Source organism: Roseateles sp. YR242, assembly GCF_900109745.1.
Classification (GTDB): Bacteria; Pseudomonadota; Gammaproteobacteria; order Burkholderiales; family Burkholderiaceae_C; genus Roseateles.
Genome location: NZ_FOAV01000014.1, coordinates 57408 through 113828 on the forward strand (window position 1 = coordinate 57408; position 56421 = coordinate 113828).

Annotated in this window: 51 protein-coding genes, 2 tRNA genes, 2 pseudogenes and 1 riboswitch (2 of these 56 running past the window's edge); of the genes and pseudogenes, 24 read left to right on the top strand and 31 right to left on the bottom strand. The window is 67.4% G+C overall.

Going from position 1 to position 56421, the window contains the following annotated elements:
• Window positions 1-250, bottom strand: partial view of a glutamyl-tRNA reductase gene (hemA, locus tag BMY53_RS21055; protein WP_092948459.1) — the 5' end (the start) only. 1097 nt of this gene lie to the left of the window's left edge; the window shows 250 of its 1347 coding nt (coding positions 1-250); its start codon is at window positions 248-250; its stop codon lies beyond the left edge, outside the window.
• Between the two features lie 132 nt (window positions 251-382).
• On the opposite strand from hemA, the gene BMY53_RS21060 reads away from it, so the two are divergent.
• On the top strand, window positions 383-667 hold the full coding sequence (locus BMY53_RS21060) for a hypothetical protein (protein WP_092948460.1): 285 nt from the start codon (window positions 383-385) through the stop codon (window positions 665-667).
• Window positions 668-822: 155 nt separating this feature from the next.
• On the opposite strand, the gene miaB is transcribed toward BMY53_RS21060, so the two are convergent.
• The 3 genes from miaB to BMY53_RS26040 all read right to left on the bottom strand — a co-directional run bounded on the left by miaB (window position 823) and on the right by BMY53_RS26040 (window position 3862).
• On the bottom strand, window positions 823-2208 hold the full coding sequence (miaB, locus tag BMY53_RS21065; protein ID WP_092948461.1) for a tRNA (N6-isopentenyl adenosine(37)-C2)-methylthiotransferase MiaB: 1386 nt from the start codon (window positions 2206-2208) through the stop codon (window positions 823-825).
• Between the two features lie 150 nt (window positions 2209-2358).
• A complete protein-coding gene (locus BMY53_RS21070; RefSeq protein ID WP_255370309.1) occupies window positions 2359-2829 on the bottom strand; it encodes a hypothetical protein in 471 nt (156 codons plus the stop codon).
• 208 nt (window positions 2830-3037) lie between these two features.
• A complete protein-coding gene (locus tag BMY53_RS26040) occupies window positions 3038-3862 on the bottom strand; it encodes a hypothetical protein (protein ID WP_177200986.1) in 825 nt (274 codons plus the stop codon).
• A gap of 492 nt (window positions 3863-4354) precedes the next feature.
• Between BMY53_RS26040 and BMY53_RS21080 the strand changes: the two genes are divergently transcribed.
• The 4 genes from BMY53_RS21080 to BMY53_RS21100 all read left to right on the top strand — a co-directional run bounded on the left by BMY53_RS21080 (window position 4355) and on the right by BMY53_RS21100 (window position 12128).
• Window positions 4355-7579: an efflux RND transporter permease subunit gene (locus BMY53_RS21080; protein ID WP_092948519.1), complete on the top strand. Its 3225-nt coding sequence runs from the start codon at window positions 4355-4357 to the stop codon at window positions 7577-7579.
• Entirely contained in the window at window positions 7569-8765 is a 1197-nt protein-coding gene (locus tag BMY53_RS21085; protein ID WP_092948518.1) for an efflux RND transporter periplasmic adaptor subunit, read from the top strand. The genes BMY53_RS21080 and BMY53_RS21085 overlap by 11 nt, the downstream gene beginning before the upstream one ends.
• Complete coding sequence (locus tag BMY53_RS21090) at window positions 8762-10270, top strand: efflux transporter outer membrane subunit (protein ID WP_255370310.1); 1509 nt, start codon at window positions 8762-8764, stop codon at window positions 10268-10270. Before BMY53_RS21085 ends, BMY53_RS21090 begins: the two co-directional genes overlap by 4 nt.
• A gap of 433 nt (window positions 10271-10703) precedes the next feature.
• A complete protein-coding gene (locus BMY53_RS21100; protein WP_218151278.1) occupies window positions 10704-12128 on the top strand; it encodes a pectate lyase family protein in 1425 nt (474 codons plus the stop codon).
• Between the two features lie 275 nt (window positions 12129-12403).
• On the opposite strand, the gene BMY53_RS21105 is transcribed toward BMY53_RS21100, so the two are convergent.
• Entirely contained in the window at window positions 12404-13273 is an 870-nt protein-coding gene (locus tag BMY53_RS21105) for a LysR family transcriptional regulator (protein WP_092948464.1), read from the bottom strand.
• 205 nt (window positions 13274-13478) lie between these two features.
• Here BMY53_RS21105 and BMY53_RS21110 point away from each other — a divergent pair, with 205 nt between their 5' ends.
• Window positions 13479-14741, top strand: coding sequence for a YbfB/YjiJ family MFS transporter (locus BMY53_RS21110; RefSeq protein WP_092948465.1), 1263 nt, complete (start codon window positions 13479-13481; stop codon window positions 14739-14741).
• Between the two features lie 113 nt (window positions 14742-14854).
• Window positions 14855-15502, top strand: coding sequence for an antibiotic biosynthesis monooxygenase (locus BMY53_RS21115; RefSeq protein WP_092948466.1), 648 nt, complete (start codon window positions 14855-14857; stop codon window positions 15500-15502).
• Here BMY53_RS21115 and BMY53_RS21120 read toward each other — a convergent pair.
• The 23 genes and pseudogenes from BMY53_RS21120 to BMY53_RS21220 all read right to left on the bottom strand — a co-directional run bounded on the left by BMY53_RS21120 (window position 15491) and on the right by BMY53_RS21220 (window position 39054).
• Window positions 15491-15697, bottom strand: a complete 207-nt coding sequence (locus tag BMY53_RS21120; protein ID WP_092948467.1) for a hypothetical protein — start codon at window positions 15695-15697, stop codon at window positions 15491-15493. The genes BMY53_RS21115 and BMY53_RS21120 overlap by 12 nt on opposite strands.
• 12 nt (window positions 15698-15709) lie before the next feature.
• On the bottom strand, window positions 15710-16693 hold the full coding sequence (locus BMY53_RS21125) for a PEP-CTERM sorting domain-containing protein (RefSeq protein WP_092948468.1): 984 nt from the start codon (window positions 16691-16693) through the stop codon (window positions 15710-15712).
• A gap of 140 nt (window positions 16694-16833) precedes the next feature.
• Window positions 16834-17880, bottom strand: a complete 1047-nt coding sequence (gene cobT, locus BMY53_RS21130) for a nicotinate-nucleotide--dimethylbenzimidazole phosphoribosyltransferase (protein WP_092948469.1) — start codon at window positions 17878-17880, stop codon at window positions 16834-16836.
• A 97-nt stretch (window positions 17881-17977) separates the two neighbouring features.
• A complete protein-coding gene (locus BMY53_RS21135; protein WP_092948470.1) occupies window positions 17978-19453 on the bottom strand; it encodes a cobyric acid synthase in 1476 nt (491 codons plus the stop codon).
• A 38-nt stretch (window positions 19454-19491) separates the two neighbouring features.
• Window positions 19492-20652 (bottom strand): pyridoxal phosphate-dependent aminotransferase, encoded by a 1161-nt coding sequence (locus BMY53_RS21140; protein WP_092948471.1) that lies wholly within the window; start codon window positions 20650-20652, stop codon window positions 19492-19494.
• Complete coding sequence (gene cbiB / locus BMY53_RS21145; protein WP_092948472.1) at window positions 20652-21605, bottom strand: adenosylcobinamide-phosphate synthase CbiB; 954 nt, start codon at window positions 21603-21605, stop codon at window positions 20652-20654. Before cbiB ends, BMY53_RS21140 begins: the two co-directional genes overlap by 1 nt.
• Window positions 21606-21617: 12 nt before the next feature.
• The gene (gene cobO, locus BMY53_RS21150) at window positions 21618-22187 is read right to left on the bottom strand and encodes a cob(I)yrinic acid a,c-diamide adenosyltransferase (RefSeq protein WP_092948473.1); all 570 of its coding nucleotides are present in this window, start codon (window positions 22185-22187) and stop codon (window positions 21618-21620) included.
• A gap of 35 nt (window positions 22188-22222) precedes the next feature.
• Window positions 22223-24427: a TonB-dependent receptor gene (locus tag BMY53_RS21155; RefSeq protein WP_092948474.1), complete on the bottom strand. Its 2205-nt coding sequence runs from the start codon at window positions 24425-24427 to the stop codon at window positions 22223-22225.
• Between the two features lie 190 nt (window positions 24428-24617).
• On the bottom strand, window positions 24618-26003 hold the full coding sequence (locus tag BMY53_RS21160; RefSeq protein ID WP_092948475.1) for a cobyrinic acid a,c-diamide synthase CobB: 1386 nt from the start codon (window positions 26001-26003) through the stop codon (window positions 24618-24620).
• A gap of 11 nt (window positions 26004-26014) precedes the next feature.
• Window positions 26015-26818, bottom strand: coding sequence for an ABC transporter ATP-binding protein (locus BMY53_RS21165; protein ID WP_255370311.1), 804 nt, complete (start codon window positions 26816-26818; stop codon window positions 26015-26017).
• Window positions 26815-27831 carry a FecCD family ABC transporter permease gene (locus tag BMY53_RS21170; RefSeq protein WP_092948476.1) on the bottom strand — a complete coding sequence of 339 codons (1017 nt, stop codon included), beginning with the start codon at window positions 27829-27831 and terminating at the stop codon, window positions 26815-26817. Before BMY53_RS21170 ends, BMY53_RS21165 begins: the two co-directional genes overlap by 4 nt.
• Window positions 27831-28901, bottom strand: a complete 1071-nt coding sequence (locus BMY53_RS21175) for an ABC transporter substrate-binding protein (RefSeq protein WP_255370312.1) — start codon at window positions 28899-28901, stop codon at window positions 27831-27833. Before BMY53_RS21175 ends, BMY53_RS21170 begins: the two co-directional genes overlap by 1 nt.
• Before the next feature lie 8 nt (window positions 28902-28909).
• Complete coding sequence (gene cobU, locus BMY53_RS21180; protein WP_092948477.1) at window positions 28910-29506, bottom strand: bifunctional adenosylcobinamide kinase/adenosylcobinamide-phosphate guanylyltransferase; 597 nt, start codon at window positions 29504-29506, stop codon at window positions 28910-28912.
• 102 nt (window positions 29507-29608) lie between these two features.
• Window positions 29609-31528 (bottom strand): TonB-dependent receptor plug domain-containing protein, encoded by a 1920-nt coding sequence (locus BMY53_RS21185; protein WP_092948478.1) that lies wholly within the window; start codon window positions 31526-31528, stop codon window positions 29609-29611.
• Window positions 31529-31596: 68 nt separating this feature from the next.
• A riboswitch (cobalamin riboswitch) is annotated at window positions 31597-31852 on the bottom strand.
• Window positions 31853-31918: 66 nt separating this feature from the next.
• Window positions 31919-32536 carry a hypothetical protein gene (locus BMY53_RS25580; protein ID WP_143074172.1) on the bottom strand — a complete coding sequence of 206 codons (618 nt, stop codon included), beginning with the start codon at window positions 32534-32536 and terminating at the stop codon, window positions 31919-31921.
• Window positions 32537-32844: 308 nt separating this feature from the next.
• Window positions 32845-33477, bottom strand: a pseudogene (gene pth / locus BMY53_RS21190) (aminoacyl-tRNA hydrolase); the annotation flags it as partial.
• Window positions 33478-33573: 96 nt separating this feature from the next.
• Window positions 33574-34188 carry a 50S ribosomal protein L25/general stress protein Ctc gene (locus BMY53_RS21195; RefSeq protein ID WP_092948480.1) on the bottom strand — a complete coding sequence of 205 codons (615 nt, stop codon included), beginning with the start codon at window positions 34186-34188 and terminating at the stop codon, window positions 33574-33576.
• Window positions 34189-34305: 117 nt separating this feature from the next.
• Complete coding sequence (locus BMY53_RS21200; protein ID WP_092948481.1) at window positions 34306-35268, bottom strand: ribose-phosphate pyrophosphokinase; 963 nt, start codon at window positions 35266-35268, stop codon at window positions 34306-34308.
• 68 nt (window positions 35269-35336) lie between these two features.
• A tRNA-Gln gene (locus BMY53_RS21205) sits at window positions 35337-35413 on the bottom strand.
• 40 nt (window positions 35414-35453) lie between these two features.
• Window positions 35454-35852, bottom strand: coding sequence for a 4-(cytidine 5'-diphospho)-2-C-methyl-D-erythritol kinase (locus BMY53_RS26045; protein WP_177200991.1), 399 nt, complete (start codon window positions 35850-35852; stop codon window positions 35454-35456).
• Window positions 35853-35990: 138 nt separating this feature from the next.
• Window positions 35991-36602, bottom strand: a pseudogene (gene ispE, locus BMY53_RS21210) (4-(cytidine 5'-diphospho)-2-C-methyl-D-erythritol kinase); the annotation flags it as partial.
• Between the two features lie 62 nt (window positions 36603-36664).
• Window positions 36665-37237, bottom strand: a complete 573-nt coding sequence (locus BMY53_RS21215) for an outer membrane lipoprotein LolB (protein ID WP_092948482.1) — start codon at window positions 37235-37237, stop codon at window positions 36665-36667.
• Window positions 37237-39054 carry a tetratricopeptide repeat protein gene (locus BMY53_RS21220; RefSeq protein WP_177200987.1) on the bottom strand — a complete coding sequence of 606 codons (1818 nt, stop codon included), beginning with the start codon at window positions 39052-39054 and terminating at the stop codon, window positions 37237-37239. Before BMY53_RS21220 ends, BMY53_RS21215 begins: the two co-directional genes overlap by 1 nt.
• Window positions 39055-39162: 108 nt before the next feature.
• Here BMY53_RS21220 and mutM point away from each other — a divergent pair, with 108 nt between their 5' ends.
• The 3 genes from mutM (at window position 39163) to BMY53_RS21235 (ending at window position 41547) form a co-directional block, all read left to right on the top strand.
• Window positions 39163-40029 (top strand): bifunctional DNA-formamidopyrimidine glycosylase/DNA-(apurinic or apyrimidinic site) lyase, encoded by an 867-nt coding sequence (gene mutM / locus BMY53_RS21225; RefSeq protein WP_092948484.1) that lies wholly within the window; start codon window positions 39163-39165, stop codon window positions 40027-40029.
• Window positions 40030-40104: 75 nt separating this feature from the next.
• Entirely contained in the window at window positions 40105-41160 is a 1056-nt protein-coding gene (gene mutY / locus BMY53_RS21230) for an A/G-specific adenine glycosylase (RefSeq protein WP_092948485.1), read from the top strand.
• A 42-nt stretch (window positions 41161-41202) separates the two neighbouring features.
• Window positions 41203-41547, top strand: coding sequence for a hypothetical protein (locus BMY53_RS21235; protein WP_092948486.1), 345 nt, complete (start codon window positions 41203-41205; stop codon window positions 41545-41547).
• A 21-nt stretch (window positions 41548-41568) separates the two neighbouring features.
• Here BMY53_RS21235 and rapZ read toward each other — a convergent pair whose 3' ends face one another.
• The 3 genes from rapZ to BMY53_RS21250 are packed head-to-tail and all read right to left on the bottom strand — an operon-like array spanning window position 41569 to window position 45103.
• Window positions 41569-42480 (bottom strand): RNase adapter RapZ, encoded by a 912-nt coding sequence (gene rapZ / locus BMY53_RS21240; RefSeq protein WP_092948487.1) that lies wholly within the window; start codon window positions 42478-42480, stop codon window positions 41569-41571.
• The gene (gene recN / locus BMY53_RS21245; protein ID WP_092948488.1) at window positions 42477-44201 is read right to left on the bottom strand and encodes a DNA repair protein RecN; all 1725 of its coding nucleotides are present in this window, start codon (window positions 44199-44201) and stop codon (window positions 42477-42479) included. The genes rapZ and recN overlap by 4 nt, the downstream gene beginning before the upstream one ends.
• Window positions 44202-44227: 26 nt before the next feature.
• Window positions 44228-45103 (bottom strand): NAD kinase, encoded by an 876-nt coding sequence (locus BMY53_RS21250; RefSeq protein ID WP_092948489.1) that lies wholly within the window; start codon window positions 45101-45103, stop codon window positions 44228-44230.
• Window positions 45104-45173: 70 nt separating this feature from the next.
• Between BMY53_RS21250 and hrcA the strand changes: the two genes are divergently transcribed.
• The 14 genes from hrcA to BMY53_RS21320 all read left to right on the top strand — a co-directional run.
• Window positions 45174-46205: a heat-inducible transcriptional repressor HrcA gene (hrcA, locus tag BMY53_RS21255; RefSeq protein ID WP_092948490.1), complete on the top strand. Its 1032-nt coding sequence runs from the start codon at window positions 45174-45176 to the stop codon at window positions 46203-46205.
• A 55-nt stretch (window positions 46206-46260) separates the two neighbouring features.
• A tRNA-Ile gene (locus BMY53_RS21260) sits at window positions 46261-46337 on the top strand.
• Window positions 46338-46901: 564 nt separating this feature from the next.
• On the top strand, window positions 46902-47609 hold the full coding sequence (locus tag BMY53_RS21265; RefSeq protein ID WP_092948491.1) for a beta-ketoacyl synthase chain length factor: 708 nt from the start codon (window positions 46902-46904) through the stop codon (window positions 47607-47609).
• Window positions 47602-48471, top strand: coding sequence for a lysophospholipid acyltransferase family protein (locus BMY53_RS21270; RefSeq protein ID WP_092948492.1), 870 nt, complete (start codon window positions 47602-47604; stop codon window positions 48469-48471). Before BMY53_RS21265 ends, BMY53_RS21270 begins: the two co-directional genes overlap by 8 nt.
• Window positions 48401-48667, top strand: coding sequence for a phosphopantetheine-binding protein (locus tag BMY53_RS21275; protein ID WP_092948493.1), 267 nt, complete (start codon window positions 48401-48403; stop codon window positions 48665-48667). The genes BMY53_RS21270 and BMY53_RS21275 overlap by 71 nt, the downstream gene beginning before the upstream one ends.
• 33 nt (window positions 48668-48700) lie before the next feature.
• Window positions 48701-48994 (top strand): acyl carrier protein, encoded by a 294-nt coding sequence (locus BMY53_RS21280; protein WP_092948494.1) that lies wholly within the window; start codon window positions 48701-48703, stop codon window positions 48992-48994.
• A 12-nt stretch (window positions 48995-49006) separates the two neighbouring features.
• Window positions 49007-49555, top strand: coding sequence for a COG4648 family protein (locus tag BMY53_RS21285; protein WP_092948495.1), 549 nt, complete (start codon window positions 49007-49009; stop codon window positions 49553-49555).
• A complete protein-coding gene (locus tag BMY53_RS21290; protein ID WP_177200988.1) occupies window positions 49552-51267 on the top strand; it encodes an ApeI family dehydratase in 1716 nt (571 codons plus the stop codon). Before BMY53_RS21285 ends, BMY53_RS21290 begins: the two co-directional genes overlap by 4 nt.
• The gene (locus BMY53_RS21295) at window positions 51264-52010 is read left to right on the top strand and encodes a glycosyltransferase family 2 protein (RefSeq protein WP_218151280.1); all 747 of its coding nucleotides are present in this window, start codon (window positions 51264-51266) and stop codon (window positions 52008-52010) included. Before BMY53_RS21290 ends, BMY53_RS21295 begins: the two co-directional genes overlap by 4 nt.
• The gene (locus tag BMY53_RS21300; protein ID WP_092948525.1) at window positions 52007-52936 is read left to right on the top strand and encodes an LpxL/LpxP family acyltransferase; all 930 of its coding nucleotides are present in this window, start codon (window positions 52007-52009) and stop codon (window positions 52934-52936) included. Before BMY53_RS21295 ends, BMY53_RS21300 begins: the two co-directional genes overlap by 4 nt.
• Entirely contained in the window at window positions 52917-54443 is a 1527-nt protein-coding gene (gene hutH / locus BMY53_RS21305; protein WP_092948524.1) for an HAL/PAL/TAL family ammonia-lyase, read from the top strand. Before BMY53_RS21300 ends, hutH begins: the two co-directional genes overlap by 20 nt.
• Window positions 54436-54852 carry an acyl-CoA thioesterase gene (locus BMY53_RS21310; protein ID WP_092948497.1) on the top strand — a complete coding sequence of 139 codons (417 nt, stop codon included), beginning with the start codon at window positions 54436-54438 and terminating at the stop codon, window positions 54850-54852. The genes hutH and BMY53_RS21310 overlap by 8 nt, the downstream gene beginning before the upstream one ends.
• Entirely contained in the window at window positions 54849-55475 is a 627-nt protein-coding gene (locus BMY53_RS21315; protein ID WP_092948498.1) for a LolA family protein, read from the top strand. Before BMY53_RS21310 ends, BMY53_RS21315 begins: the two co-directional genes overlap by 4 nt.
• Window positions 55472-56421, top strand: the 5' portion of a protein-coding gene (locus tag BMY53_RS21320; protein ID WP_092948499.1) for an MMPL family transporter. It continues 1342 nt past the right edge of the window; 950 of the gene's 2292 nt are visible here — the first part of the coding sequence; it begins with the start codon at window positions 55472-55474; its stop codon lies beyond the right edge, outside the window. Before BMY53_RS21315 ends, BMY53_RS21320 begins: the two co-directional genes overlap by 4 nt.

Sequence of the window (56421 nt, forward strand, 5' to 3'; positions counted from 1 at the left end):
CCAGCCAGTCCACTGCCGGGCGCACCATATCGGGGCTGCCGGCCACATAGAGCTCGGTACGGTTGCAGGTGGACAGCAGGGCGGCTTCAGGGAGATCTGGCGAGCGGCGGGCTGCCGCACGAGCGCCCTGGCCGAGCTGGTCCGTGAAACCTTGAAGCGTGGGAGCCAGTTGCTCCAGGGTGAACGCGAACCGTCCGCGCAGGTCCAAAGGCGCGGACTGATGGTTCAAGCCAAGAGCAAAGACCGTCATGATGGCGCCGATTATAAAATTCCTGACGAACTCCCGCACCTCCATGGGGAAAGCCCAGCGCTGTTCCGTCAAGGATGCGTTGGTTTCTCTCTTCTGGACGGTTGTTTTCCCATCAAACCGAATGAGTCACGCTTGAACCCCCTGGACGTCGTCTGGCATCTCTGCAACCTGTTCATCCCGGCCTGGGCCGTGGCCGTGCTGATGGCCCTGGCCCTCAAGCTGCTGTGGCGGGAGCGCGCCCGGGGTATGGCGTGGTCCAGCCTGGCGCTCTGGGGCGCGGCCGGCGGCTCAATGGCGGCGCTGTTTGCGGTGCTGATCTTCGGGCGGGACGGCAGCATGGCCGGTTACGGCCTGATCCTGCTGGGGGTCACCATCCCGCAGTGGGGGCTGACCTGGCAGAAGTCGCCCAACAGCTGAGCGGCCGACCCCAAGGGCCTGTACCCACGGCCGGGCGCCCTGCAGGCCGGCCTTGAGGCCAGTATTGCGGCGGCCTTGCCGCCGGGCGTTGAGTAGGCCCTGTGGCCAGTCGCTGAGTAGGCCCTGCGGCCGGTCGTTGAGTCGGCCCTGCGGCCTTAGGCCGCCGACGACTCCGTCAACGGCACTTCCGCCCGCAACGAGTGGGCAAAGGCCTCGGTGATGCGCAGCGGGATCAGCTGGTGCATCAGCCGTTCATGGCCCTTGAAGTTGACGATGCGGTTGCATTCCGTACGGCCCATCAATTCCGTGGCATCCCGGCGCGCGTGGCCGGAGACCAGCACCTGCACCGTCTTGCCCACCAGTTCCTGGTTGTAGCGGATGGCGGTGGCCTCGATCTCGGCTTGCAGCTCCTGCAGCCGGCGGACCTTCACCTCATGGGGCGTGTCGTCCTGCAGGTTGGCGGCGGGGGTGCCGGGGCGAGGGCTGAAGATGAAGCTGAAGGAGGCGTCGAAACCGACGTCGCGCACCAGCTGCATGGTCTTGGCATGGTCCTCGTCCGTCTCGCCGGGGAAGCCGACGATGAAGTCGCTGGCGATGCGGATGTCGGGGCGCACCGCGCGCAGGCGCCGCACGATGCTCTTGAACTGCAAGGCCGTGTAGCCGCGCTTCATGGCGCTGAGGATGCGGTCGCTGCCATGCTGCACCGGCAGGTGCACATGGTTCACCAGCTTGGGAATCTTGCCGTAGGCATCGATCAGGCGCTGGCTGAACTCGTTGGGGTGGCTGGTGGTGTAGCGGATGCGCTCAATCCCGGGGATCTCGGCCACATACTCCAGCAGCAGGGCGAAGTCGGCAATCTCGACGCCGGTCTCTGCGCCCTCCACCGCTTCATCCAGGTCCGCCCCCATGCCTGCGCTCATCCGGCCGCGGTAGGCGTTGACGTTCTGTCCCAGCAGCGTCACTTCCTTCACACCCTGGTCCGCCAGGCCCGCCACTTCCTCCAGCACATCCTCGAACGGACGGCTCACTTCTTCGCCGCGGGTGTAGGGCACCACGCAGTAGGAGCAGTACTTGGAGCAGCCTTCCATGATCGAGACAAAGGCGCTGGCGCCTTCGACCCGGGCGGGCGGCAGGTTGTCGAACTTCTCAATTTCCGGGAAGCTGATGTCCACCTGCGGGCGCAGCTGCGACTGGCGCTGCGCCAGCATCTGCGGCAGGCGGTGCAGCGTCTGCGGGCCGAACACCACGTCGACATACGGCGCGCGTTCGATGATGGCCGCCCCTTCCTGGCTGGCGACGCAGCCGCCCACGCCGATCAGCGTGCCCTTGGCTTTCAGGTGCTTGATGCGCCCCAGGTCGGAGAACACTTTCTCCTGCGCCTTTTCCCGCACCGAGCAGGTGTTGAACAGGATCAGGTCGGCCTGTTCCACGTCGGTGGTGGGCTCGTAGCCCTCGGCGGCGCGCAGTACATCGGCCATCTTGTCCGAGTCGTACTCGTTCATCTGGCAGCCGAAGGTCTTGATGAACACTTTCTTGGTCATGGCAAGGACTCCAGGCCCGGTGCTTCAAAAGCCCGGGCCGTGCAGGGGCGCTGGACGGTCTATCGGAACAGAAAACGCGTCAGCGAAATATCAGGGGTGCAGCCAGCCTGGAGCGGGTTGCACGCGGACCACGGATTCACCGCCGTGCCATCACCACCAGGACGACTTGGTCCATTTCTGGTTGGCAGCATCAAAAGCCCATTCAGAGGCTTCCTTGTAGTTGCTCGGCCACGGCTTGTTGGCCAGCTCGACGCTGTTGAGCACCCACACATCCATCAGCAGGCCGCTGATATCCACCGTGTAATGGACCGTCAGCTTCTGGCCCGCGATGGTGTTGGAGAGCGCCACCATGTCGTTCGCGTCCTTGATGCGGGCGCCGGGGGCCAGGCGCGCGCTCTTGCCGTTGAGGGTGACCTCGGGAGGGACGCCCACCACGAGAACACCCCGCAGGGCCTTGGCCGGGAAGAATCGGTGGCCGATGGCGGCCTGGGCCTGCGCGGTCTGGGGCAGGAGGGCGGTGCCAACGGTGGCGGTGAAGACGGCAATGCTGGCAGCCAGGGCTCGAAGGGCACGTTGAGGTGCGCGCGAGCCGGGCCGGGCGGGCATGGCACAGCGATACATGGTGTAGATCCAGTGGCTGCGAAAAGCGGCAAGTGTAGCGGCTGCGGGGCCACGGCGGCATGGGGCGCCGCAGGGCTTACACGGTGTGACCAGGCGCTTGACTCGCTGGCGGGCCAACGGGCCGACCAGAGCGGGCCGACCAGAGCGAGCCGACCAGAGCGGGCCGACGGGAGCGGGCCGACGGGAGCGTTCCGTTCGGGGCGCCTGTTCAGAGCGGTCGAGCCGCGTTGCGCGCCTGCGGCGCCGTGTTCATCGCAACGGGGCGTTCCGCCATCGCTGGTGGCTCGGGCAGCACATAGACCACACCCGCGCCATGACCCAGCGTGGGGCGGACGACCTGGTCGAAGAAGTCGCCAGTGACGATGACGCAACCGAGCGAGATGCGGTTGTCTTCCGGGGTGGCGGAGGCCAGCCGCTCGGCGCGGCGCTCGCTGGCGGGGGACGGGCGCAGGCGGTGGATGGCAAAGGCGGCGTCGTAGTCCACCCAGATCACGGCTTCCCCCTTGAGGTTGCGGCCGGGCAGGGTGTCGTAGCGGCCGGAGGGGGTGGTGCGCAGCGCAGGAGGAATGCCGGTGGCGACCATCTCGCCGACGTTCGGGGCAAGGTCGTCTCCACGGGCCAGGCCGAGCAGGGCGGGGGTGGCGCCGGTGAGCTGGCCGTCGGCATTGAAGACAAACAGGCGGGCGTCCTTCTTGTCCACCACGGCGAAGGGAAGGCCGCGGGCGTCACCGCCTTCAAAGGCCATGCGGGCCATCTGGCGGGCTTCGGTAGAGATGCTAGCGTCACGAAAGTCCACCTGCTGCAGACGTGCCGACCTTGACGTGCTGGCGGTGAGCACACGAGAGGCCGGCTTCGTGGCGGACTGGGAGGGCAGCGGCGCGGGCAGTGGTGCCCGGGAGGGCGCCGGCAGGGCGTCGCCCGGGGTCGCCGCAGGCGCGAGTTCGGCCGCGTGGGCAGGCTCGCCGGCCAGCACCATGCTCATGACCACGGCACCCCACACGCCGTGCCAACCCAATAACAACAACCCTTTCATACCGCTTGCTACCCCATCGTCGTGAAGACCAACCGCTGTCTTCCGGGGGCGGATATTACGAAGGGATGGCCGCTTTCAGGCGGTAATCAGGCGGGGAAAACGCCCCGGATTTTCCCTGGGAGCGAGAAGAGGGCGGCGTGCGTTTGAAAGTACCGGGGTGCGTGCGGGCGGCGTACAGGTTGGCGGCGGTGTGGCGGGGCCGGGTGGATGTCGTGCGCCGTAAGCCTGCTGCGCGGTGGCGGGGGCATGGCTTTGCGGTTCGCGTGCCCTCGTTGCATGCCCTCGCCAGGCCCTCCATTTTTGGGTGGCCGTTAGGGATAGCACGGGCGCTTCTCGCCCCGTAACCATGGGAGCGTGCGCATGATGCGCGCGTCATTCGCGTAGCGTGCTGGAATCGCTTGCCCAGAACGCCGCATTACGGTGCAGCAACAAGCGCGTCTGTGCGCGTACAGACAATTCAACAATGACAATGAAATCGGGAACTCGACCATGCTGATGGGTGCCGTCCGCGTCGCATTAAGGCGCCCCTACACCTTCTTCGTGCTGGCCTTGTTGTTGCTCATCATCGGGCCCCTGGCCGCGCTGCGCACTCCCACCGACATCTTCCCGGAGATCAAGGTGCCGGTGATCGCGGTGGCCTGGCAATACACCGGCCTGCCGCCGGACCAGATGGCCGGCCGTATCTCGACGCTGTTCCAGCGCACGCTGACGACCACCGTCAACGACATCGAGCACATCGAGTCCAACAGCTATCCCGGCGTCAGCGTCGTCAAGATCTTCTTCCAGCCGGGCGTCAACGTGGCCGTGGCCAATGCGCAGGTCACCGCCGTGTCGCAGGTGGTGGTGCGGCAGATGCCTGCCGGCATCACGCCGCCGCTGATCCTGAACTACAACGCCGCCACGGTGCCCATTCTTCAGCTGGCCCTGTCCGGCAAGGGGCTGTCCGAACAGCAACTGTTCGACCTGGGGTTCAACACCATCCGCACCCCGCTGGTGACGGTGCCAGGCGCCGCCATCCCGCTGCCGTATGGCGGCAAGCAGCGCCAGGTGCAGATCGACATCAATCCGGCCGCGCTGCAGGCGCGTGGCCTGTCTGCCCAGGACGTGGCCAATGCGCTGGCCACCCAGAACGTGCTCACCCCCATCGGCACGCAGAAGATCGGTGAGCTGGAGTACACGCTGCAGCTCAACAGCGCACCGTCCGCCATCGAGGAGCTCGGCCAGCTGCCGGTGAAGGTCGTCAACGGCGGCACCATCTATCTGCGCGATGTGGCCGATGTGCATGACGGTAATGCCCCCCAGACCAACATCGTGCATGTGGACGGTGGCCGCTCGGTGCTGATGTCGGTGCTGAAGAACGGCGCGGCCTCGACGCTGGCCATCGTGGACGGCATCCGCGCCAAGCTCGACGACCTCAAGGCCACCTTGCCCGAAGCGTTGGAGGTCAAGCCGATCAATGACCAATCCCTGTTCGTGCGAGCGGCCGTCAAGGGCGTGGCCATCGAAGGTGCCATCGCGGCAGCGCTGACCAGCGCCATGATCCTGCTGTTCCTGGGCAGCTGGCGTTCGACGCTGATCATCGCGGTGTCCATCCCGCTGTCCATCCTCGGGTCGCTGATTGCGCTGGCCGCCGTCGGCGAGACACTCAACCTGATGACCCTGGGCGGGCTGGCGCTTGCGGTGGGCATCCTGGTGGATGACGCCACGGTGACCATCGAGAACATCAACTGGCACCTGGAACACGGCAAGGACGTGGAGACCTCCATCATGGATGGCGCCCGTCAGATCGTCACCCCGGCCTTTGTGTCGCTGCTGTGCATCTGCTTCGTGTTCATCCCGATGTTCTTCCTGGAGGGCGTGTCGCGTTTCCTGTTCGTGCCGATGGCCGAGGCGGTGATCTTCGCGATGGTCTGCTCCTTCATCCTGTCGCGCACCCTGGTGCCGACGATGGCCAAGTACCTGCTCAAGCCGCATGCCCCGCTGACCGATGGTCATGGCCACATCGCCGGCCAGCCGTCGCGCAATCCGCTGGTGCGCTTCCAGCGCAATTTCGAGGCGAAGTTCGAGCGTGTGCGCGAGTCCTATCGCGGCTTGCTCACGTCGGCACTCAGCCACCACCGGCCCTTCCTGATCGGTTTTGTGGTGGTGGTGCTGGCCTCGTTTGCGCTGGTGCCTTTCATCGGCAGCAACTTCTTCCCGCAGGTGGACTCCGGCCAGATCCTGATGCATGCCCGCGTGCCGGTGGGCACGCGTGTGGAGGAAACCGCCGCCCGTTTCGCCCGGATCGAGGCGGCCGTCCGTCGTGTGATCCCGTCCGACCAGATCGAGACGCTGGTGGACAACATCGGACTGCCCCCGTCCAGCATCAACCTCACCTACAACAACACCGGCGTGATGGGCACGCAGGATGGCGACATGCAGATCGCGCTGGTCGAGGGCCACGCCCCCACGGCGGACTACGTGCGGCGCCTGCGTGAAGTGCTGCCGCGCGAGTTCCCGGACACCACCTTCTCCTTCCCGCCCGCGGACATCGTCAGCCAGATCCTGAACTTCGGGTCGCCCGCCCCGATCGACGTGCAGATCCGCGGCCGTGATGTCGAATCCAACTTCGGTTATGCGCAGCAACTGCTGAAGAAGATCAAGGCGATCCCTGGGGTGGCGGACGCGCGCATCCAGCAGTCCAACAAGGCGCCGCAGTTCAATGTGAATGTGGACCGCACCCAGGCCCAGCTGCTGGGCCTGAACACCCGTGACGTGGCCAACAGCCTGGTGGTGAACCTGGCGGGCAGCAGCCAGGTGGCGCCCACCTATTGGCTCAACCCGGTCAACGGCGTGAGCTACGCCATCGTGATGCAGACGCCGCAGCACCAACTGGATTCGCTGGCCGCGCTGGGCAACCTGCCGGTGGGCAATGGCAACGCGGCGGGCACGACCACGCTTGGCGGCCTGGCGGATTTCCAGCGCAGCACCGGCAGCGCCCTGGTGAGCCAGTACGACGTGCAGACCATGGTGCAGATCCACGCCACCACGCAGGACCGCGATCTGGGCGCCGTGGCCCGCGACATCCGCAAGGTGCTGGCGCAGACTGCCGCCGAGGTGCCCAAGGGCTCCAACGTGCAGCTGCTGGGCCAGGTCCGCACCATGGACCGTGCCTTTTCCGGCCTGCTGTTCGGCCTGCTGGGCGCGGTGGTGCTGATCTATCTGCTGATCGTGGTGAACTTCCAGTCCTGGCTGGATCCGGCGGTGATCGTCTCGGCGTTGCCCGCCGCGCTGGCCGGCATTGTGTGGATGCTGTTTGCCACCAACACCACCCTCTCGGTACCGGCACTGACCGGCGCCATCATGTGCATGGGCGTGGCCACCGCCAACAGCGTGCTGGTGATCAGCTTTGCGCGTGAGCGGCTGGAGGAACTGGGCAACGCCACGGCCGCTGCGCTGGACGCCGGCTTTGTGCGCTTCCGTCCGGTGCTGATGACCGCCCTGGCCATGGTGATCGGCATGTTGCCGATGGCCCTGGGCCTGGGCGAAGGCGGCGAGCAGAACGCCCCGCTGGGCCGCGCCGTGATCGGCGGGCTGATCTTTGCCACCTTTGCGACCCTGGTGTTCGTACCGGTGGTGTTCAGCCTGGTCCACCGCCACTACCAACCTCATGACCGTCGCGATGCCGACGACGCCGCAGCGCCGCTGCCGGCAGGAGATGCTTCCCATGCGAACTGATGCCCCTTCCACGCCCCGGCTCAAGGTGGCCACTGCTGTTGCCGCGCTCCTGGCGGTGGTGATCGTGTGCGCCGGCCTGTGGGCCCGCAAATCCAACGCGGAACAACTGCAAAACAGTGCCGATGACCGTGGCCAGCCCTCGGTCAACCTGATCTCGCCCAAGCCGTTGACCGCCGGTTCGCTGGAGCTGCCGGCACGCACCGAGGCCTGGTCGCGCGCGCCGATCTATGCCCGTGTGAGCGGCTATCTGAAGCGCTGGCAGGCGGACATCGGTGCACCGGTGAAGGCTGGCCAGTTGCTGGCCGAGATCGAGACGCCGGACCTGGACCAACAACTGGCGCAGGCCCGGGCGGAAGTCACGACGGCCCGCAGCAATGCGTCGCTGGCGGCGAGCACGGCCAAGCGCTGGCAGTCCCTGCTGGAATCCGACTCGGTATCTCGCCAGGAGGTGGATGAGCGCAGCGGTGATCTGGCGGCCAAGCAGTCCATGGTCAATGCCCTGCAGGCCAATGTGGACCGCATCCAGGCCTTGAAGCAGTTCACCCGCCTGACGGCGCCGTTCGATGGCATCGTGACGGCCCGCAATACGGATGTGGGCGCGCTGATCAACGTGGGCGGCTCGCCAGGCAGTGAGTTGTTCGTGGTGTCCGATGTGCGAAAGCTGCGGGTCTATGTGAACGTGCCGCAGCGGCAGGTGACGCTGGTGCGTCCTGGCGCCCAGGCCCAGCTGCGGGTGCCGGAGCGCCCAGGGCAGACCTTCACCGCCACGGTGGAGTCACAGTCGCGCTCGATCAATACCGGCACGGGTGCGATGCTGGTGCAACTGGTGGTGGATAACACCAAGGGCGAGCTGCTGCCGGGCGGGTTTGCCACGGTGCGTTTTGCGGGTGATGCCAAGGCTGCCGGCGCCGAAGCGTCCGGATCCGCATCCGCTGCGGTGGGCCTGCCCCCCGGTGCCGTGATCATCAACAAGGGCGGCGTGCAGGTGGCCACGGTGGATGCGCAGAACAAGGTGCAGCTGCGCAAGGTGACCATCTCGCGTGACCTGGGCACGGTGATCGAGATCAGCGCCGGCCTGAGCCCTCAGGACCGCGTGATCGAGAATCCGCCAGATGGCCTGGTCAATGGCGACGTGGTGCGCGTGAATGCGGAAGCAGCACCAGCCGCAGCAAAGGGGCGTCCGTGAGCACGCCCGGATTGCAGGTGCAGCATCGGATGCCATCCCGCCCGGCGCCTCAGGTCTCGCGGTCGCTGCGGCTGACGGCGGCTGCCGTGGTGGCTGTCTGCGCGGCCTTCACTGGTTGCGCGCAGGCGCCGAAGCTGGAGTTGCCCGTGGTGCCGCAGGCGCAGGCCTTCAAGGAAACCGGTGGTTCGCCCTGGGTGGCCGCGTCGTCGGAAGCGACGCTGGCCTGGGACGGCTGGTGGAAGGCCTATGGCGATGCGGAGCTGGATGCACTGGAGCAGCGGCTGATCGACAACAGCCCGGATCTGGCTTCCGCGCTGGCCCGTTATGACCAGGCCCGCGCCGCGACCGACAGCCTGCGCTCGGCCCAGTCACCGACGGTGAACACGTCGCTGAACGTACAGCGCGACCGGCAGTCGGAACGGCGCCCGCTGCGGGTGCTGGGGCCGACATCGCCGGATTGGTACAACAGCGCGACGCTGGGCCTGGACGCCAGCTATGAGCTGGACCTGTGGGGCCGCGTGCGCCAGCTGGTGGCCGGCGGCGTGGCCGCCGAGGCGGCGGCGCGGGCCGACCTGGCGGCGGCGCGCCTGCAACTGCAGGCCCAGTTGGCGGACAGCCTGGTGGCCCTGCGCGGCCTGGACCAGGACGACGAACTGCTGCGGGACGCCGAAGAGGCCTATGGGCGCGCGTTGGATCTGATCGAGCGTCGGCACAAGGCCGGCATCGCCTCCGGGCTGGACCTGGCGCGTGCGCAGGGGCAATTGGAGGCGGCCAAGTCGCAACGCAAGCAGTCACAGGCGCAACGCGCCGTGATGGAGCACGCGATTGCGGCGCTGGTGGGTGCGAATGCATCGGCCTTCTCGATTGAGCCCAAGGCGGTGGCCCTGGTCGTGCCGGTGGTTCCCACGGGCGTGCCCTCGACGCTGCTGCAGCGGCGCCCGGACATCGCCGCAGCGCAGCAGCGCGTGGCGGCCGCCACGGCATCGCTGGGGGTGGCCAGGACGGCGTACTACCCGTCTTTCACGCTGAGCGGGCAGGGCGGTTTCCAGACGAGTGACCTGGCTCACTTCGTGGAGGCGCCCAACCTGTTCTGGGCGATCGGTCCCACCCTGGCGTTCAACCTGTTCGACGGGGGCAAGCGCAAGGCTGACGAGGCACGCGCCGAGGCTGCCCTGGAGGAAACGGCTCAGAAGTACCGGGGTACGGTGCTGACGGCCTTCCAGCAGGTGGAAGACCAACTGGCGCTGCTGGACCGTTATGGTCAGGCGCTGGAGTCCGAGCGGGCCAACGTGGCGGCTGCCGACCGTTCACTGGCATTGGCCACCAACCGCTACAAGGCCGGCGCTGCAGGCTACCTGGAGGTGGTCACCTCACAGACCGCTGGGCTGACTGCCCGGCGCACGGCGGCGGATCTTGCAACGCGCCAGCGCCGAGCGTCCGTGCAGTTGGTGCGGGCGCTGGGTGGGGGATGGGACCCGGCCCAGGCCTCCACCCAGGCGCAGTGATGCGCACATACCGCCGTCATACCAGTTGAAGGTTTTTGAGAGACCAGAGGCAGCCTTCATTCCGTGCATTCCGTCACGAGAAGCTGCGTCACCGGAACGTGTGTCAGTTTCGGTAAAAGGCGGATCAACAGCGATACAAAGACTGGCCGCGCGCAGGTTGCATCGTTAGCCTGCGCGTCGATGTCGGTAAGACCACCCTTAGGTGGCCCACCCGAATCACGGTCGACCCGCCTTTCAGCGATGTCCGGTGGCCCCTGCAGAGCCACGCAGCCGCTTCGCTGACCGCAACGGTCATTCCCTGTCCACACTGCAACCGGCTGACCAGTCTGGAGCGACTGGCCGCCGGTCTGGCGCGAGCAATGGAGACAACCATTGGTGCTCGGGCTGGCGCAAGCGTGGGCGGATTGTTGATATACGCACTCTGGGAGTTCTCATGAACGCAATGCAACCGCGCCACCGTCTGGCGCTGATCGCTATCGCCTGTGGCGCCATGGCGCCCGCTGCTTACGCTGCCGATTGGCCGTCTGGTTTTTCAAAGTGCGCCGATGAAGGCGAAACCTGCAAGCTCGGCGACACCAGCGTGACCCGCCAGGTGTCGTTCGGCCTGAAGGACAAGTGGGTCCTGAAGACCTTCACCGGCAAGACCATCGCTTGCACCAGCGCCAACTTCGGCAACGCCGATCCGACCGCCGGCAAGGCCGAGAAGTGCGCTGTGGGTCCGGTTTCCGCTGCACCCGCACCGGCGCCTGCTCCTGCTCCGGCTCCGGCTCCGGCACCAGCGCCCGCACCGGCTCCCGCTCCTGCCCCCGCACCCGCACCCGCACCCGCACCCGCCCCGTCCGGCGCCAGCGGTGGCTTCGCCGGCACCGTGACCGGTGGCGGCACCAAGACGGCCGTGACCGTGTCCACTGCTGCAGCCATGCAGGCCGCCATCGATGCCTACAGCGGCAGCGGCGGCCTGGTGATCAACTACAACGGCACCTTCAACTTCGCCACCATCCCCGACCCCTGCACGCAGTGGAAGAAGGCCGCTGGCGACATCGTCGAGGTCAAGAACAAGAGCGACGTCACCATCCAGGGTGTGAACGGCTCTGCAGCCAATTTCGGCCTGGCCATCAAGGGCGGCGCGACCAACATCATCATCCGCAACATGACGATCGGTCTGCTGCCCGGCTCCATCGATGCCATCGGCATCGAAGGCCAGAGCAGCAAGTACCCCGGCTACATCTGGATCGACCACAACACCCTGTTCAGCTCGCTGGCAGAGTGCTCGGGCGCCGGTGACCTGGAGTTCGACGGCCTGATCGACAACAAGGCGGGTGCCCACCACATCACCTACAGCTACAACTACATCCACGACCACCACAAGGTCGGCCTGATCGGCTCCAGCGACAGCGACGCCAGCGACCGCTACATCACCTTCCACCACAACTACTACTACAACGTGGGTTCGCGCGTGCCGCTGCAACGCGCCGGCTACAGCCACATCTACAACAACCTGTTCTCCAGCATCGTGACCTCGGGTGCCAACATCCGCATGGGTGCGTACTCGCTGATCGAGTCGAACTATTTCGAGAACTCGCAGAACCCCGTGACCTCGCGCGACAGCTCGGCCATCGGCTATTGGGAACTGCGCAACAACAACATCAAGACCAAGGCCGACTTCGCGACCTACGGCATCAAGTGGGTGGCCAGCACCTCCTCGCCGACGCGTGACGCCACGGACTGGGTGAGCACCGCCAACTTCCCGATCGGCATCCCCTACAGCTACACGCCGCATGACCCGGCTTGCGTGAAGTCCAAGCTGCCGAGCGTGGCGGGTGCGGGCAAGTCGCTGGCGACGCTGAGCTGCAACTGATCGGCGAATCGTCGGCAAATTGTCGGCAAGCCGTCGGCGATTGGCTGGCGATCGGCTGGCGATCGGCCGGCGATCGGCCGGCGATTCGTCGGCGACCGATCGATCCACGACACTGCCGATCCAGCCGGATCGCGGTGTGGATTCACGTGCAGGTCGATCCTCCGGTCGATGCTGCACACCGGCCCGTCATCGGGATGATGGCGGGCTGACAGGACGCCCGGAGCACCGGACCCGGCAGGGGCACGCTGAAAGGCGTGCCCCTGTTGGCGCTGGTTTCAGCCGCGCTGGAATGCCGCCGCCAGATGTTCCGCCACGGTGCGGATGCGGGCGGTGCCACGCAGGTCGGGATGGGTGACCAGCCAGACCTCATAGGGAATCTTGCGCGCACGGTCCGGCCACAGCCGCACCAGCCCTTCGCGTTCGCCCATGTAGGCTGGCATTTCGCCGATGCCCAGGCCCGCGGCCACGGCCTTGCGGATCATCAGGCTGGAGTTGAAGGTCGTCACGACCCGGCCCTGGCGCGCTGGCTCATCGGCCATCGTGACCGCGCGGCCGCCTTCCAGATAGGGCTTGTAGACCAGCAAGTCATGGTTGGCAAACTCATCGTCCCGCGTGGGCCAGCCCCTGGCATCGAGATAGTCCTGGCTGGCGAACAGGGCCACCGGCCAATGCGCCAGCTTGCGCATGAAGAGTTCCGGGTTTTCCGGCTTCACTGAACGGATGGCCAGGTCCGCCTGCCGGCGTGCCAGGCTGACCACCTGCGTCGAGACCTCCAGGTCCACCCGGATGTTGGGGTGGCGCTGATGCAGCGCCGCCAGCGCCGGAATGATGAAGTCCACGGCCAGGGAATCCGTGCTGGTCACCCGCACGATGCCCGACAAGGTCTCGTCCTGGCCGGCAATCTTCTGCTGCAATTCCAACGCCGCTGCTTCCATCCGCCGTGCGGACGCGAGCGCAGCCTCTCCCGCCTGGGTGAGCACATAACCGTCCGAGGCCCGCAGGAACAGGGTCGCCCCCAGCTCACGCTCCATCGAGGCGATGCGCCGGCCCACCGTCGCCTGGTCCACGCCCAGTTGGCGGGCGGCCGCGCGCAGGGTGCTCTCGCGGCTGAGGGCAAGAAAAACACGGGTGTCGTCCCAGTTCATGGTGCAGGCGGGTTGGAAGGAAAGGACTGAGGCGCAGCAGGCGAGGGCCGGATGGCCAGCGCATCCGCAGCTGCCCGGGCGGCGAATGCAGCGCCTGATGCATAAATGCATCGAGAAGCTGCATCGCTGCAGCAACTTTACAGCACCTACAAGGCGTAATGTTCGGCCCTGGGTCGCGATCTCCGCGACCCTTGAGGAATCCAGAATGAACACCCTTCGCTCCACGCCTACGCCGCGTGCTGCTGCGACGGTCCACACCGTTGCAGCCAACGACGCGCATGCCCGTGTTGGCAACGCCGCAGCGGTCAAGGCCATCCTGGCGGGCTCGGCGGCCAGCCTCGTCGGCATCGGTCTGGCCCGTTTCGCCTATACGCCCCTGTTGCCCGCGATGATCCACGACCAATGGTTCCCCGCCTCCAGCGTGGCGTCGTTGGGGGCCGCCAACCTGGCGGGTTATCTCATCGGCGCCCTGAGCGGCCGGGCCATGGCCCGCTACGCCTCGCCAGTGATGGTGATGCGGCTGATGATGCTGCTGGCCTCGGTCTCCTTCCTGGCCTGCGCGTTCCCGCTCTCGGAGGTGTGGTTCTTTGTCTGGCGTCTGGTGTCCGGTGTGGCTGGTGGCGCCATCATGGTGCTTGTCTCCGGCGTGGTGCTGCACCACGTCCCGGTGGAACGCCGAGGCATTGCCAGCGGCGCCATCTTTCTGGGCATCGGGCTGGGCGTGGTGCTCTCGGGTACCTTGGTGCCGCTGATGCAGACCTACAGCCTGCGAGCCGCCTGGCTGAGCATTGGCGCGGTCGCTCTGCTGATGACCCTGGCCACCTGGGCCGCGTGGCCCGCGCAGGACAAGGCGGACACGCCGGCCACGCTCGCCTCGCTGCAGCGGCCGCGTCGGCTGGCCGCACCCGTCAAGCGGCTGCTGGTGCAATACGGGCTGATGGCCGTGGGCCTGGTGCCGGAGATGATGTTCCTGGTGGACTACGTGAGCCGCGGGCTTCACCACGGCGGTGGCCTCGGTGCGGGCGCCTGGGTGGCCTATGGCCTGGGGGCGATGGCGGGGCCGTTGCTCTACGGGATGGCGGCCGACCGATTCGGTGCACGTGCCGCCATTCGTGCCGCACTGCTGGGGCAGGTGCTGGCGGTGCTGGCCTTGACCCAGGCCGTTCAACCGGCGCTGCTGCTGCTCATTGCCGCTGCCATCGGCTCGTTTCCCGCCGGTGCCGTGCCGCTGGCGCTGGCCCGGGTGCATGAGCTGGTGCCGGAGGCCCATGCCCGGCAGGCCATGTGGAGCCGCGCCACCGTGGCCTTTGCCCTGACGCAGGCGGTGAGCGGTTATGCCTACTCGTCACTCTACGGGGCGACGGGTGGCCACCACCTGGTGCTCTTTGCCATCGGCGGTGTGGCCTTCCTGGTGACCTTTGCGCTGGATGCGCGTGGGCAGGACCCCCGTCCGCTGGCGGCAGTCTGAAGCGGCGCCGTGCGGCACGAGCGGGCTGCTGTATGCATCCGTCGCCCAGGGGACCCTGGGACATCTGCCATCCAGGGGAGGCGCAGGCCCTGCCGCCGTTGCACCATGGGGGCATGAATCCGACTCCCCCGGGCGCGGACGGTCGCGCCACGGACGACCGCCAGCCCTCACTCAGGAACGCGGCGCTGCCGCAGGTGGCTGCACGCGCGCTGCCGCGGCCGGACATGGTCACCGCCGTCATCCGCCAACGCGTGCGCGCGGACCATCGCCCCGCCTATGAGGCCTGGCTGCATGAGGTGATTCCCATCGCCGGCCGCTTCCCCGGCCATCGCGGCGTGCAGGTGGTGCCGCCGCCGTCCGGCTCGCTGGAATACACCATCACCATCCACTTCGACACGCTGGCGCATGCCCAGGACTGGTTCAGCTCCGAGGCGCGGCAATCGTTGCTGCAACAAGTGCAGCCGCTGCTGGACGCGCCGGAGGAAGTGAAGACGGTGACCGGCCTGGAGTTCTGGTTCGAATCGCCCGCTTCGGTGCCACCGCCGCGCCGCTTCAAGCAGGCGCTGGCCACGCTGTCGGTGATCTTCCCGCTGACCACGGTGCTGGGGCTGACCTTGGCGCCGGCCTTTCACAGCTGGCTGCCGAGCCCTTGGGGACGGCTGGCCGGCAACCTGGCCGTGGCGTCCATCACCGTGTTCCTGATGACCTACCTGATCATGCCGCGCTATACGCGGTTGATCAGCGCCTGGTTATCGCGCTGAGCCCGGGCGGGGCGGCACTTCGTCGTCCGGAGCCTGAGTCGGCTTCTTCACTGGAGAGGGATGGCTGCGGTCCACATCCCCCGGCGATTCCGGCCCGGTCTGGCCGGTCTCCCCGACGCGATGGTCCTCACTGTCGTGTTCCATGCCGCCTTGCAGGCCGGGCGGGAAATCGGAGGCGGATCGAGGCTTGGTCATGAGGCATCCTTCTCAACAGGCGGCACAGCTCGGCAGCCGGACGTCTTCTGGAGTGGCCTTCGCGCGTGAGCGCTGGCGGCGATGCCACGCGCCCAGCGGCACCAGCCCCAGGGCCACCAGCAACCAGGAGGCGGGCTCCGGTGCCAGCAGCGGGGCGGCGGAGATCGAATAGTCCACGCCGGAGCGCGACGACAGCGTATAGCTCAGCAGAGCGCCATCCAGCGTGGTCAGCCTGGAAATGCCGTTCCAGTAGATGCCCGGGTTCTCGTCGGTATAGGCGGCGCCGTTGGTGGAGACGCCCTGGCTGTTCAGGTCGCTGGTCAGCAACATGTAGAGATCCAGCGGCACCGCCTGGTTGAGACCGATGTCCGCCACGAAATTGAAGACCCCATACGTCCGCCCATCCGGGCCGTAGCCGCTCTGGTAGCTCTCGAGCAGGGTGGTGCCGTCGTAAGACAGCGTCTTGTTGGTCTCCCAGGTGGCGAAATGGTCGTCAATGCCCAGCATGAAGAAGGTGTTGAGCGCTCCGGCAGTGCCGGAGACACCACCGGGCACGGCGCTGGCGTCAAGGAAGGTTTCGCTGCTGCCTTGCAGCACGACGCTGAAATACAGCAGGGCGCGGGAGCCGTAGTCGCCGGTGCTGAAGGTCAGTGTGTCGCCCAGGTAGGCCTCCGCATGGGCCGATGCGGAACCCGGCCCCGCGAACGCGGTGCCCAGGCTGCCGGAGACCGAGCCGGCCCCCAACGTGGTGGAGGCGAAGGCGCTGGAGACTGAAGGTTCTCCGGCCCCACCGCCGATGACCGCCGCGGAAACCGAGGAGGGGGCGCTGCTGCTGCCGGTGGACTGGTCACTCTGGGTGTTGCCGCCCGCCGTGACGGTCACGCTCTGGAACGAGTCGGGTGGGCGATTGAACTGCGCGTAGGCGGCGGTGTGAGCGCAGAGCAGGCCCAGCGTCAGTGCAAGGGCCTGGGTGACAGGTCGGACAAAGGTCTTCATGGGACTCCCCGTGGTGGGCCATCCGCCGCCGAACGTGACGATTGGCGGGGCTACGGGAGCAAGCGTGATGCCCGCCGACCCGAGGGGAATCCATAGGTTTGATGATGACCGCCGGGCCGGTCAGCCTCCGTCAGATCTTGTCAGACCTTGTCGCTGACACCCGCGCTGTCGAAACTCGCCATCTCCGACAGCACCTGGCAGGCCGACACCAGCAGCGGCCAGGCCAGCGCTGCGCCGGAGCCCTCCCCCAGGCGCAGGCCCATGTCCAGCAGCGGATGGGCCCGCAGTGAGTCCAGCATCAGGCGGTGGCCCGACTCATTCGAGCGGTGGGCAAAGATGCAGCGTTCCAGCACGGCCGGCTGCAGCCGCGAGGCCACCAGCACGGCGGCACCGGTGATGAACCCGTCCACCACGATGACCCGGCGCTCCAGCGCGGCCTGCAGCACGGCGCCCACCATCATGGCGATCTCCAGACCACCGAGGGCGGCCAGCGCGGTGAGTGGTTCGGTGGCACGCGGATGACGTTGCAGGGCCCGGGTCAGGACCTCCAGCTTGCGTTGCAACTGGGCGTCGTCCAGCCCGGTGCCCCGGCCCACGCAGTCCGCCAGCGGGAAGCCTCCGAGGCGGGAGAGCAGCAGCGCGGCGGCGGAGGTGTTGCCAATGCCCATTTCGCCCAGCAGCAACACGTTGCCGGGGCGCTTTTGCAGCAGTGTCTTGCCGGCGGCCACCGCAGTGACACATTCGTCGGTGCTCATGGCGGGGCCAGCCAGCATGTCGGCCGTGCCCATGGCGATCTTGGCGATCAGCAGGCCGTCGCGCGGCTGGAAGCGATGCTTCACACCGGCATCCACCACGCTGAGGGTCAGGCCGTGCTGGCGGGCCAGCACGGACACCGCCGCGCCGCCGGCCAGGAAGTTCTCGACCATCTGCCAGGTCACGTCCGACGGATAGGCGGACACCCCATGGGCCGCAATGCCGTGGTCAGCGGCAAAGACCATCATCTGGGGTTCGCGCAGCTGCGGCGTCTCGGTGCCCAGGATCAGGCCCAGGCGCAGCATCAGGTCTTCCAGCCGACCCAGGGAGCCCAGCGGCTTGGTCTTGCGGTCGATGCGGTGTTGAAGCTGGGCCGCCAGCGCGCTGTTGTGCAGCGAGGCGATGGTGGGAATCAGGTCGGAAGCGGTGGTCATGGCGGAACGGGGGAGAGACGGAAGAAAAAACGGCGCAGACTGAGTAACGCAGGAAGCCACTGACTGGACCTCAGGGGCTTCCCTTAGTCTGAACGTGTCAGGGTGGAACGGCGGCGGGTGGCGCCGCGCCTCGGGGCAGCAGCAGCCCGGCGAGCACGCCCGGCGCGAAGTGGCGGTCCACGTAATCGGCGAGTTCGTTGAACACCTGTTCCAGCGGGCGGACCGGCCGCTGGAACAAGGCCGTGAGCACACGCTCGTCCTCGAACAGGCCGTGCGCGTAGTGGCCCAGCACCGGGCCATGTTGCCAGCCGATGGTGTTACCCCGGTCGTCAAAGAGCACCGGCGTGGCGGCAGCCAGCGACGGGTGCTGCGCGGTGCGGCCGTGGTGGATCTCGTAACCGTGTGCGGGCTGGCCGCCCAAGGCGGACCAGGGCGCGTCCAGGCGGGCTGCAAAGCGGGCCTCGGTCTCGCGCAGCAGCTTCTCGCGCTCGAACTGGGTCACCAGGGGCAGCAGGCCCAGGCCGGGGGCGTTTCCATCCAGCCCGTGGGGGTCGATCAGCGCCTCACCCAGCATTTGCAGCCCGCCGCAGATACCCAATACCCGCCCGCCTGCCGCCGCGTGGTCGGTGATGGCCTGGTCCAGGCGCTGTGCACGCAGCCAGGCCAGGTCAGCCGCCACGGCCTTGGAGCCGGGCAGGATGATCCAGTCCACGTCCACCAGATCGGCGGGTGTACGCGCCCAGCTCAGGCGCACGCCGTCGAGTTGGCGCAACGGCTGGAATTCGTCCAGGTTGGACAGGCGTGGATAGGCCACCACCGCGACCCGGCAGGCCCCCGCCGTGCCGGTGCTGCGGTCGTCAAACACGCCGTCTTCCTCGGGCAGGCCGTGGCCACGCCACATCGGCAGCGTGGCCATGGTGGGCACCCCGGTGAGGGCCTGCAGCATGTCGGGGCCCGGGGCCAGCAATGCCGCATCCCCGCGGAAACGGTTGAGCACAAAACCCCGGATCAGCGCGCGCTCGTGCTCGGGCAGCAGTTGATGCGTGCCGAACAGGTGGGCAAAGGCGCCGCCCCGGTCGATATCGCTCACCAGCAGGCAGGCGGCGTCGGCCTCGCAGGCGGTGCGCATGTTGACGTAGTCGCTGGCATGCAGATTGATCTCCGCCGGTGATCCGGCCCCTTCGATCACCACCACATCGTTCTCATCCAGCAGCGCATGCAGCGCCATGCGGGCGCTGGCCCAGAGGGCCTCGCTGCGGGCGCGCCAGGGTGCGCGCGTCAGCGCTTCGTCCACCTCGCCCAGCACCACCACCTGGGAAGCCGTGTCCTTCTCCGGCTTCAGCAGCACCGGGTTCATGCGGACCTCGGGGCGGGCGCGGGCGGCCAGGGCCTGGAAATACTGGGCAGAGCCGATCTCGCCCATGCGTCCGCCCACGCCGGGCACCACCCGGGCGTTGTTGCTCATGTTCTGGGCCTTGAAGGGCACCACACGCAGCCCCTGCCGCGCATACCAGCGGCACAGCGCCGTGGTGAGGAAACTCTTGCCGGCGCCGCTGGTGGTGCCCAGCACCATCACCGCGCGGCCGCGACGGGCGCCTGGGGTTTTGTCAGTCACGAAACATCCTCTTGAGGGCCGGTGATGCGGTGGAGGTCCACGTCAGTGAGAGAGGCGCCCGCCAGGCGATGGCGCCCCGTCAACTGATGGAGCGCCTGTACCAGCGCGTCCACGGCTTCGGGCTTCTGCACCGACAGGCGCACCCAGCCGGGGCGCTGGAAAGAACGGGCATCCCGCAGTTTGATGCCGTGGGTGCGCAAGGCCTGCACCAGATCGACCGGCGCAGGGGTAGCCGCACTGAGCTGGCCGGGCGGCAGGCCGGCCTCGGCCCCTGGTAGCCGTGCCAGCCAGAAATTGGACACGCTGCCAGCCATGGGCTCAAACCCGCAGGCTGCGAGACGTGCCCGTTGCTCGTCGCCCCATTGGCGCAGCAGCGGACGGGATGCCATCAACCCGTCCTTCACGCGCTCGCAGGCCCAGGCGCGCAACAGTGCTTCGCCTTCAGCGGAGAGCACCCAGCTGGAGGCCAAGGTCTCCATGCGCTGGCGCCACGTCTCGTGGGCGGGCGCCAGCAGATAGGCGGCCCGAACGCCAGTCAGGGCCAGGGCCTTGTTGGGGCAGATCAGGCGCCATACTCGATTCGCCATCTCCTCGGGCAAGGCTGATGAGCCGAGCAGACGCAGCGGTTCATAGGCCTGGTCCACCACCACATGGCTGCCGGTGTCCCTGCAGGCACGCGCGACGAGCGCCCAGTCAGCTGCACTGAACGTGGCGCCGGTGGGGTTGCACGGATCACAGATCCAGACCAGGCAAGGTTGGTCCATGGCCGCTGCCAGGGCCTGGGTGTCCGCATAACCGACCACGGCAAGCCCCAAGGCTTCGGCGGCCGCGCGGTAATCGCCGAAACCTGGCTGGGGCACGCAGACGCGTCGAATGCCCGCCAGCAAGGCCACGAGGCTGAGCCGACGGATGGCCTCCGCCCCACCGGCTGTCGGCACCACACGGTGCGGCGCCACGCCGTGCCAGTCGCCCAGATGGGCTCGCAGCATGGCGTAGGCGGGGTCGGGATACCGATGCCGGTCGGCAGACAGCACGGCCTCCAGCACGGCGGGCGGCGGGCCCGAGGGATGGGCATTGGTGGAGAAGTCGTGCAGCACCGGCGGTCCAGCGTCCGTGCCGCCATGGACTGGAAGGGTGGTGGCGGAGCGGGTGTTCATCACAGCGCCCTCAACCCGATGGCCAGCAAGGCCACCACCGACACGCTGCGCCACAGCGCCTGGCGGGCCAGCGCTTGCGCGGTGACCATGTCGGCGGCGCCGATCTCGCCGCCATGCGCATTCAGCTCATAGTGCCCCGGCTTCGTCAGCCGTCGGCCCAGCCGCAGTGCCATGGCGCCCATCGGCCAGCCGCCGTTGGGCGACGGCGTGCGGCCGGATTCCCGCCACAGCGGGCCGAGAAGGGTCGGGTGCAAGGCCACCATGGCCAGGCCGGTCAGGCGAGCCGGCAGCCAGGACAGCACGTCGTCCACCCGTGCGGCCCATTTGCCCGCCCACTCCCAGTCGCCGCGATAACCCCACATCGCATCCGCCGTGTTGGCGAAGCGGTAGAGCGCCGCACCGGGCAGCCCGGCCACGGCAAACCAGAACAGCGGCGCCACGACCGAATCATTGAGGTTCTCCGCCAGGGTCTCGATGGCGGTTTCGCGAACCTCGGTGGCCGTCAGCACGGAGGTGTCGCGGCTGACCAGTCGGGAGAGCTGCCGCCGCCCGTCGTCCAACGAGCGCGTCAGCGCCGTCTCCACGGCGGCCACTTCCTCGTGCAGCATGCGCCAGGCCAGCATCGGCTTGAGCAGGGCGCCCAGCATCAGCGCCATCGCCATATGACGCCAGAGCGACCGCCAGGGTTCGAACGCAATCCACAGCCCCTGTTCCAGCGCGGTGGCCAGCGCCACCACCACGGCCGCCCCCAGCAGCCAGGCCAGCGCACCGCCCAGGAAGGCGCGACGCGGCGGCAGGCGGCGAAGCCAGCGCCCCCACAGCCCCAGATAACGGCCCATGCCCACGACCGGATGCGCCCACGCCGGTGGCTCGCCCCAGAGACGGTCCAGCATCAAGGCTGCCAGCATGGCCAGTGGCGGCAGCAGCGCAAGCCACTCAGGGGCGTGGGTCATGGCATGGCCGCCTCAGTCCTCGATGCCGCGTTGCGCCGGCACGCCCGCCTTGAAATGGTGCTTGACCATGGCCATCTCCGTGACGGTGTCGGCCAGGTCGATCAACTCCTGCGGGGCGTTGCGCCCGGTCAGCACCACATGCACGTGCGACGGACGGTCCCGCAGGGTCTGCAGCACCGGTTCCAGCGGGAGCCAGCCGTAACGCAGCGGGTACATGATCTCGTCCAGCACCACCAGGAAATGCCCGCCGCCGTCGATGGTGGCCTTGGCCCGTTCCCAACCGTCGCGGGCGAGTTGGGCGGAGTGCTCCAGGTCCTTGCTCTTCCAGGAGAAGCCGTCGCCCAGGCCTTCGATGGGCACGCCCAGTTGCTCGAAGACGCGGTGCTCGCCAAAGCGGGCACTGGGCACCTTCATGAACTGGTAGATCTTCACCGCCTTGCCCCGGCCGTGCGCGCGCAACGCGAGGCCGAATGCTGCGGTGCTCTTGCCCTTGCCGGGGCCGGTGTGCACCAGGACCAGGCCGCGTCGTTCGGCCGTGGCGATGATGCGTTCCCGGTCGACGGGTGGCTTTTCAATTTCCATGGGGACAACTCTCCGTTCTCTCTCGGCGCGTCGGGTCAGAGCGTGGCGCGCAGGCTCAGGCGGAAGGTGCGAGGCTCCATGGGATGCACCAGGCGCCCGTTGATGCCTTCGCCATTGTTGCAGCCGGCGCCTTCCGCGCGGGTGCAGGAAGCGCCCCAGTACTCGATGTCGTTACGGCGAACGTCGAAGAGGTTGAGCACGTCCAGCCCGAACGACCAACGCTCGTTGAAGCGATACCCCAGGCGCCAGTTGACCGTGAAGGCCGCGCGGGACTTCTGGCGGCCGGTTTCCTCCAGCGCATAGGCGCCGATATAGCGCAGCTTCACGCCGCTGGACCACGGGCCGGCCGGCTGCCAGGCGGCCGACAGCGAGGCTGACACCGGCACGGCATTGGGCACGTCACGACCGCTGCCGAACTCGTTCTCCACCGACTCCACGAAACGGGCGCGCGACCATGCGGCATCGGCGTCGATCAGCCAGTCGCCGAACTGCACGTCGTTGGACCATTCGAGACCCAGGCGGCGTGAGGCACCGCGCGGCTCGGTCACGCCCTCATCCCCCACGAACACGAGTTCGGAATCCAGGTTGGCCCGCCACAGCGCCAGGCTGGTGGTCCATTGCGGCAGCGGCTTGGTGCGCAGGCCCAGTTCGGTGCTCTTGGTGGCGGCCATCAGCGGCAGGCGGTCGGTGGCACTGCCGTCCTGCGGGTTGGTGGTGGTGGTGGCGCCGCGCGCGTCGTTGCTGCGGAAGGCACGAGCCCAATGCGCATATAGCTCGGTATCGGTGGCCACGCGGGCGATCAGGCCCAGCTTGGGGCTGAACTTGGACTGGTTGGCACGGCCACCGTTGTCCAGATTGAATTCACCCTCAGTGGGCGTGACGCGGGCCCGCATCGTGTCCCAGCGAAGACCGACCACGCTGCGCAGCCAGCCGGTCCAGTGGCTGGTCAGTTCCCCGTACAGACCGAGGCTGTCCTCGGTGACGCGGTCCTGGCGGACAGTGTTCACCCGCTCACGATCCACCGTCTGGTACAGGCCGACCTGATCGATCTTGTCATGCCGCCATTGCAGGCCCCATTGGAACTGCTGGTTCGCCGGCAGCCAGCGTGCCGCCACCTGATGGGCAACCGATCCGCCCCAGACACGGCGTTCATCGAACTGCTCGGCCTGGTCGCCGTCTGCACCCGAGATGTAGCCCGAGAAGTTGGAGAAGAGGTCGAGGCCGTAGTCGATGGCCCAGGCGTCTGCACGCCACTGGCCGCTGTCGCCCTGGTTGTAGAACCAGGTCGTGCTCAGGCTGCGGCGGTGGGTCCGGCCGCCATCGCCGTCCTGAAGCGCGCCGTAGCGGTCAATCTCGCCGCTGGTGATGGCCCGTTCGGGCACGTGATCCGTGGCCATCCAGCTGCTGCTGTAGGCCATGGCGTTGAACTGCAGGCCGTTGCGATCGTCGCCGCGCGAGAGGCGCAACACCACATTGCGACGATGCACATCTTCAGGCTGCACCCAGGGGCCGTCGTACTGGCTGCCTTCCACGGCCCCCAGCACGGTCCAGCCGCCGCCAATGGCGGTGCTGCCAGCGGCCATGGCGCGGCGGTAGGCATAGGGGCCGGCGGTGACCTGGACGAAGGGGCGTTCGATCTCGCTCACATAGCCGATGCGCGCAGCACCGGTGGTGGCGAAGTCCCCGTCCTGCGCGCTGAACGCGCCCTTGCGGTAGACCAGGCTGTCCACCAGCTCGGGCATGAGGAAGTTCAGGTCCATGTAGCCCTGGCCATGGGCATGCGTGACCATGTTGACCGGCATGCCCATCACGAAGGTGGCGAAGTCGCTGCCGTGGTCCAGATTGAAGCCGCGCAGGAAGTACTGGTTGGCCTTGCCGTCGCCACTGTGCTGGGTCACCGTCATGCCGGGCATCGCTTCCAGCAACTCAGCGGGGCGCAGCAATGGGCGCATGGCCAGCCGTTCCACACCCAGTTCGCCTTCGCTGGCGCTTTGGGCGTCGCCCAGGCGGGCACGACTGCTGACATTCACGGTGGCCAGCTGGCGAGGCTGGGCAGCGCTGCTGTGCGTGGGGCCCGACGTGGCTGCGGATGGCGAGGCGGATAGCGTGGCAGATAGCGTGGCAGATTGCGTGGCGTTGTCCGACGCTTGGGCGTTCGTATCCGCCCCGGTACTTGCCTGGACCTGGTTGGCGGGCGTGCCCACCTTGGCGTCTGGGGCGGCGGTTTTCTCTTGGGCCATGGCCGACGTTGACAGCGTGAGTACCGCGATTGCGGCCGCGGCTAGAGGGAACGGGCAGGAGCTTGTCTTCATTGGTTGTTGTCGTTTTTGCGGGAATGCGGGGTCAACGAGCCTGTCCGTGGGCAGGCGCTGCACTGGCGATGCGTCGCCTCGCAGGAGCCGCTGAGCACAGGCGCCTCACCTGTGGCCATCAGCCGGTGGATGCCGGCCCGCCGTTGCCGGGGTGGAAGAAGTCCGCCACCGCGCGCGGGTTGGAGGGGAAGTAGTGGTGCAGGTAGCTCGCGCGCAGCGAGCCCTGCACAAACAGCGGTTCGGCGGTGCGGCCGCCATTCGGGTTGCTGGCATGCGCCACGGGCGTGAGCGGCGTGTCCATCGTGGAATAGTGGAAGCTGTGGCCGCGCAGGGGCCCTTCGGGCCAGTCCACCGCCTGCAGGCCCAGCGCCGCCAGCTTCGACTGCAGCCTGGCGCTGCCGGGCATCAGGCCGGCCATGGCGTGGTGAGTCCCCTCGCCATCGACCAGCGAATCCAGCAGCACCAGCATGCCGCCGCATTCGGCCAGCAGCGGCTTGCCGGCGTCGAGATGGCTGCGCAGGCTGCGGAAGAGGCTGGGGTGCTGGCGAAGCACCGCCGCATGCAGTTCGGGATATCCGCCCGGCAGCCAGAGACCATCGCAGGCGGGAAGGTCGTCACCGGCCAGCGGCGAGAAGCACAGCACGTCCGCACCCAGGCGGCGCAGTTCGTCCAGGTTGGCGGGATAGATGAAGGAGAAACACGCGTCCTGGGCCACAGCGATGCGTCGGCCTGCCAGCGGGCGCTGATCGGGACTTCCGTCAGTAAGGTCACCACGGCCAGTGCGGCCAGTGCGGCCAGTACGGTCAGTGGGAGAAGCCGCCGCTGCCAGATCCACGGTATGGGAAACCGCCGCCAGTCCCTTGCCCAGCGCTTCACCGGCCTCCCAGGCGTCCGCCCAGGCATCCAGCCGCGCGTCAATGTCCGGCAGTTCCAGCGCCTGCACCAGGCCGAGGTGGCGCTCCGGCAGGCTCAGCGCCTGCTGGCGTTGCACGGCCGCGACCAGGGGCAGATCCACCGGCAGGCCTTCCGCCACCATCTTCGCGTGATGGGCGCTGCCCACCCGGTTGGCCACGACGCCCGCCACACGGATGTCGTCGCGGTAACGCGCCAGGCCGGTGGCCACGGCCGCAAAGGTCTGCGCCATGCCGGAGGCATCCACCACCACCAGCACCGGCAACCCGAAACGCGCGGCCAGGTCGGCGCTGCAGGGGGCCCCGTCAAAGAGGCCCATCACGCCTTCGACCAGGACCAGGTCCGCCTGTTGCGCAGCGCTGGCCAGCAGTGCACGGCAGTGGTCCTCGCCGCCCATGAACAAGTCGAGCTGATAGACCGGGTGGCCGCTGGCCCGGGCCAGCACCATGGGGTCCAGGTAATCCGGACCCGTCTTGAAGATGCGCACCCGCTGGCCACGACGCACGGCCGACCGGGCGATCGCCGCGGTGATGCTGGTCTTGCCCTGGCCGGAGGCCGGGGCGCTGATGAAAAGGGCTTGGCAGCCAGTCATGAAGCGGGTCCTCAGGCGTTGATGGCGATCCAGCGGCCCTGCACCTGCAGGATCAACAGGCGGTGCTGGAACACCTCCTGCAGTGCGGCGTGTGTGGCGGGGTCGTGCGGCGCGCCCTGGTGGACGATGCGCCCGTCGGCCATCACCACCAGGCGGTCCGCCTGCATGGCGATGTTGAGTTCGTGCAGCACGCTGACGACGGCGGCGCCATCGTTCACACGTTGCCGCACCAGATGGACCCAGTCGCTCTGGTGCGGCGGGTCCAGGTGGGCCAGTGGCTCGTCCATCAGCAGCACGCCGGAACGTACGGCCAGTGCCCGGGCCAGCAGCACGCGCTGGCGTTCGCCGCCGGAGAGCCGGCCCAAGGGGCGGTCGCGCCATTCCCAGCTCTGCGTCTGCTGCATGGCGACCTGCACGGCCTCATGGTCAGCCGCACGGGCCGGTGCGAGCCAGGGCTGGTGGGGCAGGCGCCCCAGCATCACCACATCGAAGGCCGTGAGGTCTTCCGCCGTGGTTTCGTTCTGCCCCAGCCATGCGATGTGGCGGGCCCGCTCACGGGCAGGCCAATCGGACCAGGCGCGTTTGTCCAGGCTCAGCGTGCCCTGGAAGGGGAGCAGGCCGGCCATGGCGCGCAACAGGGTGGACTTGCCCGCGCCATTGGGCCCGACGATGGCCATCCATTCGCGCGGCGCAGGCGAAAGGCTCAGCGCCTGCAGCACCTGCCGGCTGCCCAGTGACAGTGATTGCAGGTCGATGTGAAGGGCTGGCACCGCGGCCATCGGCGCGGTGCTGCGGTGATGGGCGGTGAAGCTCATCGCGTGGCTCCCAGGGCGCTGGAGCGGCGATGCATCAGCCACAGCAGATAACCCCCACCGAGCAGCGCGGTGATGATGCCTACCGGCAGCTCCTGCGGTGCAATGACCCAGCGTGCCCCGATATCGGCCGCCAGCAGCAGCGCCCCGCCAGTGAGCGCGGACAGCAGCAGCAACGCGCCGTGGGTGGTTGGCCCCCAGCTGCGCACCAGGTGCGGGCCAATCAGGCCGACGAAGGCGATGAGGCCACACTGCGCCACGGCGGCGCCTGTGGCCAACGACAAGGTGGCAATCAGCAGCAGGCGGATGAGCGTGAGGCGCTGGCCCAGCGAGCGGGCAGTGTCTTCGCCCAGCGTGAGTGCATCCAGCGCGCGGCTGCAGGCCAGGCCGACCAACAGGCACAGCACCAGGGCCATGGCCATGACCTGCACGGCGCTCCAGCCGACATAGCCGGTGCTGCCCAGCATGAAGGCCTGCATGGCGCGCAAGGCGTCCGGGTTGATCAGGGTGAGCAGCGCTGCGCCGGAGCCCAGCACCACCCCGACCACCACCCCGGCCAGCAGCAGGCGCAGGCCGTGTTCGGCCCCGCGTGCCAGTACCAGGGACAGCACAACGGCCAGCACCGCGCCGGAGAAGGCCGCCCCGGTCATGCCGATGCGCAGCGCCAGCGCCGTGGCCGCCGGTGACAGGCCGATGACAAACAGCAGGGCCGCCACGCCGAGCGAGGCGCCCGCCGAGCAGCCCAGCAGGTACGGGTCCGCCAACGGATTGCGGAACAGGCCCTGCGCGATGGCACCGGCCAGGGCGAGCAACGCGCCCGCCATCCAGGCACCGATGGAGCGTGGCGCGCGGATGTCCCAGAGGATCTGGTGCATGGTGTCGGCGGGCCAGGCGTGTTCGCCAAACCAGGGGCTCCAGCCGGTGCTGCCCACGGCCAGGCCCAGGCCGAGCAGGACCACGCCCAGCACCAACAGCGCTGCCAATTGCACCGATGTCCGTGTAGTCATGGACAGCATCAGCGCATGCCTCCAGGCGGCGCGTTGAAGGGGGTGGTGGGCCAGGCAACCGGGCCGGCGGCCGCATCACGCAGGCAACGTGCCATCAGGGCCGCCGCTTCGGACATGCGCGGGCCGGGCCGCACCAACACATCGGATTCGGCGGGCAGCCACACACAGACACGTTGCTGCTTGACGGCGCGGATGCCGGCCCAGCCGGGACGCTGTGGCAGGCCTGGCGCATTGCGCTGACCGACCATGATGACCTGAGGGTCCGCCCGCACGATGAATTCCGGGTTGAGCTTGGGGAACGGACCGAGTTCGGGGGGCAGGATGTTGTGTGCGCCCAGTCGCGTCAGGATTTCGCCGATGAAGGAACTGCTGCCAGCGCCATACGGGCCGGCATCCACCTCGTAATACACGCTCAGCCCGCGCGCGGCCGGGGGCAGCGACGCGGCGCTCTGCGAGAGGTGGCCATCAATGCGGTTCCACAGGCGGCGTGCGTCATCGGGCTTGCCCAGGATCAGGCCCACCTTGCCCAGCACACGCTGCACATCCGTCATGCTCTTGGGCTCCAGCGCCACCACCTTCAGGCCCAGCGATTCCAGGCGGTCGATGACGCGGGCGGAGACGCCCAGCAGAACAACATCCGGCTTGAGGGCCACCAGCATCTCGATGGCGGTGTCGTCCAGGCCGCCGAGCTTGGGCAGGCCTTGCGTGCGGGCCGGGTAGTTGGAAAAGCGGTCCACGCCGACCAGCTTGTCGCAATCGCCCAGCTCGCAGATGGTCTCGGTGAGGGAGGGCAGCAGGCTGACGATGCGGCGAGGCGTATCCGGCAACTGGATGGTGGCGCCCCGGTCGTCCTTGAGCGAAAGGGGCGCAGCGGTGGCCTGCAGGGCGACGGCGGCCAGCACTGCCGCCGGCAAGGCCCGCAGGCAACGGTGCAGGCGCTGCAGACAAGGGCGCAGGCGCTGGGCGATGCGCAGGCCGTCGGGCCTGGTGCCGCTGGCTGATGCGCCCATGCGGGTGGGCAGGCCGGCGCTGCTGATACTGCCGGCACTGCTGAAAGCGGTGGTGTCTGCCGATGTCATGGCGGTGCTCATTCGTTGTGTTTCATGGCTGGCGTGAGGCCGGTGTCCAGTTCCCGCTCCGTCAGCACGGGGCGGGTCCACGGCTGGCCGGCCACCATCAGCGTCAGCTCAGCGCATTGCCGGGCCACCAACTGGTTCAGCCGGCCCAGCTCGTCCACATAGGCTCTCACCCCGCTGCCCATGGGCATCACGCCCCAACCCACCTCGTTGGACACGAAGATCACCGGGGAGGTGAGCGAGGGCAGCAGTTGCTGCAAGGCTGCACATTCCGTGCGCCAGTCTTCCAGGCGGGGCGCACCGTCCATGGGCATGAGCCAATTGGTGAGCCAGAGCGTGAGGCAGTCCACCACCAGCAGGCGTCGTGGCGAGGCCTGCGTGCGCAGGGCTTCACACAGCCGCAGCGGGGCCTCCACGGTGTCGAAGCCTTCGGGCCGGTCCGCGCGGTGGCGCGCAATGCGCTCGCGCATCTCATCGTCATGCGCCTCGGCGGTGGCAATGACACTGACCTGATGGCCGGGCGTGGCCAGCCAACGCTGAGCCAGCCGTTCGGCATGCCGCGACTTGCCGCTGCGCTGGCCGCCGACGATGAGCTGATGTGCCGCCATGAAGACACTCCTTGAGGCCACCGCCGGGGCATCACGGACCCGCGGTGGAAAACTGCGTGGACGTTGAGGGGACCGCTGGAACAGTCCGGGCCTGGACCGCTCTCAGAACGACGGCGCGTACCGCAGCGTCAGCATCCAGGTGCGTGGCGCCTGCGCGTAGTAGGTGGCCGTCTGATAGGTGCGGTCCAGAGCATTGTCGATGTTCAACTGCACGCGCCAATCCTTGGCCAGGCGGTATTGCGCATCCAGGTTGACGAGCCCGTATCCGCCCAGCCGGGTCTTGTTGGCGGCGTCGTTCCACCGGGCGCCGGAACCCTGCAGCGTTGCGCCGAAGGTCCAGGCGGACCACTGGGTGTCGGCGCGCAGGCTGCCGTAGCGCCTGGCGCGGCGAATCAGCGTGTTGCCGGTGCTGTCGTCGGTAGGGGCGCTGAAGTCCAGCTGGCCGCTGAGATGCACCCAGCCGAGCTGCGCGCCGGCTTTCAGGCTGGTGCCCTTGAGCGTGGCGCGGGCGATGTTGCCGTAGCAGCCGGTGGTGGAGGGGCAGGTGCCGGCCGCGCCGAACGCAATCAGGTCGCGCACCTGATTGCGATAGGTGGTGACGCCCAACTCGTAAGTGCTGCGGGTCCAGTTGAGGCCCAGCTCTGTGCTGTGGGCGCGCTCCGGCCGCAGGGCTTCCACGCCCGGAAGGCTCAGGTCGGGGCCGTAGATGCTGCCGCGCTGGTACAGCGTGGGCGCGCGGAAGGCATTGCCCGCCGAAGCCGTGGCGCGCCAGCCGCCGCCAAGCTGGTAACCCGCCGCCACGGTGCCGGTATTGACGCCGCCGAACTGCGGGTCATCGTCATGCCGGCCATGCACCTGGAGGCTGGCCGCACCGGCAGTGAGCAGATAGCTGAGGCCGACGGCGTTCTGGCTGCGGTCGTCCTTGCCCTGGGTCACCAGGCTGCTGTTGATGAGCTGATCTTCGCGGTGTTCGAGCAGGGCATTGACCTGCTGGTGGTCATCCAGCTTGTAGAAGCCTTGCAGCGTGGCGCTACGCAGACGTGTGCGGGTCAGGTAGAGCGAGGTGGGCCGGGTCTGCATCTCCGAACGGGATTCGGTGATGTTGAGCGCCGTCGAGAACGCATCGGACCATTGACCGTTCCAGCCGAGGCGGCCGGCCTCGGTGGTGGTGATGTTGCGGTCGTCGGCGGTGGTGCTGGCGTCATAGCCGCTGTCGGTGCGGCTCTTGAAGGCCACGGCTTCGAGACGGTGGCCGTCGGTGATCTGCCCGCCCAGGCGGACGCTGCCGCTGTAGTTGCGCCAGCCATCCTTGTCCGGGTTGGAGCTGCCGGTGCCGGTGCGCAGGTAGCTGTTGAAACCGGTGCCGCGATCCACGGCCAGTGTGGCGGCGTAGTCGAACTGACGGCTGCCCCCGGTGATGCTGGCATCCGCACGGCCCGTGCCCAGGTTGCCGGCGCCGATGCCCAGTTCCACCTGGGTGCGGCCATTGCCGCGGCGGGTGAAGATCTGCACCACGCCGCCGATGGCGTCGGAGCCATACAGCGCGCTGGCTGGGCCCTTGAGCACCTCAACCCGGTCAATCTGCGAGAGGGGAATGTTCTGCCAGTCCGCCCCCCCGGTGGATTGCGAGTCGATGCGGACACCGTCCACCAGCACCACGGTGTGGCGGCTCTCCGCACCGCGTACATAGACACTGGTGGTGGCGCCAGCAGTGCCGTTGCGGGTGATCTCCAGGCCACCGACGTTGCGCAGCAGGTCGGCCAGGTTGCCGTAGCCCTGCTTTTCGATGTCGTCTCGGGTGATGAGGGTCAGGTCACCCAGGACATCGGCCAGGCGCATGGGCGCGCGAGCGCCAGTGACGGTGACCTGATCGAGCTTGCTGGCAGCGGCGGCTTCGGTGCCTTGGGCGAGGGCGGGCGAGGCCAAGGTCCACGCGGCCAGGAGCAGTGGGGTGAGGCCCGGTGGGGTGAGGGCCAGCAGCGAGCGGGCGCAAGGCCGGGCGCGCAGGAGAGAGCGGGACATGTGGGCAATCAGCGGACGATCCAGCCGCCAGCTTCCCCGCAGGCGACTGAGACACGGCCAGCCGCATGCGCGTCTGGCCACCTGTTGGCCGGTATCCGGGCTGGTGGCGCGATGCCTGCGTCCTTCCCAGTGCGAAGCACCAGTGGACATGAGTACAGGCAATGCCGTGTGCCGACCCTTTGACTGATCGGCGGGCCGGCGGCCACTTACCGTTGCGGGGACAGCTCAGGTTGGACGACGTTTCGTGGAAACGACGGCTCCCTGATTCCCGTTTAACTGCACAGGCGCAATGCCTGCACGAGCACCAACGGGGCGGATTCTAGCCGCCGGGCTTCCCGGACTCATGGACCGTAGCCGGAATGTTGTTCCATCGCAAAGAGGGGCGACGGTTCAAGGGACGCTCGCCGCCTTGGAGGGCTGGGCCGCCTTGGTGCTCTTCGGAGTCTTTGGTGGGCTCTTGGATGGGGACTTGGGTGGAGGTTGGGGCGGATTCTTGGGCGGCCGGGGCTTGGGCGCTGCTATCGGCCGTGAAGCGGGCCGGGACTTGGGCTTGGGTGCGATTGAGCCGCCAAGGGTGGCCGCACCCTGTCCGCGCTGGGCTTGCGCTTGTTCGCGTCGGCGTTGCAGCGCGTCCAGCTCACGGGCCTCTTGCGCCGCACGTTGCCTGGCCGCCTGCAACTGGTCGGGCGAGACCTTGTCTTCAGGTAGCTCTGCCGCCTGGCCGCCGGCTCCGGGTGGGCAGGGGGTGTCGCGCAAGTCCTGGCCCTTCGGACCGCAGCGGTAGTAGATGGCGGCGACCTTCAAGTCGATCGAGGCGCTGCCCTTGGTGGGTGGGGGCGCCGATGTCGCCCCACCGCCCTGACCGGCTCCAGGCGTTGCCGGTGCCGGTGCGGTGGCCTGTGCCTGTGCTTGAAGCTGAGCCTGAGCCTGAGCCGTGCTCGCTCCTGGTGCCTGCAGCGCAGCAGTCAACAGAAGCGCGGTGACCAGGAAGGGGAGGGTGGGCTTCATGGTCGTGCTTCGTGCGCGGTGGCTTGGGCGGTGAGACAACAGTCCGGCTACGTGCCGGTGCTGCTGTCCTTGTTGGCCTCGTCTGCGTTCTTCGCTGGCTGCGTAGACGACGAAGTCGACGTGGACGACTGCAGGGCGGACCTCAGCGCTGACTGCATGGCGGACAGCGTGGCCCCCGCCTTGGCACTCGACGCCTTGGCAGCGGGCAGGGCTGGCGACGGCATGGCAGGCGATGCCGCTACGTTTGATGCCGGTGAGGCGGCAGAAGTCGCAGTGGCCGCATTGGAGCGGCCGGCTGCCGGCGAGGCCGCATCAGGCTCGCCAGGCTTTGGGGGCTCCTGCCGTGGCGGCTTCGGCCGTGGCGGCTTGGCGTGAATCTTGGTCAGCGCCTTGGACAGGTCACCCTGCAGCATCTGCGGCACGGCGTCCATGGACTTGCCGATGCAGTCCTCGATGAGCTGTCGTTCCGCCAGCGGCGGCTTGCGCAGCACATAGTTGGCCACCTCTGCCTTGTGGCCCGGATGGCCGATGCCCAGGCGCAGCCGCCAGAAGTCCGCCGACCCCAGCTGGGCCTGCATGTCCTTCAGGCCGTTGTGGCCGCCATTGCCACCCCCCTGTTTGAACTTCATCTCGCCCGGGGCGATGTCCAGCTCATCATGGATGGCCAGGATCTCCTCCGGGGCGATCTTGAAGAAGCGCGCCAGCGCCGCGACCGACTTGCCCGAGAGGTTCATGTAGGTCATGGGCTGCAGCAGCCAGATCGGGCCCGACGTGCCGGGGGCGTTGTTCACCCGGGCGACCAGGCCGTGGTAGTTGCGATCCACCTGCAGCGTGGCGCCCAGGCCGCGTGCGAAGGCGTCAATCCACCAGAACCCGGCGTTGTGGCGGGTGTCTTCGTATTCGGTGCCGGGGTTGCCCAGGCCAACAAAGAGTCGAATCATGGAGCGGATTATCGAGTGCGGCGGCCATGAAAAAGGCCCCGCAGAGCGGGGCCTTCATGGCAGACCTTCGGGGGACCGAAGGCAGCGGGAAGAAGATTACTTCTTCTTTTTCTTGGCGTCCGGAGCCGGGGCAGCAGCCACCACGATCTCTTCCACCAGCGGGGGCACCGGGGTGGCGATCACGGGGTTCGGCTTGCCGTGGGTGACGACCTTGATGTGGTCAGCCAGCTTCAGGTCGTTCACGTGGATCGAGTGACCCATGGTCAGGCCGCTCAGGTCCACTTCGATGAACTCGGGCAGCTGTTGAGCCAGGCAGGTGATTTCGATCTCGGTCACCACGTGGTTCACGGAGCCCTTGTCAGTCTTCACGGCCGGCGATTCGGCTTCACCCACGAAGTGCAGCGGCACCTTCTTGGTGATCTTGGTGGTGGCGTCCACGCGCTGGAAGTCCACGTGCAGCACTTGCTGCTTGTACGGGTGCATCTGGTAGGCGCGCAGCAGCACCTTGGTGGTGGCACCGGCCAGTTCCATGTCCAGCAGGGAGCTGTGGAAAGCTTCCTTCTTCAGGGCGTGGTACAGCGCGTTGTGGTCCAGCTCGATGACAGAGGGTTCACCAGCACCGTAAACGATACCGGGCACCTTGCCAGCGTGGCGCAGGCGGCGGCTCGCTCCGGTCCCCTGCAGCTTGCGCTCAAAAGCGACGAATTTCATAGTTGACTCCAATGTGACGGAACACCCCCATGGTGTCCCGGTTGAAGGCCCCCGCGACCAGGCAGCCTTCGTGATCGATGGCCGCCTTGCGGGCAGCCATCAGAAACCTTGTACGGGTCAGAAGTTGTTGTTCTGTTCGGAGAACAGCGAGGTCACCGACTCACCGTCCGAGATACGGCGGATGGTTTCGGCGAACAGGAAAGCAACAGACAGCTGACGGATCTTGCCGCAGGCCTTGGCGGCCTCCGACAGGGGAATGGTGTTGCTGATCACCACTTCGTCCAGCTGCGAGTTCGAGATGCGCTCGATGGCCGGGCCGGACAGGATGGGGTGGGTGCAATAAGCGAAGACGCGCTTGGCGCCGCGGTCCTTCAGGACTTCCGCGGCCTTCACCAACGTGCCGGCGGTGTCGATCATGTCGTCCATGATCACGCAGTTGCGGCCGTCGATCTCACCGATGACGTGCATCACCTCGGAGACATTGGCGGCAGGGCGGCGCTTGTCGATGATGGCCAGGTCGCAACCGAGCTGCTTGGCCAGCGCACGGGCGCGGACCACACCGCCCACGTCCGGGCTGACGACCACCAGGTTTTCGTAATTGCGGGCCTTCAGGTCGGACAGCAACACCGGCGAGGCGTAGATGTTGTCCACCGGGATGTCGAAGAAGCCCTGGATCTGGTCCGCGTGGAGGTCCATCGTGAGCACGCGCTCGACGCCGACGGTTTCCAGCAGGTTGGCCACGACCTTGGCCGAGATGGGCACCCGGGTGCTGCGCGGGCGGCGGTCCTGACGGGCGTAACCGTAGTAGGGGATCACCGCGGTGATGCGGCGTGCGCTGGCACGCTTGAGCGCATCGACCATGATGAGCAGTTCCATCACGTTTTCGTTGGTCGGCGCGCAGGTCGGCTGGATCACGAACACGTCGCGGGCGCGAACGTTCTGTTGGATCTCGACAGTCACCTCACCGTCGGAAAAACGGCCAACCACAGCTTTACCGAGCTCGAGGCCCAGGTGGGTAGCGATTTCTTTGGAGAGGGACGGGTTAGCGTTACCCGTGAAGAGGACGGTATTGAGCAGCACAGCGGGCCATCCAAAAATTTATGGCCCGGTGGCCAACCCAGCGGGTCCCGGATTGAAACTAAGAAATTTGGCAGGGGAGGAAGGACTCGAACCCTCGCATGTCGGAATCAAAATCCGATGCCTTAACCAACTTGGCGACTCCCCTACACAGGACATTGTGCGTGGCACAACACCCTTTAACCTTTTCAGTCTTCAGCCCAACCGTATAACGGGTGAACCTCAAGACTGCGACACATTCTACCAGCCCATTTCGGAGGTAAATCAAACAGCAAACTATTATTTAGTAAGCCATCTGCTTTTGCTTCCGATGTCGCCTTGGAATTACTTCCCAGGCTGATATCTGCATCATTCAGTACTACATTCTTCACTGCCACATTCGCAGCAGCTTCCTGCTGCGAAGCCGGGAGTATAGCAAATACTGCGCTGCCTGAACCCGTCATTCGACTATTGCCGTAGCGAGTTTGCAACCAGTGCAATGCTTCCGAAACTTCCTGGCTGGCTGCTTCCGCTGGAGGTTGCAGATCATTTCTGCCCCATCCCGAAATCAGCTGCCTGGTGAGTTTCTCCAGCATCGCTTCACGCATATTGTGCGCGTTGCCTGGAATCCCATCTTCAGCGTGCCCGGTATTCACTCCACAAACTTGCAATTCCGTTAGGAATTTGCCCTGATCTGTCAGGAATTTATCCTGACCGATTTTGTTTGCTTCGTGCCCGCCGTTCACTGCAGGAAAGCCCGCTACTATAGCCACGCTTTCTGACCTTTGCAACAGTGGGCTCGAAAAAATTTCCTTGGTGCCGATACTCACTGCCGGCTTCACCACCGCGAGGTTCAGGGGCGGCACCGGCAGCGCGTGAAGAATTTCACCAATGCCCTCCACAAACGCGTTGCGCCCGCCCACGAAGAAGGGCACGTCCGCCCCCAGTTTGAGTGCGATGGGCAGCAGCCGGGAGCGGGGCCAGTGCAGGCCCCACAGCCGGTTGAGCGCCAGCAGCGTGCTGCCGGCGTCCGACGAGCCGCCGCCCATGCCGGCACCGGCGGGCAGGCGCTTCTCGATGTGGATATCCACGCCATGGCTGCAGCCGCTGGCGGTCTGCAGCGCCCGGGCCGCACGCAGGCACAGGTCGTCAGCAGGCAAGGCGTCGCCCTGGTCGTGGCGGTGCAGGGCGCCGTCGTTGCGACGCTCGAAGTGCAGCGTGTCCGCCCAGTCGATCAACACAAAAAGCGACTGCAGCAGGTGATAGCCGTCCGGCCGCTTGCCCACCACATGCAGGAAGAGGTTGAGCTTGGCGGGCGCCGGGACATCGTAGAGGGCTTGTAGGGGACGGGCTTGCATGAGGGAGCGTATGCCGAAGGGGCGGCATGGCTGCCCCGAAGCCGGCATTGTCAGGCCTGGAACTACGGTGTTTCGTCGAGCTTCAGGCGCAAGGTGGCCAAGGGGTCGGAACCCTCGGGGTTGAGCCGCTGGGCGGTGATGAGGCCGTTCGGGAAGCGGCGCAGGTCCACCTGCCAGCCCAGCTGTTCAAAGCCCTGGTCGCCCATCGCGCGGTAGGGGGTCTTTGCCCAGGGGCGGCCTTTGAGCCAGTCGAACAGCGCCTGCACCGGCAAGGCCTCGCCCAACAATTCCTGCGTCAGCGCGTCCAGCGTCTCGTAGCTGCGTTCTTCATCAGGGGTGCGCACCGTGGCGCCACCGGGTTGCCAGGACACGCGGGCCACCAGGCTGCCCATCGGCGTGCTCATTTCCAGACGGCCTTGCGCGGGGTCTCCCAGCAGTTCGAAGTTGGCGGTGACGTTCTGGCCGCGCGGCTGGCCGCCCGGGCCTGCCGGCACCACCAGGCCGATCCGGCCGGTGAGCCGGGGAGCATCGGACAAGGCGGCTGCTTCCTGCTCGGTCACCTTGGGCACGCTGTTGCAGCCGCTCAGCCATAGCGCGGCGGCGGCTGCTGCCGCCAGGGTTGCACGCCGGCGCATCAGGGGCGCACCTGCAGGCGCTGCAGCGTGTTCTTGACGGCTTCGTTTTCCGGGTCGCGTTTGATGGCGTCTGCAAAGATGCGCCGCGCCTCGTCCTTCTGGCCGCCGGCCCACAGTACTTCGCCCAGATGGGCAGCGATCTCCGGGTCCGGGCGGGAGCTGTAAGCCTGGCGCAGCAGGCGTTCGGCTTCACCCATGCGGCCCAGGCGGTATTCCACCCAGCCCATGCTGTCCACGATGAAGGGCTCGCCCGGTGCGAAGGTCAGGGCCTTGGAGATCAGGTCTCGCGCCTCTTCCAGCCGCTCATTGCGGTCCGCCAGGGCGTAGCCCAGTGCGTTGTAGGCGTGATAGTGCTGCGGCTTGATCTGGATGACCTTCTGCAGCAGCGCTTCCATTTCCTTCATCTTGCCGAGCTTCTCGGCCATCATGGACTGCTCGTAGAGCAGGTCCGGCTCTTCACCATTGGCGGCCACGGCCTGGCCGAGTACGTCATAGGCCGCCTGCCACTGCCGGTTTTCACGCAATAGCTGGGACTCGGCCATGACCTTGGCGCGGCGTTCCTGTTCCTGGTCGGCGGGAAGGGCCTGCAGCAGCTTGCGGCCCTGCTCCAGCTTGCCCTGGCGCGCCAGCAGCGAGGCCCGGCGGTAGGCGATGTCGATATTGCCGGGCGCGGCGTCGATCTGGCTGAGGCGGGTGTCGGCGGACTTCAGGTCGCCGCGCATCTCCGCTGCCTGGGCCAGCAACAGCAAGCCTTGCTGGCGCGCTTCGCGCTCGCCCAGTTCCAGGCGTTCGCGCTGCGCCGGTTGCTCGTCCAGCAGGCGCATGTAGCGCTGAAGGGCGTTCTCGGCGGCGTCCGGGTGTTGCAGATCCAGTTCCAGAGAGCCCAGCGCCAGCCATGAGGTCAGGTTCTCCGGCGCGTCCTTCGTCAGCACGCGGAATTCACGTGCTGCATCGGCCGGGCGCTGCGCACGGGCCAGCGCTCGGGCGTAGGCCTGGCGCAGTGACTGCTTGTCCGGATGGGCTTGCAGCTCGGCGGTGACCAGCGCCTCGGCCTCGGGGCGCTGCGGCAACAGCTCCAGCGCCATCAGCAGGGGCTCGTCCCGTTCCGGGAAATCCTTGGCGGCGGCACGCACATGGACCAGTGCGGTTTCCGCATTGCCGGCCATCTGGGCCAGGCGCGCCAGCACCATCAAGGACACAAAACGCGTTTCCGGCCGGGCTGCCGTTTCGCGCAGCAGCGGCTCCAGCGCTTCCTGGACTTTCTTGGGCTCCGGGCTGCGAGCGAACAGTGACGGGATGCCGGCCAGCAGGTTGGCCCGCGCATCGGGTGCATTCATGCCCAACAGGGCGCGCAGCGGCGGTGCGACTTCCGCCGGGCGGTTCAACAGCGCCAGCAGCTGGATCAGCGTGCGATGCGCTTCCTGGGAGGTGGGCAGGGTGTCCCGCCAGGCGCGTGCCGCGATGACGGCCCGGTCTCCCGAGCGCGCCTGCAGCGCAATGGCCACGACGCGGCGGAACAGTTCTTCGTCCTCGGCGCGGCGGGCGGCATCCAGCAGCACCTGGAAGGCGCCTTCGGGCTCGTTGTTCTGCAGGGCCATCTCGCCGATCAGCAACTGGTAGAACATCGGCGCGTCGAGGTCCGAGTTCGAGATGGGTTCGGGTGCCGAAGCGGCCGAAGCTGCCGCCGGGGGGGCGGAGGCAGCCGCCGGTGGCGCCGAGGCGGCCGGTGCCGCGGGTTGGACGGACTGGGCGTGGGCAGCGCAGCTCAGGGCGAGGGCAGCGGGGATCCACCAGGGGTGGCGCACGGAGGCGGGCATGAGAAAACTCCTGAACTGACTGACGCGAATGAGGCAAGGGAGGCGCCAACCCATTCTATGGAACCTGTGCGCGACTCCTGGGTAGTGCCCCACGCCTATCATTCAGCCATGCCAGAGTTGCCAGAAGTTGAAGTTACACGTCTGAGCTTTGCCTCAGCGATCGAAGGGTCTCGGGTGCTGGATGTGCGGCTGGGGAAACCGCTGCGCTGGCCCCTGGGGGTGGACACCGGGCGGCTGGTCGGCCGGCGTGTCGGGGCGGTGCAGCGGCGGGGCAAATACCTGTGGCTGCCGCTGCGTGCCGAAGGCCAGGCCATCGACATCCAGGATCCGGCCCGTCCGTTGCCAGCGGAAGGCGGCCTGCTGCTGCACCTGGGCATGTCCGGCTCGCTGGCCTTCCGGGCGCAGCCGCCAAGCGCGGGCCCGCACGACCATTTTGAACTGGTCACCGACCGGGGCGTCTTGCGCCTGACCGACCCGCGCCGTTTTGGTGCGGTGGTCTGGTCCGAGGGCCTGGACGTGGCGCCAGCGGCGAAGTTGCTGGGTGGCATGGGGCTGGAACCATTTGATGAGGCGTTCAACGGCGCCCACCTGCACCGGGGGTTTCAGGGGCGGCGGGTGGCCATCAAGCAGGCCATATTGGCTGGTGATGTGGTGGTAGGCGCTGGCAATATTTACGCGTGTGAAGCGCTGTTCATGGCGGGCATTGACCCTCGCCTGCCGGCCGGCAAGATCAGCCGCCCGCGGGCCCAGCGGCTGGCGCAGGCGCTGACCCAGGTGCTGGGCGAGGCCCTGGAGGCCGGCGGCAGCACGCTGCGAGATTTCAAGGATGCCCACGGTGTAGCAGGCAGCTTCCAGATGCAGGCGCGGGTGTACGGCCGGGAGAAGGAGCCCTGCCGGGTGTGCGCCACACCGCTTCGGCGCATCGTGCAGGGGCAGCGGTCGACCTTCTTCTGCCCGGTCTGTCAGAAGCGTTGATCGAGAAGCGTTGATCGGCGGCCCGCTGCCTTCCTGCCACCGCACGGCAGCGCCCGCGCGATACTCCTGCTCCTGATGACCGACGACGACCTCCAATCCCGCGTGCATGCCCTGCGCGGCGACTTCGCGCCGCTGCTGCTGGCCTGGCAACGCCGTGACGGGCGCCACGACCTGCCCTGGCAGAACACCCAGGACCCCTATCGCGTCTGGCTCTCCGAGATCATGCTGCAGCAGACGCAGGTGGCCACGGTGCTGGGCTACTACAAGCGTTTCCTGGAGCGCTTTCCGGATGTGGCCGCCCTGGCCGCTGCGCCACAGGACGAGGTGATGGCCGCCTGGGCCGGGCTGGGTTATTACAGCCGCGCCCGCAACCTGCACCGCTGTGCCCAGACCGTGATGGAGCGCCACGGCGGCGCCTTCCCACGAACGGCCGTTGAGCTGGCCGAGCTGCCCGGCATCGGCCGCTCCACGGCGGCGGCCATCTCTTCCTTCTGCTTTGGCGAGCGCGTGGCCATCCTGGATGGCAACGTCAAACGGGTGCTCAGTCGCCTGCTGGCCTTTGACGGCGACCTGGCGCAGCAGGCGCAGGAAAAGCGCCTCTGGCGCCAGGCCGAGGCCCTGCTGCCGCTCTCTGAAGCCGACATGCCGGCCTACACCCAGGGCCTGATGGACCTGGGGGCCAGCCACTGCGCCTCCCGCCAGCCGCAATGCCTGTTGTGCCCGGTGGCCGGCCTGTGCCATGGCCGGGCGGAAGGCGACCCCGCCCGCTACCCGATCAAGACCCGCAAGCTCAAGCGCGGCCAGCGAGAAAACTGGTGGCTGTGGCTGGAACACGAAGGCCGCGTCTGGCTGCAGCAGCGGCCCAGCGAAGGCTTGTGGGGGGGCTTGTGGACCTTGCCCATGTTCGACAGTGAAGCCGCGCTGGACGCCCATAGCCGCTCCATGGGCGTGGCGGAACTGGAGCCGCTGCCCCGCGTGCAGCACGCCCTGACCCATCTGGACTGGGTGCTGCATCCCCGGCGCGGGATGCTGACCGGGCCGGTGGACAGCGCCACGCCTGGCCACTGGGTGGCGCGGGAGCAACTCCCGCAATACGCGCTGCCCGCGCCGCTGAAAAAGTTGCTGGATTGACCTGAGGCGCGAGTGCGCCGATCCCGCTATCCTCGCCCCACGATGTCCGCCGCCAACAAATCCCCCCTCAAGAGCGCGCTCGAGTCTGCGTTCGTCGCAATCCTCGTCTGGGGAGCGTGCCTGTGGTTCCTGGTCTCCGAGACCCAGGCAGGCGACGTCGCTCCCGGCCGGGTGGTGGTGTTTGCGCTGGGCCTTTGCGGTGCCCTCTTTGCGCACTGGGCCTACATGGGCCTTGCTGTCAAACGGGCGGGGCGACGCGTGTGGCCCTGGATGCTGCTGCTGGTGTTGACCTTCCCGATGGGCTCGGTCATTGTCGGCATCGTGCTGGCCAGCCAGGCCGAGGAGGCAGAACGGAAGCGACCGGACACCGCAGGCGGCCTGGGCTGACTCACGCGCCGGGCATGGCCCTCAACGCGCATCCAGCTCCCGGTGCCGCTTGAGCACCTGCCCGTGATAGGCGAACTGCTTCGCCAGCGTCTCCACCAGATAAACCGAGCGGTGCTGACCCCCCGTGCAGCCGATGGCCACGGTCAGATAGCTGCGCTGGTCCGCGCCGAAGTTGGGCAGCCACTGCGCAATGAAGGCGCCGATCTGGCTCAGCATCAACCGCACCTCGGGCTGCTGTTCCAGGTAGTCCGCCACCGGTTGGTCGCGGCCGGTGAGGGGGCGAAGCTCGCGGTCGTAATACGGGTTGGGCAGCACGCGCACGTCGAACACAAAGTCGGCATCGCTGGGCACACCATGCTTGAAAGCGAAGGACTGGAACACCAGGGTCAATGAAGAACCGCTGGCACGCACCAGGTCCCGCACCCAGGCGCGCAACTGCGCGGGCCGCAACTGGCTGCTGTCGATCACCGTGGATTCCATGCGCAGCGGTGTCAGCAGCTCACGCTCCAGGGCAATGGCCTCTTGCAGGGCGCGATGGGTGTCACTGTCTTCGTTCCCGGCGCGCAGTGGGTGAGGGCGGCGGGTTTCCGAGAAACGGCGCAGCAGGGTGTCGTTATTGGCATCCAGGAAGATGCTGCGCAAGGCCACGCCGTTGAGGCGCAGTTCCTTGATGTGCAGCAGCAACTGCGGCAGCGAACCGGCGCTGCGCACATCCACCGCGATGGCCACGCGACGCTTCGAGCCGCTTTCCTTTTCCAACTTCAGGAAATGGGGCAGCAGCTCGGGCGGGAGGTTGTCCACGCAGAAGAAACCCGCGTCTTCCAGCGCATGCATGGCGATGGACTTGCCGCCGCCCGACATGCCGGTGACCAGCACCAGATCCGTGGTGTGTGCGGCCTGGCCCGCCAGCGTGTTTTCTAACGGCGGGATCATGGCTTCACCTTCCGGCCCCGGGCCACGGGTTCGGCAGCCGCGTCGGCGGCCGGTTCGATGGCGCGGGACGAATGAGCCAGCATTTCCTGCGCATGCGCCAGGCTGGTGGAGGAGAGGCGTTCACCCGCCAGCATGCGAGCGATCTCGGCGACACGGGCCTCGCCCTGGATGGGTTGCACGTCCGAGCTGGTGACGCCACCGCGCGCGGCCTTGGCCACCAGGAAGTGCTGATCCGCGCAGGCGGCGACCTGCGGCAGGTGGGTCACGGCCAGCACCTGGACGTGTTGGCCCAGTTGCTTCATCAGGCGGCCGACGGTCTCGGCCACGGCACCGCCCACACCGGCGTCGATCTCATCGAAGATCAAGGTGCCGGCACCGCTGTTCTTCTGGCTGGTGGTCACCGCGATGGCCAAGGCAATGCGGGACAACTCGCCGCCCGAGGCCACCTTGCCCAGCGGACGCGGGGTACTGCCCGCATGGCCGGCCACCAGGAATTCGGCGGATTCCAGGCCAAACGCCTGCGGCTCTTCCTGTGTCTGCAGCGCCACCGCAAAACGGCCACCGGCCATGCCCAGCTGCTGCATGGCCTGGGAGACGGCCGTGGAGAGCGCCGGGGCGGCCTTGGCCCGCGCGGTGCTGACCTGCCTGGCTTCGCGCTGATAAGTCTTGAGCGCCTGCGCCTGGCGGGCCTGCAAACCGTCCAGATCGGTGGCGGCGTCCAGTTGAGCCAGCTCGGCCTTCCACTCCTGCAGCAGGGCAGGCAGTTCCATCGGCGGGCGCCGATAACGGCGGGCCAGCGTCACCCAGGCGGAGACCCGTTCGTCCAGTTGCTGGAGGCGGTCCGGATCCAGGTCGGCGGCATTCAGGTAGCTGCCCAGGCTGTGGGCGGCATCCTGCAGTTGGGCCTGTGCACCGAGCAATGCGTTGACGGTGTCCTGCAGGCCGGCGTCGTAGGCCAATACATCCTGCAGGGCAGAGAGCGCGTCGTCGGTGAGGGCCTGCGCGTTGATTTCAGCTTCGCTGATGCCTTCCAGGGCACCGCGTGCAGCGTCCATCAGCGACTGGGCGTGCGAGAGGCGCTGGTGTTCCGCGTTGAGTTCCTCCCACTCGTCGTCCGCAGGCGCGAGGCGGTTTAGTTCGCCGATCTGCCAGCTCAGGCGTTCGTGTTCACGCGCCAGGTCGGCCTGGCGGGCCTGGGCGGAGGCGAGTGCTTCGCTGGCCTGGCGCCATTGCGCGTAGGCGGCGGCCACCGGTTTGCCGTCGATCTGGCCGAATTCATCCAGCAGCTGGCGTACGCTGGCCGGGCGGGTCAGGCCTTGCCAGGCGTGCTGGCCGTGGATGTCCAGCAGGTGTTCGGCCAGTTCACGCAGTTGTGCGACCGTGGCGGCGCTGCCGTTGATCCATGCACGGCTCTTGCCTTGGGCGTCGATAACGCGGCGCAGCAGCAATGTGGCGTGTTCGTCCTCGGTGGAGAAGCCACCTTCTTCCAGCCAGGTGAGCACGGCCTCGGGCCGGTCGAACTCGGCGCTGATCTCGGCGCGGCTGGCGCCTTCTCGCACCACGGCGGCCTCGCCCCGGCTGCCCAGGGCCAGTTGCAGGGCGTCGATCAGGATGGACTTGCCCGCGCCGGTCTCACCGGTCAGGGCGGAGAAGCCGGAGGCGAAGTCCAGCTCCAGTTCCGGCACGATCACGAAATCTCGCAGGCTCAGGCGGCGCAGCATGTCGGTGAGTCCTTTAGTCGCTCAAGTCAGCTCACGCCTTCGTACCAGCGCAGCTTGCGGCGCAGCGTGGCGTAGTAACTCCAGCCACGTGAATGCAGGAATTGGGCCCGGTGCTGGGAGCGCCGCACGGTGATGCAGTCTCCGTGCAGCAGGCTGGCCAGGCTCTGCATGTCGAAGTTCACGCTGGCGTCTCGGCCGGCCACGATGGTCAGGCGCACCTCGCCAGAATCCGGCAGCACGATCGGCCGGTTGGACAGCGCATGCGAGGCGATGGGCAGCACCACCCAGCCGGCGATGCCCGGATGCAGGATGGGGCCGCCAGCGGACAGGGCGTAGGCGGTGGAACCGGTGGGGGTGCCGACGATCACGCCGTCTGCCCGCATGTTGGCCACGAACTCGTCGCCCACATCCACGCGCAGTTCCACCATCGCGGCGGTGGCGCCGCGGCTCACGACCACGTCGTTCAACGCCACGCCGGAGAAAATCTGCTCACCGTCCCGCAGCACGGCGCCTTCCAGCATGGAGCGGTGCTCGCTTTCGTAGTCGCCCACGAAGATGGCCGCCAGCGACTCCTTGTACTGTTCGGCCGAAATATCGGTGATGAAACCCAGCCGGCCCTGGTTGATGCCCACCAGGGGCATCCCGTAGCGGGCTACCTCGCGGGCGAAGCCCAGCATGGTGCCGTCCCCGCCGACCACCACGGCCAGGTCGCACTGTTGCCCCATTTCGGCGTGCGAGAGGGCGGGGAAGGTAGAGATGCCGGTACTTTCGGCTGTTTCCTGATCCAGGGAAACATCCAATCCCTGGTCGGCCACAAAGCCGGCAATCTCCTCCAGGAGCGGGCGGATGCCCCGAGCCTGGGGCTTGCCGACGATGGCCACATGACGGAAGCGCTTGGACATATGCGGAGAATTACACCACAGCGCCATGGCGCCGCCGGGCGGCCCCTCCGGAGTTCAATACAATGAAATCATGCTCGACGAGCGCGCCAAAACCCTTCTGAAGACCCTGGTTGAACGCTACATAGCGGACGGTCAACCGGTGGGCTCACGCACGCTCTCAAAAGCCTCGGGTCTGGAACTGAGCCCGGCGACCATCCGCAACGTGATGGCCGACCTGGAAGAACTGGGCCTGATTGCCAGCCCGCACACCAGTGCCGGCCGCATCCCGACCGCCCGGGGCTACCGGCTGTTTGTGGACACACTGCTGACGGCCAAGGCCTCGGCAGCGGCGGCCGGGGGAATGGGGTCGGAGGTGTCGTCCCTGGAATCCCAGCTGTTGCCGGACCAGCCGCAGCGGGTGATTGCGAACGCGGCGCAGCTGCTCTCCAGCCTTTCCAGCTTCGTGGGCGTGATCACCGCGCCGCGCAAGAGCAGCGTCTTCCACCATATTGAATTTCTGCGGCTGGGTGACCGGCGGGTGCTGGTGATCATGGTGTCCCCGGAGGGGGATGTGCAGAACCGGCTGGTGTTCACCGCGCAAGACCTGACCCATTCGGAGCTCACTGAAGCCAGCAACCGGCTCAATGCCCACTATTCCGGACTGAGCCTGGACGTGGTGCGAGACCGGCTGCGCAACGAGGTGGACGCGCTGCGAGGCGAGATTGCCTCGTTGATGAGCGCTGCGGTGGATGTGGGCACGCAGAGCTTCGAAGAACACGAGCCGGTGATCATCTCCGGCGAACGCAACCTGCTGACGGTGCAGGATTTCAGCCACGACATGGGCAGCCTGCGCCGGATGTTCGATCTTTTTGAGCAGAAGACGCAGTTGATGCGGCTGCTGGATGTGTCGAGCCGGGCGGAAGGGGTGCGTATCTATATTGGTGGGGAGAGCCAGGTGGTTCCGTATGAGGAACTGTCGGTGGTGTCCGCGCCGTATGAGGTGGATGGCCAGGTGGTGGGCACGCTGGGCGTGGTCGGGCCGACGCGGATGGCGTACGACCGGATGATCCAGATCGTGGACATCACGTCGCGGATGGTGAGCAACGCGCTGTCGCAGAAGTAGGGCGGGGCTGCGTCTTCGCTTGAGTAGAATCGCCGGCTCTCGCTGATCGTTCAGGGGGCCGTTAGCTCAGTTGGTTAGAGCAGAGGACTCATAATCCTTTGGTCGCTGGTTCAAGTCCAGCACGGCCTACCACCTTGGGGCATCGGGAGCTGAAGACGACTGCTTCTGCTTGGCGGACTAGTTTCGTAACGTTGCCTCGAACAAACCGCGGCCACCGGTTAGCTGACAGCGTGATGGAACCGTGTGACTCGAGTCCAGAACATGCAGCCATAGATGGGCGCCATCGAAGCTTTGCCGGTTTCGAACTCGAAGTGCACCGGTCGGTCAGCCTTCGCGGACGTGACCGTGGCGACCTCCGTCACCGGGAAACTCGGCGCTTCGCTTCGCTTGATGCCCTTGAAGTTTCCCCACTCGGCATCAACGCCATATCGAGGATCGAGAGATGAAACTTCTCCTCGATAACACCCGGTGATCCGTCGCGTGGTAATGACCCACCAGCTCTGAGCCGTGAAGTACGCGCTTGCGATAGGAAGCTCGCAAGAACACTCGCCCCAACTTTTTGGGGAAGGGCTTTTAGACACAGTTCCCTATAAATGATTGTTGCTGTGGTGCAAACCCTGCACGCAGTGAATTCCCACATGGCCTTTCCAGTGCCATATCGGCACACTTCCGTCTGCTGTTCTTGCCTCCATTCCCATGCTGCTTTTCCGTGTTTCTCGTTGGGCTGCCTGGTCGCCAGGACTGCCGACACAGGACCGTTGGCAGGAATGGTGTCAGGCCCCAGATCTCACCGCATTGGCCGGCGACGCCGTACCCGCGCTCACTGAACTGCCAGCGATGACCCGCCGGCGCCTCGACCCCATGGGTCGGGCCGCGCTGCAGGTCGCGTTCGAGGCGCAGGGCCCTGCAAGTACCGGTCCCGTGGTCTTCGCCTCCCGTTGGGGCGAGATTACACGTTCGGTCTCGCTGTTGCGGGAGCTGACTCAAGGGGAACCCTTATCCCCCACGGCCTTCAGCCTCTCCGTGCACAACGCCAGTAGCGCTGTGTATTCCATCGCCCGGAACGACACCGCCAACTTCGCCGCGATCTCCGCCGGGCCTTGCAGCTCCGCCGCTGGCGTCTGCGAAGCCCTGGGTCTGCTGGCCGATGGCGCGCAGCGGGTACTGGTCGTGAGCGTCGAGGCTCCGCTGCCTGCGCCGTACGAACCCTTCGAGACCCACCCGCTGCCCATCCGCGCCTGGGCTGCCCTGATTGAATCCGGCGGAAACCTCCGGCTGGAGGCTGCCCCCGCGCAAGCCTTCCCGGACGAGCCACTGCCGTCGGACTTGGCCGTGCTGCGCTTCCTGACGGGCGCCACGCCCATGCTCCATCAACCCGGCTGGCGCTGGACACGCCATGAGTAAGCGCCTGTCCTGGCCAGGGCGACTCTGGCGCGTGGCGGCGACGGCCATTGCCTTCTTCACATTCGGCATCGGCGGTCTGGTGCTGGGCATCGTCGTCTTCCCGTTGCTCAACCTGCTGGTCCGGTCGCCGGAACGCCGCGGCCACTGGGCCCGCGGGTTCATCGGCACACTGTTCCGCCTGTTCATTGGCTGGATGCGTCTGCTGGGCTTGGTGACCTACGAGCTGCATGGCCTGGAACGCCTGCGCCGCCAGGGCCTGCTGGTCCTGGCCAACCACCCGACGCTGATCGACGTCGTGTTCCTCATCGGCCTCGTGCCAAATGCGAATTGCGTGGTGAAGTCAACACTTGCCACCCACCCATGTACGCGAGGACCTGTTCGAGCAACAGGATATATCTGCAACAATTCAGGCTCCGACCTGCTACAGAACTGCGTGGACGCGCTGACAGCGGGGGGGAACCTGATCATCTTTCCCGAAGGCACGCGCACCCGCCCCGGGCAAACCCTGACGATGCAACGGGGGGCCGCGCAGATTGCCGTGCGCGCCGCCCTGGACATCACCCCGGTCCACATTCACTGTGAGCCGCTGGGTCTCTACAAGGGGCAGCCCTGGTGGCGTGTGGCCGAGCAGCCGTTGCATTTCAGCATCCGGGTGGCCGAGGACATGCCGACAGCCCCCTTCCTGGAAGCAACAGGTGGCGAGGCCTCCCTTGCGGCCCGCCGCCTGACGGAACATCTGGTTCGGTATTTTTCTCGCAATCTTAATAATCAAAACTTGATCTCGGGGAGCCATGCAAGCGCTGGAGAAAGAAATCAAGGAGTTGCTAATCTCGGCACTCCAGCTGGAGGACCTGAGTCCTGACGATATCGACGCGAACCAGTCGCTGTTTGTCGAAGGGCTGGGGCTGGACTCCATCGATGCACTAGAACTGGGCCTGGCATTGCAGAAGCGCTACGGCGTGAGCATGGCCGCAGACTCGGCCGAGACCCGCCGGCACTTCGCCAGCATCCGCGCACTGGCGGAGTTTGTCTCCGCCAATCGCAAGCTGAGCGCCTGAGCGCGTACCGCCCGCCACCATCGAGATCCGGCCATGACCGACCAAGACATCTTCGAGCGCCTGCGCACTATCCTGATTGAGACGTTTGACATCGACGCCGAACGCATCACGCCTCAAGCGCGCCTCTACGAGGACCTTGACATCGACAGCATCGATGCCGTGGACCTCATCGTTCGACTCAAGCCGCTGGTGGGCAAGCGGCTGCAGCCCGAGGCCTTCAAGGCAGTGCGCACGTTGCAGGACGTGATCAACGCGCTGCAGGGGCTGCTGCAGTCCGGGACGGGCGCCGCGGCCAACGGCGAGTACGAGGGCGCGACCGCGTCCTGACAGGGTTTCACGATGCGTTGGGCCCTCGTGCTGGCCCTGACGGCCGCCTATCCCCTGCTGGTGTTCGTGAGCCTCGGACACATCGAGCCGCGCTACATGGCGCTGCTGCTGCTCGTGCTGGGCCTGCTGCGCATGGCCACCGGCACCGGCGGGCAGGTGCAGGCGCGCTGGATCGTCGCGGCCGCGCTGCTGCTGGCGGCGCTCACGGCGCTGCTGAACCAGAGCCTGCCGCTCAAGCTGTATCCGGTGCTGGTCAACCTCGCCATGCTCACGCTTTTTTCCGTCAGCCTCGTGCGAGGCCCCAGCGTCGTAGAGCGGCTGGCGCGCCTCACCGACCCCCACCTGCCGCCGCAAGCCATCGTCTACACGCGCCGCGTCACGCAGATCTGGTGCGGCTTCTTCCTGGTCAACGGCGGCGTGGCCCTGGCCACGGCGCTCTGGGCCAGCGAACGCATTTGGGCGCTTTACAACGGACTATTCGCCTATGGTCTTATGGGCCTGCTGATGGGTGGTGAATGGCTGGTGCGCCGGCGCGTGCGCGCCAGAATGGCGACTTCATGAAGCCGAGCGAACGTCTGGCGAGCCTGCTCGCCCAGCCCGTGGATGCCGCCGGCGCCGTCGGCTGGCGGGGCGCCGTGCCTGTGTCCTGGAGCGACTTCAGCCACCTGGCCCGTTCCTGGCAGACCGCCTTCGAGCTGGCCGCCGGGCAGTGCTTCGTGCTCTTCTTCAGTGATGGCCTGGAATTCGCGGCCGCGCTCTTCGGGCTCTGGCAGGCGGGCAAGCAGGCCTGGTTGCCGGGGGACCTGACGCCGGCCACGCAGTCCGCCCTGCGTCCGCATGTCGCCGGCTGGGCCGGTGACGGCGCGGGAGTGGACGGCGTGCCGCGTCTGCAGGCCGCGGAGCGCGCGGCCCCATTCGCCACGAAACCGCTGTCACCACAGGCCGAGGGGCTGGTGGTCTTCACCTCCGGCTCGACCGGTGCCCCCACCGCCTGTGTCAAGCAGCTGCGTCAGCTCTTCGACGAGGTCGATGCGCTGGAACAGGCTTTTGGCGCGCCGAGCGCCGGCGGCACCGTGGTGGCCAGCGTGTCGCCGCAGCACGTTTACGGCCTGCTGTTCCGCGTGTTGTGGCCATTGGCCACGGGGCGGACCCAGCAGGCCCGCACGCTGGTCTATCTGGAAGACCTTGCCGAGCTGCTGCCTTCCGCGCAAGCCGGCAGCCTGGCAGCTTCTTCACCCGCCGTCCTGGTGGCGAGCCCCACTCATCTGGGCCGCCTGCCTGTGCAGGTGCCGGCAGAGGCTGCCCGCGTGCGGCAGGTCTTCAGCTCCGGTGCGCCGCTGCCCGATTCGGCAGTGCCGGACGCGCTGCGTGTGTTCGGCCACGCCCCCATAGAAGTGTTTGGCAGCACCGAGACTGGCGGCGTCGCCTGGCGGCAGCGAAACCGCGCAGCGCCAGTCTTCTGGCAGGCTCTGCCTGGCGTGCAATGGCGTCTGGACGATGGCCGGCTGGAGCTCCGCTCGCCTCATCTCCAGACGGATGACTGGACTCCTGGCGCCGATCGGGCCGTGGCGGTGGCCAGCGGCTTCGAGCTGCAGGGGCGTGCCGACCGGGTCGTCAAGATCGCCGAGAAGCGCGTGTCGTTGCAGGCGGTGGAAGAACGCCTGTTGAAGGGGGGCATGCTGTCCGCACTGCGCCTGGTCATGCTTGACGATCCGCGCGTGCAGCTCGGCGTCGTGGCTGTGCCATCTGCCGAAGGCTGGGCGCTGCATGACAGCGCCGGCCGTCGCGCTCTGGCGGGAGCCCTGCGTCAACAGCTGCTGGGCGTGGTGGAACGCGTCGCCTTGCCGCGCCGCTGGCGCTTTCTGCCGGAATTGCCGCGCAACGCGCAAGGCAAATCCACCCAGGCGCGCCTGCTCTCCGAGTTCGACCCGCGTCGTCCCGCCTTGCGCGAGATCACCCGCGAGGGCGGCAAGGTGATGCTCACCCTGCAGGTGGACGCCGCGCTGCCCCAGTTCGACGGCCACTTCCCCGACCACCCGGTGCTGCCCGGCGTCGCCCAGCTGGAGTGGGCGGTGCTGTTCGGCCACGAGTGCTTCGACATCACGGGAGCGTTCTCCGGCTTGGAGGCGCTCAAGTTCCAGCGCGTGGTCACGCCCGGCACGCAGCTCATGCTCACGCTGGAATGGCAGGCCGCGAATCGTCTGACGTTCCAGTACCAGTCCGTGCACGGTCCGCATGCCAGCGGTCGAGTGCTGTTCGGAGCCCCGACATGACGACTGCCACCATGACCGTGGGCGCGGTCATTCCGGTCTACAACCATGCCGTTCCGGTCGTCGGCGTGGCGCGCGCCCTGCGTGCCCACGGGGTGCCGGTGTTGATGGTGGATGACGGCAGCGAGCCCGTCTGCGCCGCAGCGCTGGACCGCCTGGCAGCCGAGGACGGCATCCAGCTGCTGCGCCTTCCCGAGAACCAGGGCAAAGGCGGGGCAGTCATGGCGGGCCTGCGCCACGCGGCTTCGCTGGGTTGGACCCACGCCCTGCAGATCGACGCCGACGGTCAGCACGACACCACCGACGTGCCGGCCTTCATCGCCCAGGCGCGCCAGCACCCCGCGCACTTCATCTGCGGCTGCCCGCTGTATGACGCCAGCGTCCCCAAGGGACGGCTCTATGGCCGGTACGCCACTCACATCTGGGTCTGGATCAATACGCTCTCGATGGCCGTGCGTGACTCAATGTGCGGCTTTCGCATCTACCCGCTGTCGCCCACTATCGCTGTGCTGGACCGCAGCCGCATCGGCCGGCGTATGGACTTCGACGTCGAGATCGCCGTGCGCCTCGTCTGGGCCGGTGTGCCGGTGATCAACCAGCCGACCCGCGTGCGCTACCCCGAGGACGGCGTCTCGCATTTCCGGGTCCTGCGCGATAACGTGCTGATCTCGGCCATGCACACCCGCCTCTTCTTCGGCATGTTGTGGCGCGCCCCGCGCCTGCTTTGGCGCAGGTGGGCCGCATGAGCTCACGGCACTGGGCGGCGATGGGCGAAACCACCTTCGTCGCTGGCATCTGGGTGCTCTTCGGCGTTCATCGCCTGCTGGGCCGCGCGGTCTTCCGGGTGCTGCTCTGGCCGGTGGTCCTGACCTACTGGCTGGCGCAGCCCGCGCTGCGCGCGCACAGCCTCGGGTACCTCCGCCGCCTCCAGCCCCAGGCCGGATGGCCCGAGGGCCTGGCCCACGTGCGCCTGTTCGCCGAGACCATGCTGGACAAGCTGCTGGCCATGGCCGGCCGCTATCCCATGGACCATGTGCATGAACGCGGCGCCGAGGTCATTCACGAGCTGGCGCGTTCCGGCCGCGGCGGCGTGCTGGTGACCGCCCACATGGGCTGCCTGGAGCTGTGCCAAATGCTGGCCGAGCGCCGGCCCGACTTCAAGGTCAACGTGCTGGTGCACACCCGCCATGCGGAAGCCTTCAACCGCATCCTGCGCCGCCTGCGGCCGCACATCGAGGTGGCGCTCATCGAGGTGAGCGACCTGGACATGGCGCTCACACTCAAGCTCGCGGACAAGGTAGCGGCCGGGGAGTTCATCGCCATCGCGGGGGACCGGGTGCCGGTGCGTGGCAGCAAGACGGTGCGTGTGCCCTTCCTCGGCAGCGAGGCTGACTTCCCCGTTGGCCCCTACCTGATCGCCGGCCTGCTGGGCTGCCCGCTCTTCCTGATGCTCAGCCTGCACGAAGGCCGGGGCTACGCCCTCGAATTTGAAAAACTGGCGGACGTCGTAGAGCTGCCCCGCCGCTCGCGCGAGGCCGCCATGGCGGCCTATGCGCGCCGTTTCGCCGACGCCTTGACGCTGCGGCTGCACCGCTCTCCTTATGACTGGTTCAACTTCTATGCCTTTTGGGACCGCGCCCACCCTGCCCCCCATGCCGCACATCACGTTTGACGGGCAACGGCTGCGTATCGAGGACATCTGCGCCATCGCCCGGCGCGAGGCCACGGCTGAACTTGGCCGCGCACCGGCGTTCCAGTCGCGCATCCAGGCCGGCGCCGATTTCGTCGCCCGACTGCTCGCCGAGGACGGTGTGGTCTACGGTGTCACCACCGGCTACGGGGACTCCTGCACCGTGGCCGTGCCACCTTCCCTGGTGCCCGAGCTGCCGCACCACCTCTACACCTACCACGGCATCGGTGCTGGTGCGCTGCTGACCGCGCCGCAGACGCGCGCCGTGCTGGGCGCGCGCCTGGCGTCGCTGTGCCAGGGCATGTCCGGCGTAAGCCTGGACCTGCTGCGCCAGATCGAGCTGCTACTGCGCCATGACCTCATGCCGCTGATTCCCAGCGAGGGCTCGGTGGGTGCCAGCGGCGACCTCACGCCGCTGTCCTACCTCGCCGCCGTGCTCTGCGGTGAGCGCGAAGTGAGTGTCAACGGAGCCACCGTGCCCGCCGCCGACGCGCTGCGCGCGGTCGGTGCCACGCCGCTGCGGTTGCGTCCCAAGGAAGGCCTGGCCATCATGAACGGCACAGCCGTCATGACCGGTCTGGCCTGCCTGGCCTTCGAGCGCGCCGAGTACCTGGCCCGGTTGGCCACCCGTCTTACGGCCATGAATGTGGTTGCCAGTGCGGGCAACGCCCACCACTTCGACGAGACCTTGTTCGCCGCCAAGCCCCATGCGGGCCAGCAACTCGTGGCGGAGCGGCTGCGCGCGGACCTGGCCAGCGACCGCCCGTCGCGCAACGAGCAGCGCCTGCAGGACCGCTACTCGCTGCGCTGCGCGCCGCACGTCGTGGGTGTGCTGGAGGATGCGCTGCCCTGGCTGCGTCAGCTGATCGAGAACGAGCTCAACAGTGCCAACGACAACCCGCTGATCGACCCCGTCAACGAACGTGTGCTGCATGGTGGCCACTTCTACGGCGGGCACATTGCGATGGCCATGGACACGCTCAAAACAGCGGTGGCCAACGTGGCGGATCTGCTGGACCGCCAGCTCGCGCTGCTGGTGGACGGGCGCTACAACCATGGCCTGCCGGCCAATCTCTCCGGCGCTACCGGCGAGCGGGCCGCCATCAACCATGGCCTGAAGGCGCTGCAGATCAGCGTATCCGCCTGGACGGCCGAGGCGCTGAAGCAGACCATGCCGGCCTCAGTCTTCAGCCGTTCGACCGAATGCCACAACCAGGACAAGGTCAGCATGGGAACCATCGCCGCGCGTGATGCGCTGCGCGTGCTGGACCTTACCGAGCAGGTGGCGGCCGGCGTGCTCATCGCGGCCCGTCAGGGACTGGCGCTGCGTGAGCGCCTGACCCCGCTGGCGCTCTCGCCCGCTGTGGCCGGCATGCAGGCCGACCTGTCCGAGCGGCTGCCGCTTGTTGTCGAGGACCGGGCGCTGGACCGTGAGCTGCGCGGCCTGGTGGACGCCCTGCGTGCACGTGCGTGGAACCTGTATGCCTGAGCTCTGGCACGAAATCGAACTCAGCCCGGCGTTCCATGATCTGGACCCGATGGACATCGTCTGGCACGGCAACTACGTCAAGTATCTGGAGTTGGCCCGCAATGCGTTGCTTGCCCGGTTCAACTATGACTATCCGCAGATGCGAGACTCGGGCTACGCCTGGCCCATCGTGGACATGCGGCTCAAGTACGTGGACATGCTGCCCTATGGCCGGCGTGTGATCGTACGGGCCGAGATCGTTGAATGGGAGAACCGCCTCAAGATCGAGTACGTGATCCGTGACGCCGAGACCGGGAAGTCCATCAACAAGGCCCACACGATCCAGGTGGCCCTCAGCATCACCACGCGGGAGATGCAGTACGTCTGCCCGCCGGTACTCTGGCAGAAACTCGGCGTGGAGCCCGCATGAAGCGTCGCACTTTCCTGATCCAGGGGCTTGCCGCCGGGCCGGCCTGTGGCCTGTCCCTCCTGGCCGCGAACATCGCCCAGGCCGTCCCGGACCTCGGTCAGGCCGTCCACCAGCGCCTGAAGCAGCCGCAGTGGCTGCGCGGGGATTTCACGCAGACCAAGAAGGTGCCAGGCTTCACCAAGCCGCTGGTCTCGCGTGGCGAGTTCGTGCTGGCCCGTGGCCTGGGCGTGCTCTGGCGAACCATCAAGCCCTTCGCCAGCGAGCTGCGCCTCACGCGCGACGAGATCCGCGCTACCCAGGGCGGCCAGACGGCCATGCGCCTGGAGGCCGCTCGTGAGCCGGCGGTGCGTGTCATCAACACGTTGATGTTCTCGCTGCTCAATGGCGATGTGAGCGGACTGGCCGATCTTTTCGACCTCAGCGGCGAGGTCAAGGGCGACAAGTGGCAGCTTGCGCTGCTGCCCAAGCCAGGCCCGCTGCGGCAGGTGCTGAAGCAGGTCGCCCTGGAGGGAGACAGCTTCGTACGCCGGATCCAGCTCTTCGAGGCCAACGGCGACGAAAGCCTGATCCAACTGGACAACCTGCGGCCGGACGCCGTGCCCGAGCCCGGTCTGTTCCAGTGAACCTTGAGCGCGTCACCCGGCGGCTGGCGGGCCTGTGGCTCGTGGTGGTGCTCGCCTGTCTGGCGCACAACGCCTGGTACTGGGCTGTGCAACACCATGCACCGGTCACGGACGTGCTGGCCATGCTGCCGCGCGACGAGCAACGGCCGGTTGCCGCCATGGCCACGCAGGCCCTTGCCGACGTGGGTTCGCGCCGCATCAGCATCCTGGTGGGCGGCGGCGACTGGGCGCAGGCCCGGTCGGCGGCCGATGTCTTCCTGCAGACGCTGGGCGACCTGCCCGCCCGTCATCTGGTCGCCGAGGCCGACCAGCAGGCCTGGTTGGACCTCTACGTGCCGGTGCGCACCCGCCTGCTGACGCCGGCGTCACGCGCCAGGCTGGCTGACGCGAGCACCGCCGAACTGGCGGATGTCGCGCTTGCCGGGCTGTACCAGCCCATAGCGGGTCCACGCGCCGGGCGCTGGTCCGACGATCCGCTGAACCTTTTCGGCCAATGGCTGGCCGAGCGTGCCCAGGGCAGCCGCGTGCGGGTGCAGGACGGTCGCCTCATGCTGACCGACCCCGATGCGCCGCAGCACCATTACGCGCTGATTCTGATCGAGCTACCCGGTTCCGGGTTTTCCATCAGTGCCCAGCGGGCGGTGCTGCCGCGACTGGCCGCAGCCGCGCAGGCGGCGCAGGCACACGGCGCCAAGGTCATCCAGGCCGGCGTGCCGCTGTTCGCGGCGGCGGCGTCCGAGCAGGCGCAGTCGGAGATCCACACGATCGGCTTGGGCTCGTTCATCGGCATCGTCGCTCTCACGCTGCTGGCCTTCCGTTCGTTGCGGCCGCGCCTGCTGGTGATGTTGTCGATGGGGGTCGGTCTGGTGGTGGCCACCTCGGTGAGCCTGCTGTGGTTTGGCGAGTTGCACCTCGTGACGCTGGTGTTCGGCGCCAGCCTGCTGGG

Coding starts and splice junctions, on each gene's coding strand:
- BMY53_RS21125 (WP_092948468.1), bottom strand. CDS start 16,693: ATGAAGACCTTTGTCCGACCTGTCACCCAGGCCCTTGCACTGACGCTG.
- BMY53_RS21170 (WP_092948476.1), bottom strand. CDS start 27,831: ATGCTGTCCATGACTACACGGACATCGGTGCAATTGGCAGCGCTGTTG.
- rapZ (WP_092948487.1), bottom strand. CDS start 42,480: ATGATCCCGCCGTTAGAAAACACGCTGGCGGGCCAGGCCGCACACACC.
- cobO (WP_092948473.1), bottom strand. CDS start 22,187: ATGGAAATTGAAAAGCCACCCGTCGACCGGGAACGCATCATCGCCACG.
- miaB (WP_092948461.1), bottom strand. CDS start 2,208: ATGACCAAGAAAGTGTTCATCAAGACCTTCGGCTGCCAGATGAACGAG.
- BMY53_RS21070 (WP_255370309.1), bottom strand. CDS start 2,829: ATGTATCGCTGTGCCATGCCCGCCCGGCCCGGCTCGCGCGCACCTCAA.
- mutM (WP_092948484.1), top strand. CDS start 39,163: ATGCCAGAGTTGCCAGAAGTTGAAGTTACACGTCTGAGCTTTGCCTCA.
- BMY53_RS21220 (WP_177200987.1), bottom strand. CDS start 39,054: ATGCCCGCCTCCGTGCGCCACCCCTGGTGGATCCCCGCTGCCCTCGCC.
- BMY53_RS21270 (WP_092948492.1), top strand. CDS start 47,602: ATGAGTAAGCGCCTGTCCTGGCCAGGGCGACTCTGGCGCGTGGCGGCG.
- BMY53_RS21195 (WP_092948480.1), bottom strand. CDS start 34,188: ATGAAATTCGTCGCTTTTGAGCGCAAGCTGCAGGGGACCGGAGCGAGC.
- cobU (WP_092948477.1), bottom strand. CDS start 29,506: ATGGCGGCACATCAGCTCATCGTCGGCGGCCAGCGCAGCGGCAAGTCG.
- BMY53_RS21160 (WP_092948475.1), bottom strand. CDS start 26,003: ATGACTGGCTGCCAAGCCCTTTTCATCAGCGCCCCGGCCTCCGGCCAG.
- BMY53_RS21275 (WP_092948493.1), top strand. CDS start 48,401: ATGCAAGCGCTGGAGAAAGAAATCAAGGAGTTGCTAATCTCGGCACTC.
- BMY53_RS26045 (WP_177200991.1), bottom strand. CDS start 35,852: ATGCGTGAAGCGATGCTGGAGAAACTCACCAGGCAGCTGATTTCGGGA.
- BMY53_RS21185 (WP_092948478.1), bottom strand. CDS start 31,528: ATGTCCCGCTCTCTCCTGCGCGCCCGGCCTTGCGCCCGCTCGCTGCTG.
- BMY53_RS21105 (WP_092948464.1), bottom strand. CDS start 13,273: ATGAACTGGGACGACACCCGTGTTTTTCTTGCCCTCAGCCGCGAGAGC.
- BMY53_RS26040 (WP_177200986.1), bottom strand. CDS start 3,862: ATGAAAGGGTTGTTGTTATTGGGTTGGCACGGCGTGTGGGGTGCCGTG.
- BMY53_RS21250 (WP_092948489.1), bottom strand. CDS start 45,103: ATGTCCAAGCGCTTCCGTCATGTGGCCATCGTCGGCAAGCCCCAGGCT.
- BMY53_RS21285 (WP_092948495.1), top strand. CDS start 49,007: ATGCGTTGGGCCCTCGTGCTGGCCCTGACGGCCGCCTATCCCCTGCTG.
- BMY53_RS25580 (WP_143074172.1), bottom strand. CDS start 32,536: ATGAAGCCCACCCTCCCCTTCCTGGTCACCGCGCTTCTGTTGACTGCT.
- BMY53_RS21120 (WP_092948467.1), bottom strand. CDS start 15,697: ATGACCAAGCCTCGATCCGCCTCCGATTTCCCGCCCGGCCTGCAAGGC.
- BMY53_RS21300 (WP_092948525.1), top strand. CDS start 52,007: ATGAGCTCACGGCACTGGGCGGCGATGGGCGAAACCACCTTCGTCGCT.
- BMY53_RS21235 (WP_092948486.1), top strand. CDS start 41,203: ATGTCCGCCGCCAACAAATCCCCCCTCAAGAGCGCGCTCGAGTCTGCG.
- recN (WP_092948488.1), bottom strand. CDS start 44,201: ATGCTGCGCCGCCTGAGCCTGCGAGATTTCGTGATCGTGCCGGAACTG.
- BMY53_RS21310 (WP_092948497.1), top strand. CDS start 54,436: ATGCCTGAGCTCTGGCACGAAATCGAACTCAGCCCGGCGTTCCATGAT.
- BMY53_RS21315 (WP_092948498.1), top strand. CDS start 54,849: ATGAAGCGTCGCACTTTCCTGATCCAGGGGCTTGCCGCCGGGCCGGCC.
- BMY53_RS21175 (WP_255370312.1), bottom strand. CDS start 28,901: ATGACATCGGCAGACACCACCGCTTTCAGCAGTGCCGGCAGTATCAGC.
- BMY53_RS21140 (WP_092948471.1), bottom strand. CDS start 20,652: ATGAACACCCGCTCCGCCACCACCCTTCCAGTCCATGGCGGCACGGAC.
- BMY53_RS21085 (WP_092948518.1), top strand. CDS start 7,569: ATGCGAACTGATGCCCCTTCCACGCCCCGGCTCAAGGTGGCCACTGCT.
- BMY53_RS21280 (WP_092948494.1), top strand. CDS start 48,701: ATGACCGACCAAGACATCTTCGAGCGCCTGCGCACTATCCTGATTGAG.
- BMY53_RS21135 (WP_092948470.1), bottom strand. CDS start 19,453: ATGGTGCTGGGCACCACCAGCGGCGCCGGCAAGAGTTTCCTCACCACG.
- mutY (WP_092948485.1), top strand. CDS start 40,105: ATGACCGACGACGACCTCCAATCCCGCGTGCATGCCCTGCGCGGCGAC.
- cobT (WP_092948469.1), bottom strand. CDS start 17,880: ATGACCACCGCTTCCGACCTGATTCCCACCATCGCCTCGCTGCACAAC.
- BMY53_RS21165 (WP_255370311.1), bottom strand. CDS start 26,818: ATGAGCTTCACCGCCCATCACCGCAGCACCGCGCCGATGGCCGCGGTG.
- BMY53_RS21110 (WP_092948465.1), top strand. CDS start 13,479: ATGAACACCCTTCGCTCCACGCCTACGCCGCGTGCTGCTGCGACGGTC.
- BMY53_RS21100 (WP_218151278.1), top strand. CDS start 10,704: ATGAACGCAATGCAACCGCGCCACCGTCTGGCGCTGATCGCTATCGCC.
- cbiB (WP_092948472.1), bottom strand. CDS start 21,605: ATGACCCACGCCCCTGAGTGGCTTGCGCTGCTGCCGCCACTGGCCATG.
- BMY53_RS21295 (WP_218151280.1), top strand. CDS start 51,264: ATGACGACTGCCACCATGACCGTGGGCGCGGTCATTCCGGTCTACAAC.
- BMY53_RS21215 (WP_092948482.1), bottom strand. CDS start 37,237: ATGCGCCGGCGTGCAACCCTGGCGGCAGCAGCCGCCGCCGCGCTATGG.
- BMY53_RS21155 (WP_092948474.1), bottom strand. CDS start 24,427: ATGGCCCAAGAGAAAACCGCCGCCCCAGACGCCAAGGTGGGCACGCCC.
- BMY53_RS21265 (WP_092948491.1), top strand. CDS start 46,902: ATGCTGCTTTTCCGTGTTTCTCGTTGGGCTGCCTGGTCGCCAGGACTG.
- hutH (WP_092948524.1), top strand. CDS start 52,917: ATGCCGCACATCACGTTTGACGGGCAACGGCTGCGTATCGAGGACATC.
- hrcA (WP_092948490.1), top strand. CDS start 45,174: ATGCTCGACGAGCGCGCCAAAACCCTTCTGAAGACCCTGGTTGAACGC.
- BMY53_RS21290 (WP_177200988.1), top strand. CDS start 49,552: ATGAAGCCGAGCGAACGTCTGGCGAGCCTGCTCGCCCAGCCCGTGGAT.
- BMY53_RS21115 (WP_092948466.1), top strand. CDS start 14,855: ATGAATCCGACTCCCCCGGGCGCGGACGGTCGCGCCACGGACGACCGC.